Origin of the sequence: Nocardia sp. NPDC050175 (genome assembly GCF_044459885.1) — a bacterium.
Classification (GTDB): Bacteria; Actinomycetota; Actinomycetes; order Mycobacteriales; family Mycobacteriaceae; genus Nocardia.
In genome coordinates this window covers 1162194-1219864 of record NZ_JBITJI010000001.1, presented here as the reverse complement: position 1 = coordinate 1219864, position 57671 = coordinate 1162194, and the positions used below count along the sequence as shown (strand labels likewise).

50 protein-coding genes and 1 pseudogene (2 of these 51 cut by a window edge) are annotated in these 57671 nt (G+C 67.5%); 38 read left to right on the top strand and 13 right to left on the bottom strand.

Annotated elements, in window-relative coordinates; translation table 11 throughout:
- A protein-coding gene (gene recN, locus ACIBK2_RS05530; RefSeq protein WP_396963968.1) for a DNA repair protein RecN crosses the window boundary here: on the top strand, positions 1-105 show its 3' end. The gene continues 1671 nt to the left of window position 1, outside the view; only the last 105 of its 1776 coding nucleotides appear in the window; its start codon lies beyond the left edge, outside the window; the stop codon is at positions 103-105.
- Positions 106-212: 107 nt separating this feature from the next.
- On the opposite strand, the gene ACIBK2_RS05525 is transcribed toward recN, so the two are convergent.
- On the bottom strand, positions 213-632 hold the full coding sequence (locus tag ACIBK2_RS05525; protein WP_357389908.1) for an SRPBCC family protein: 420 nt from the start codon (positions 630-632) through the stop codon (positions 213-215).
- A 139-nt stretch (positions 633-771) separates the two neighbouring features.
- Positions 772-1791, bottom strand: a complete 1020-nt coding sequence (locus tag ACIBK2_RS05520) for a peptidoglycan DD-metalloendopeptidase family protein (RefSeq protein ID WP_396964054.1) — start codon at positions 1789-1791, stop codon at positions 772-774.
- 566 nt (positions 1792-2357) lie between these two features.
- On the opposite strand from ACIBK2_RS05520, the gene steA reads away from it, so the two are divergent.
- The 13 genes and pseudogenes from steA (at position 2358) to ACIBK2_RS05455 (ending at position 17304) form a co-directional block, all read left to right on the top strand.
- On the top strand, positions 2358-3572 hold the full coding sequence (steA, locus tag ACIBK2_RS05515; RefSeq protein ID WP_396963965.1) for a putative cytokinetic ring protein SteA: 1215 nt from the start codon (positions 2358-2360) through the stop codon (positions 3570-3572).
- 13 nt (positions 3573-3585) lie between these two features.
- Entirely contained in the window at positions 3586-4530 is a 945-nt protein-coding gene (locus ACIBK2_RS05510; RefSeq protein WP_396963963.1) for a copper transporter, read from the top strand.
- A gap of 244 nt (positions 4531-4774) precedes the next feature.
- On the top strand, positions 4775-6496 hold the full coding sequence (locus ACIBK2_RS05505) for a CTP synthase (protein ID WP_379292098.1): 1722 nt from the start codon (positions 4775-4777) through the stop codon (positions 6494-6496).
- 4 nt (positions 6497-6500) lie between these two features.
- Positions 6501-7160, top strand: coding sequence for an NUDIX domain-containing protein (locus tag ACIBK2_RS05500; protein WP_396963960.1), 660 nt, complete (start codon positions 6501-6503; stop codon positions 7158-7160).
- Positions 7161-7172: 12 nt separating this feature from the next.
- A complete protein-coding gene (gene xerD / locus ACIBK2_RS05495) occupies positions 7173-8126 on the top strand; it encodes a site-specific tyrosine recombinase XerD (protein ID WP_396963958.1) in 954 nt (317 codons plus the stop codon).
- Between the two features lie 135 nt (positions 8127-8261).
- Positions 8262-8402 (top strand): hypothetical protein, encoded by a 141-nt coding sequence (locus ACIBK2_RS05490; RefSeq protein WP_396963956.1) that lies wholly within the window; start codon positions 8262-8264, stop codon positions 8400-8402.
- 225 nt (positions 8403-8627) lie between these two features.
- Positions 8628-9572: a ParA family protein gene (locus tag ACIBK2_RS05485; protein ID WP_379292109.1), complete on the top strand. Its 945-nt coding sequence runs from the start codon at positions 8628-8630 to the stop codon at positions 9570-9572.
- A 506-nt stretch (positions 9573-10078) separates the two neighbouring features.
- A complete protein-coding gene (locus tag ACIBK2_RS05480) occupies positions 10079-10948 on the top strand; it encodes a segregation and condensation protein A (protein WP_396964051.1) in 870 nt (289 codons plus the stop codon).
- Between the two features lie 482 nt (positions 10949-11430).
- Positions 11431-12075, top strand: coding sequence for an SMC-Scp complex subunit ScpB (scpB, locus tag ACIBK2_RS05475; protein WP_357390528.1), 645 nt, complete (start codon positions 11431-11433; stop codon positions 12073-12075).
- Between the two features lie 1167 nt (positions 12076-13242).
- Positions 13243-14103: pseudogene (locus ACIBK2_RS05470) on the top strand (pseudouridine synthase); the annotation flags it as partial.
- Positions 14103-14846 carry a (d)CMP kinase gene (gene cmk / locus ACIBK2_RS05465; RefSeq protein WP_396963954.1) on the top strand — a complete coding sequence of 248 codons (744 nt, stop codon included), beginning with the start codon at positions 14103-14105 and terminating at the stop codon, positions 14844-14846. The pseudogene ACIBK2_RS05470 and the gene cmk, both read left to right, overlap by 1 nt.
- Positions 14847-14857: 11 nt before the next feature.
- Positions 14858-16267: a ribosome biogenesis GTPase Der gene (gene der, locus ACIBK2_RS05460; protein WP_396964048.1), complete on the top strand. Its 1410-nt coding sequence runs from the start codon at positions 14858-14860 to the stop codon at positions 16265-16267.
- Between the two features lie 278 nt (positions 16268-16545).
- Positions 16546-17304, top strand: coding sequence for an acyl-[acyl-carrier-protein] thioesterase (locus tag ACIBK2_RS05455; RefSeq protein ID WP_396963952.1), 759 nt, complete (start codon positions 16546-16548; stop codon positions 17302-17304).
- A 43-nt stretch (positions 17305-17347) separates the two neighbouring features.
- Here the strand turns inward: ACIBK2_RS05455 and ACIBK2_RS05450 are convergent, their stop codons facing one another.
- Positions 17348-18835, bottom strand: coding sequence for a mannitol dehydrogenase family protein (locus ACIBK2_RS05450; protein ID WP_396963950.1), 1488 nt, complete (start codon positions 18833-18835; stop codon positions 17348-17350).
- 101 nt (positions 18836-18936) lie between these two features.
- Between ACIBK2_RS05450 and ACIBK2_RS05445 the strand changes: the two genes are divergently transcribed.
- From ACIBK2_RS05445 to ACIBK2_RS05420, 6 genes are all read left to right on the top strand, one after another.
- Complete coding sequence (locus ACIBK2_RS05445; protein WP_396963948.1) at positions 18937-19938, top strand: sugar-binding transcriptional regulator; 1002 nt, start codon at positions 18937-18939, stop codon at positions 19936-19938.
- Positions 19925-21286 (top strand): ABC transporter substrate-binding protein, encoded by a 1362-nt coding sequence (locus ACIBK2_RS05440; protein ID WP_396963946.1) that lies wholly within the window; start codon positions 19925-19927, stop codon positions 21284-21286. The genes ACIBK2_RS05445 and ACIBK2_RS05440 overlap by 14 nt, the downstream gene beginning before the upstream one ends.
- Positions 21287-21288: 2 nt before the next feature.
- A complete protein-coding gene (locus ACIBK2_RS05435) occupies positions 21289-22257 on the top strand; it encodes a carbohydrate ABC transporter permease (protein ID WP_396963944.1) in 969 nt (322 codons plus the stop codon).
- An 83-nt stretch (positions 22258-22340) separates the two neighbouring features.
- The gene (locus ACIBK2_RS05430; protein WP_396964046.1) at positions 22341-23135 is read left to right on the top strand and encodes a carbohydrate ABC transporter permease; all 795 of its coding nucleotides are present in this window, start codon (positions 22341-22343) and stop codon (positions 23133-23135) included.
- A gap of 9 nt (positions 23136-23144) precedes the next feature.
- On the top strand, positions 23145-24254 hold the full coding sequence (locus ACIBK2_RS05425; protein WP_396963942.1) for an ABC transporter ATP-binding protein: 1110 nt from the start codon (positions 23145-23147) through the stop codon (positions 24252-24254).
- A gap of 156 nt (positions 24255-24410) precedes the next feature.
- Entirely contained in the window at positions 24411-25490 is a 1080-nt protein-coding gene (locus ACIBK2_RS05420) for an amidohydrolase family protein (RefSeq protein ID WP_396963940.1), read from the top strand.
- Positions 25491-25546: 56 nt separating this feature from the next.
- Here the strand turns inward: ACIBK2_RS05420 and ACIBK2_RS05415 are convergent, their stop codons facing one another.
- Positions 25547-26296 (bottom strand): IclR family transcriptional regulator, encoded by a 750-nt coding sequence (locus ACIBK2_RS05415; protein ID WP_396963937.1) that lies wholly within the window; start codon positions 26294-26296, stop codon positions 25547-25549.
- Positions 26297-26596: 300 nt separating this feature from the next.
- On the opposite strand from ACIBK2_RS05415, the gene ACIBK2_RS05410 reads away from it, so the two are divergent.
- The 5 genes from ACIBK2_RS05410 to ACIBK2_RS05390 all read left to right on the top strand — a co-directional run bounded on the left by ACIBK2_RS05410 (position 26597) and on the right by ACIBK2_RS05390 (position 40284).
- A complete protein-coding gene (locus ACIBK2_RS05410) occupies positions 26597-27418 on the top strand; it encodes a hypothetical protein (protein WP_396963935.1) in 822 nt (273 codons plus the stop codon).
- 99 nt (positions 27419-27517) lie between these two features.
- Positions 27518-36718 (top strand): neuraminidase-like domain-containing protein, encoded by a 9201-nt coding sequence (locus tag ACIBK2_RS05405; protein WP_396963933.1) that lies wholly within the window; start codon positions 27518-27520, stop codon positions 36716-36718.
- A 1-nt stretch (position 36719) separates the two neighbouring features.
- Entirely contained in the window at positions 36720-37970 is a 1251-nt protein-coding gene (locus ACIBK2_RS05400; RefSeq protein ID WP_396963931.1) for a Kelch repeat-containing protein, read from the top strand.
- Positions 37967-39160 carry a kelch repeat-containing protein gene (locus ACIBK2_RS05395; RefSeq protein WP_396963929.1) on the top strand — a complete coding sequence of 398 codons (1194 nt, stop codon included), beginning with the start codon at positions 37967-37969 and terminating at the stop codon, positions 39158-39160. Before ACIBK2_RS05400 ends, ACIBK2_RS05395 begins: the two co-directional genes overlap by 4 nt.
- On the top strand, positions 39157-40284 hold the full coding sequence (locus tag ACIBK2_RS05390) for a Kelch repeat-containing protein (RefSeq protein ID WP_396963927.1): 1128 nt from the start codon (positions 39157-39159) through the stop codon (positions 40282-40284). Before ACIBK2_RS05395 ends, ACIBK2_RS05390 begins: the two co-directional genes overlap by 4 nt.
- Positions 40285-40288: 4 nt before the next feature.
- Here the strand turns inward: ACIBK2_RS05390 and ACIBK2_RS05385 are convergent, their stop codons facing one another.
- Positions 40289-40480, bottom strand: coding sequence for a hypothetical protein (locus tag ACIBK2_RS05385; RefSeq protein ID WP_396963925.1), 192 nt, complete (start codon positions 40478-40480; stop codon positions 40289-40291).
- A gap of 66 nt (positions 40481-40546) precedes the next feature.
- On the bottom strand, positions 40547-40753 hold the full coding sequence (locus ACIBK2_RS05380; protein WP_396963923.1) for a CsbD family protein: 207 nt from the start codon (positions 40751-40753) through the stop codon (positions 40547-40549).
- Positions 40754-40920: 167 nt separating this feature from the next.
- On the opposite strand from ACIBK2_RS05380, the gene ACIBK2_RS05375 reads away from it, so the two are divergent.
- The 10 genes from ACIBK2_RS05375 to ACIBK2_RS05330 all read left to right on the top strand — a co-directional run bounded on the left by ACIBK2_RS05375 (position 40921) and on the right by ACIBK2_RS05330 (position 45607).
- A complete protein-coding gene (locus tag ACIBK2_RS05375) occupies positions 40921-41487 on the top strand; it encodes an RNA polymerase sigma factor (RefSeq protein WP_379290675.1) in 567 nt (188 codons plus the stop codon).
- Positions 41478-42080: an Asp23/Gls24 family envelope stress response protein gene (locus tag ACIBK2_RS05370; protein ID WP_396963920.1), complete on the top strand. Its 603-nt coding sequence runs from the start codon at positions 41478-41480 to the stop codon at positions 42078-42080. The genes ACIBK2_RS05375 and ACIBK2_RS05370 overlap by 10 nt, the downstream gene beginning before the upstream one ends.
- On the top strand, positions 42077-42454 hold the full coding sequence (locus ACIBK2_RS05365) for an Asp23/Gls24 family envelope stress response protein (protein ID WP_396963918.1): 378 nt from the start codon (positions 42077-42079) through the stop codon (positions 42452-42454). The genes ACIBK2_RS05370 and ACIBK2_RS05365 overlap by 4 nt, the downstream gene beginning before the upstream one ends.
- Positions 42455-42530: 76 nt before the next feature.
- Positions 42531-42848 (top strand): hypothetical protein, encoded by a 318-nt coding sequence (locus tag ACIBK2_RS05360; protein WP_396963916.1) that lies wholly within the window; start codon positions 42531-42533, stop codon positions 42846-42848.
- A gap of 96 nt (positions 42849-42944) precedes the next feature.
- Complete coding sequence (locus tag ACIBK2_RS05355) at positions 42945-43448, top strand: Asp23/Gls24 family envelope stress response protein (RefSeq protein WP_396963914.1); 504 nt, start codon at positions 42945-42947, stop codon at positions 43446-43448.
- Positions 43449-43637 (top strand): hypothetical protein, encoded by a 189-nt coding sequence (locus tag ACIBK2_RS05350; RefSeq protein WP_364739899.1) that lies wholly within the window; start codon positions 43449-43451, stop codon positions 43635-43637.
- Positions 43634-43957, top strand: coding sequence for an Asp23/Gls24 family envelope stress response protein (locus tag ACIBK2_RS05345; protein WP_396963911.1), 324 nt, complete (start codon positions 43634-43636; stop codon positions 43955-43957). Before ACIBK2_RS05350 ends, ACIBK2_RS05345 begins: the two co-directional genes overlap by 4 nt.
- A complete protein-coding gene (locus tag ACIBK2_RS05340; RefSeq protein WP_396963909.1) occupies positions 43954-44490 on the top strand; it encodes a DUF6286 domain-containing protein in 537 nt (178 codons plus the stop codon). The genes ACIBK2_RS05345 and ACIBK2_RS05340 overlap by 4 nt, the downstream gene beginning before the upstream one ends.
- Complete coding sequence (locus ACIBK2_RS05335; protein WP_396963907.1) at positions 44490-45068, top strand: alkaline shock response membrane anchor protein AmaP; 579 nt, start codon at positions 44490-44492, stop codon at positions 45066-45068. Before ACIBK2_RS05340 ends, ACIBK2_RS05335 begins: the two co-directional genes overlap by 1 nt.
- A 170-nt stretch (positions 45069-45238) precedes the next feature.
- Complete coding sequence (locus tag ACIBK2_RS05330; protein WP_396963905.1) at positions 45239-45607, top strand: STAS domain-containing protein; 369 nt, start codon at positions 45239-45241, stop codon at positions 45605-45607.
- A gap of 24 nt (positions 45608-45631) precedes the next feature.
- Here the strand turns inward: ACIBK2_RS05330 and ACIBK2_RS05325 are convergent, their stop codons facing one another.
- The 3 genes from ACIBK2_RS05325 to ACIBK2_RS05315 are packed head-to-tail and all read right to left on the bottom strand — an operon-like array spanning position 45632 to position 49055.
- Positions 45632-46075 (bottom strand): response regulator, encoded by a 444-nt coding sequence (locus ACIBK2_RS05325; protein WP_396963903.1) that lies wholly within the window; start codon positions 46073-46075, stop codon positions 45632-45634.
- A 47-nt stretch (positions 46076-46122) separates the two neighbouring features.
- Positions 46123-47766: a CHASE3 domain-containing protein gene (locus tag ACIBK2_RS05320; RefSeq protein WP_396963901.1), complete on the bottom strand. Its 1644-nt coding sequence runs from the start codon at positions 47764-47766 to the stop codon at positions 46123-46125.
- Positions 47763-49055 (bottom strand): PP2C family protein-serine/threonine phosphatase, encoded by a 1293-nt coding sequence (locus tag ACIBK2_RS05315; protein WP_396963898.1) that lies wholly within the window; start codon positions 49053-49055, stop codon positions 47763-47765. The genes ACIBK2_RS05320 and ACIBK2_RS05315 overlap by 4 nt, the downstream gene beginning before the upstream one ends.
- Positions 49056-49817: 762 nt before the next feature.
- Between ACIBK2_RS05315 and ACIBK2_RS05310 the strand changes: the two genes are divergently transcribed.
- Positions 49818-52382: an MFS transporter gene (locus ACIBK2_RS05310; RefSeq protein ID WP_396963896.1), complete on the top strand. Its 2565-nt coding sequence runs from the start codon at positions 49818-49820 to the stop codon at positions 52380-52382.
- A 71-nt stretch (positions 52383-52453) separates the two neighbouring features.
- Here the strand turns inward: ACIBK2_RS05310 and ACIBK2_RS05305 are convergent, their stop codons facing one another.
- Positions 52454-53335, bottom strand: a complete 882-nt coding sequence (locus tag ACIBK2_RS05305; protein ID WP_396963894.1) for an alpha/beta fold hydrolase — start codon at positions 53333-53335, stop codon at positions 52454-52456.
- Positions 53336-54368: 1033 nt separating this feature from the next.
- On the opposite strand from ACIBK2_RS05305, the gene ACIBK2_RS05300 reads away from it, so the two are divergent.
- Complete coding sequence (locus ACIBK2_RS05300; protein WP_396963892.1) at positions 54369-55496, top strand: glycoside hydrolase family 3 N-terminal domain-containing protein; 1128 nt, start codon at positions 54369-54371, stop codon at positions 55494-55496.
- A 14-nt stretch (positions 55497-55510) separates the two neighbouring features.
- Here the strand turns inward: ACIBK2_RS05300 and ACIBK2_RS05295 are convergent, their stop codons facing one another.
- Positions 55511-55852, bottom strand: a complete 342-nt coding sequence (locus ACIBK2_RS05295) for a MazG nucleotide pyrophosphohydrolase domain-containing protein (protein WP_396963890.1) — start codon at positions 55850-55852, stop codon at positions 55511-55513.
- Positions 55853-56014: 162 nt separating this feature from the next.
- Here ACIBK2_RS05295 and ACIBK2_RS05290 point away from each other — a divergent pair, with 162 nt between their 5' ends.
- The gene (locus ACIBK2_RS05290) at positions 56015-56368 is read left to right on the top strand and encodes a hypothetical protein (protein WP_396963888.1); all 354 of its coding nucleotides are present in this window, start codon (positions 56015-56017) and stop codon (positions 56366-56368) included.
- A gap of 11 nt (positions 56369-56379) precedes the next feature.
- On the opposite strand, the gene ACIBK2_RS05285 is transcribed toward ACIBK2_RS05290, so the two are convergent.
- Positions 56380-57024: a histone deacetylase gene (locus ACIBK2_RS05285; protein ID WP_396963886.1), complete on the bottom strand. Its 645-nt coding sequence runs from the start codon at positions 57022-57024 to the stop codon at positions 56380-56382.
- 326 nt (positions 57025-57350) lie between these two features.
- A protein-coding gene (locus ACIBK2_RS05280; RefSeq protein WP_396963884.1) for a class I SAM-dependent methyltransferase crosses the window boundary here: on the bottom strand, positions 57351-57671 show its 3' portion. It continues 345 nt past the right edge of the window; only the last 321 of its 666 coding nucleotides appear in the window; its start codon lies off the right edge, out of view; its stop codon occupies positions 57351-57353.

The following is a 57671-nucleotide window of genomic DNA, read 5'->3' as shown; positions in this document are numbered from 1 at the left end:
TTGGCCCGCATGCTGGCCGGTCTCGACGACACCGAAACCGGCCGAGCCCACGCCGAGGAACTCCTCGACCTCGCCCGCACCGAAAAGTCCGGCGCGACCGTCTAACACGTCCCACAGCCGCACGCCTTCTGACATACGCACGCGTGTCAGGGCGGCGAGTCTGCGTGCGGGGGATCAGAAGTCGTGCGGCTGCGGGTGGTGTGTCGGCCGAACTAGCGCACGGCCTTCTGGGCGGCCTTGATGAACTGGGTGATGAGGTTCTTCAGGCCGAACTCGAGGACCTTGGCGGGCACGGGGAGGCTGGGCTCGGACTCCATTGTGTAGGAGACCAGGGTGCCGTTGTCGGCGTCGGTGAAGGTCACCACGCCGACGTGCCGCTTCACCGGGGCACCCTTGACGATCTTGTATTCCATCCGCTCACCGGGCACCAGCTTGGTGATCTCCTCGGTGACGCCGACCGGGCCGACCCCGAGCAGATGCTGCGCGCCGACCCCTTCACGCTCGGTGAGCCCGGGCTTGGTCAGCTTGACCTGGATCGGAAGGTACGGGCTGATGCTCTCGCGGTCGGCGAAGAGCCGATACACCACATCGCGCGGGGCGGCGATGACGGCGTCGACAGTCGTGCTGGCCATGGGGTCTCCTCTTCGAGTTACCTGTGACGGGCAGCATATAGGTATCACCTTGGAGAGCCCTCAGCCGATGTAACCGGTGTCACAGACAGTTGCCTCGACGTATCGTCGACTACCTCGCGTCGTGGATGACCGTACGAAGTCAGTCGCGCTCTTGGCCGAGGCTGATGCCGCGGGTGGCGAGCCAGGGGAGGGGGTCGATGCGGTTGGTGCCGTTGAGCCAGACCTCGAAGTGGCAGTGCGGGCCGGTGGCCTCGCCGCGGTTGCCGACGGTGGCGATCTGGTCGCCCGCCATTACGCGTTGGCCGACGTTGACCAGTGAGGTGTTGATGTGGCCGTACACGGTGATGGTGCCGTCGTCGCCGAGCAGTCGCACCCACATGCCGAAGCCCTCGGCCGGGCCCGAGCTGATGACGGTGCCGTCCTCCACCGCGACGATCGGGGTGCCGATGGGTGCGGCGACGTCTACGCCGGGGTGCAGTGCGCCCCAGCGCATTCCGTAGCCGGAGGTGAAGGTGCCGGAGGTGAACTTCATGAACAGCGGGCGCAGTTTCGCGGCGGCCTCGGCGGATATTTCGTCGGCGACCTTGCTGCCGTTGCTGAGGATGTCGCTGAATTGGCCGAGGTCGACGGGTCCTTCGTCGAGCAGTCCCGGCTCGGCGGCGGCCGGTTCCATGGTCTGAGCCTGCGGTTGGCCGAGCGCCATGGGGGCCACGGCTTCCACGGGTGGCTTGTCGTTGCTGGTCGATAAGTTCTGTCCGGCGGCGACGAGCGCACCGGCGGCAACCGCGATGATGGCGGCGCGGCCCTTCAGCGCGGCGGGCGGTGCGGGCATCCGATGCTTGCCACCGCGGCGCTTGGGTCGAACCGGAAGGTCGGCGACGGGGGATGGCTGCGGATCTGCCAGGGGGCGCGGGTCGGCCGATCGCGCCCAGTCGTCACTCGACTGTGCCCACGACTCCTCGGCCTGCCACGAATTGTCCGGCTGCGGCGGTTGATCGGCGGCCTGCCACGAATCGCGGGGCCGCGTCCGCTGGTCGGTGGACGGCCAGGAATTGCCCGGCCGCGTCCGTCGATCCGTGGACGGCCACGAATTGCCTTGCCGCGTCCGCTGATCCGCTGACGGCCGCCGATCGCTCGACCGTGCCCGCTGATCATCCATCGACGGCCACTGGTCCGCGGGCCGCGCCCACTGATCATCCGCAGCCCACTGATCCTCGGCCGCCCACTGCTCATCCGACGACCACGAGTCATCCAGCGGCGGCCACGAATCGGCCCGCCCCGGCGAGTAGCCATAACTTTGCTGACCGCTGTCCGAATCGCGCAGATCGGCCACAAATCGCCGATCGGCATCGAGAGTCCGGTGCCTGCTCATCGAATCGACCGCATTTGTCGGCAATGTCCAGAACCTGGCGAAATCGGAGAAATGTCTGGTCTTCGGCGCAAAAGCCCGGTCTCCCTGGCTATTTCGAGGCACATCACGCAGTCGTCCTTTGTCACGTCTCGTCGAACTGTCGTCGGGGCTGGTCGACGGTAACGAAACGGTAGCGGTCCTGCTCGCCGGACGCGCGCGATAGCGGCCATTATGTGACGCCCGCCACGTTTGACGCGCCGCACTGAGTTCTTCCGCGTGTCGTGCATCGTGTCACTGTTGTCACAGTGATGTATGTGGTAGGCCGACGGCGCGCCTCCACCAACGGTTGAGGGTTTGCGGGCAGCATCGGGGCCATGAAGATGCTGGCGTTGTTGTCGAGGAACACCGAAACGCTGCCCGGCCTCTCCGGGATAGCCCGGGTGGATCGCAACACCCGGCGCCTGCTGAAACGGGTCGGACCAGGCGATGTCGTCGTGCTCGACGAGATGGACCTGGATCGGCTCACCGCCGATCGGCTGGTCGAGGCGGGGGTGGTCGCGGTGATCAACACCTCGCCGTCGATCTCCGGCCGCTATCCCAATCTCGGCCCGGAAGTGCTGGTGGCGAACAACATCCTGCTGCTGGACACGGTGAGCTCGGATGCGTTCAGCAAGATCAAGGATGGCGTCAAGGTCCGCATCGACGAGGGTGTCGTCTATGCCGACAAGGTGATCAAGAAGGAGCCCGAGGTCCTGGTCAAGGGCATCGAGCTCACCGATTCCGATATCGCCGAGCGGATGATCGAGGCCCGCAACGGGCTGGCCGACCACCTCGAGGCGTTCGCGGGCAACACCATCGAGTTCATCCGCACCGAGAGCGCGCTGCTGATCGACGGCATCGGCGTGCCGGAGCTGGAACTGTCGATGAAGCACCGGCACGTGGTCGTGGTGGCCGACGGCCCCGATCACGCCGAGGACCTCAAGCGGCTCAAGCCGTTCATCAAGGAGTACGTGCCGATCATGGTCGGCGTCGGCCGCGGCGCGGACACCCTGATGAAGCAGGGCTACCGGCCCGACCTCATCGTCGGCGACCCGGACGAGATCACCAGCGCCACCTTGAAATGCGGCGCCGAGGTGATCCTGCCCGCCGACACCGACGGCCACGCCAAGGGCCTGGAACGCATCCAGGACCTCGGCATCGGCGCGACCACCTTCCCGTCCTCCGGCGCACCCGCCGACCTGGCGCTGCTGCTGGCACACCACCACGGCGCGTCGCTGATCGTCACCGCGGGCGCCGCCGCCACCCTCGACGACTTCTTCGACCGCAGCCGCCGGGAGAGCAACCCGGCGACCTTCCTCACCCGCCTCAAGCTCGGCACCAAGCTGATGGACGCCAAGGCCGTCGCCACGCTGTACCGAAACCGGGTCTCCGGCATCGGCATCGCACTGGTGGTGCTCGCCGCCCTGATCGCGGTGATCGTGGTGCTGCTCGCCTCCAACACCGGCACCGACGCCATGGCCTGGGCCACCGACACCTGGGACCGGTTCGCGCTGTGGGCGCAGGGCCTCGTCGGTGCGGGCGATAAATGACCAAGGGAGAACGATGATCTCGTTACGTCAGCACGCCGTTTCGATCGTGGCGATCTTCCTGGCCCTCGCCATCGGCGTGGTGCTCGGCTCGCAGACGCTGGCGGCGGATCTGCTGTCCGGGCTACGCGCGGACAAATCGGATCTGCGTCAACAGGTCGACACGGTCTCGGACCAGAACCGGCGCCTCACCGATCAGCTCAACGCGGCCGACCGCTTCATCGCGGGCGCCGCGGGCCGCATCCTCGGCGGCACCCTGACCGATCGCACCGTCGCGGTGTTCACCACCCCCGACGCCGATCCCGCCGACATCGAGGGCGTGACCAAGTCCCTCGAAACCTCCGGCGCCACCATCACCGGCCGCATCTCGCTCACCGACGCCTTCGTCGACGCCACCGAGGGCGACCGGATGCGCACCACGGTCACCAACGTCATCCCCGCCGGCGCCCAATTGCGCACCGGCGCAGTCGATCAGGGCAGCATGGCCGGCGACCTCCTCGGCATGGTCATGCTGCTCGATCCGGCCAACGGGCAAACCCGCGGCACCCCACAGGAACTCGGCCTGGTCCTGGAAACGTTGCGCGGCGGCGGCTTCCTCGCCTATGGCGACACCCCGGTCCGCCCGGCCCAATCGGCGGTCGTGATCACCGGCAACGGGGCGAAGTCCGGCGAGAACAGTCAGGGCGCGAACATCGCGCGCTTCGCCGGTGCCTTGCGCGGACGCGGCGCGGGTGTCGTACTCGCCGGACGCTCCGGCGCGGCCGAGAACCCAGGACCACTCGCCATCGTCCGTTCCGACGGCCCGCTGGCCACCTCCGTGAGCACCGTCGACAACCTCGACCGCGAGATCGGCCGCGTCACCACCGTGCTCGCACTGAGCGAGCAACTGAACGGCGGCACCGGCCGATACGGCACCGGCGAGAAGGCGACCTCCCTCACATTGGCGTCCGCGCCGCGATAGACGCATGTGCACAAAGCAGTGCCTCGCAAATCTCACCCGACCACAACGCGCGAGTTCTGCGAGCGCCGGTCGCGGCCCGTCTCGCTGCCCAGTGGCCGAAGCGCATGCGCCGCAGGCGCGAGTCTCGGCCGCTCGGCAGCGAGACACCAGGGGGCCGCGACCCCGCCGCGCCCGCGCGGCATATACACAGCAAACGTGCGTGGCGTTAGAACTGGACGCCTGATCCGTGTTACCGTGAAGACCCGTGGGTCATACACGGAATCAGGCGCGAACGGCCACGAAGCACATCTTCGTCAGCGGTGGAGTCGCCTCCTCATTGGGTAAAGGTCTTACCGCCTCCAGCCTCGGTCAGCTGTTGACGGCGCGTGGACTGCGCGTCACGATGCAGAAACTCGACCCGTATTTGAACGTCGATCCCGGCACCATGAACCCCTTCCAGCATGGAGAGGTTTTCGTGACGGAGGACGGGGCCGAGACCGATCTGGATGTCGGTCACTACGAGCGGTTCCTCGACAGGGACCTGACCCGGGACGCGAATGTCACGACCGGGCAAATCTATTCGACAGTCATCGCCAAGGAACGTCGCGGCGAGTATCTCGGTGACACGGTGCAGGTGATCCCGCACATCACCGACGAGATCAAGAGCCGGGTGCTCGCCATGAGCGCGCCGGATGCCGACGATCAGACTCCCGACGTGGTCATCACCGAGATCGGCGGCACCGTCGGCGATATCGAGTCGCAGCCGTTCCTCGAGGCGGCTCGCCAGATCCGTCACGATGTCGGCCGGGACAACGTTTTCTTCCTGCACGTCTCGCTGGTGCCCTATCTCGCCCCCTCGGGTGAGCTCAAGACCAAGCCGACTCAGCACTCGGTGGCGGCCTTGCGCAATATCGGCATCCAGCCCGACGCGCTGATCCTGCGCTGCGACCGCGAGGTGCCGCAGGCGCTGAAGAGCAAGATCGCGCTGATGTGTGACGTCGACGTGGACGCGTGCATCTCCACTCCGGATGCGCCGTCGATCTACGACATCCCGCGCGTGCTGCATCGCGAGGGCCTGGATGCCTACGTGGTGCGCAAGCTCGGGCTGCCGTTCCGCGACGTGGACTGGACCGTGTGGGGCGATCTGCTCGACCGGGTGCATTCGCCGCGCGAGACGGTCGAGGTCGCGCTGGTCGGCAAGTACGTCGACCTGCCCGACGCCTACCTCTCGGTCACCGAGGCGCTGCGCGCGGGCGGTTTCGCCTCGCGGGCCAAGGTGCTCATCCGCTGGGTGCCCTCGGACGAGTGCGAGACCCCGGCCGGTGCGCAGGCCGCGTTGCGTGACGTGGACGCGGTGCTGATCCCCGGCGGCTTCGGTATCCGCGGTATCGAGGGCAAGGTCGGCGCCATCCGTTACGCCCGCGCTCGCGGTATCCCGCTGCTCGGGCTGTGCCTCGGACTGCAGTGCGTGGTCATCGAGGCGGCGCGTTCGGTCGGTCTGGCCGAGGCCAACTCGGCCGAATTCGAGCCGGACACACCGCATCCCGTCATCTCCACGATGGCCGATCAGGAACAGGCCGTGGCGGGTGAGGCCGATCTCGGTGGCACCATGCGGCTGGGTGCCTATCCGGCCACTCTGGCGAAGGGTTCCGTCGTCGCGCAGGCGTATGGCAGCGAGCAGGTTTCCGAGCGGCACCGGCACCGCTACGAGGTGAACAACGCCTACCGTGACCGGATCGCCAAGAGCGGGCTGCGATTCAGCGGCACCTCGCCGGACGGGCACCTGGTGGAGTTCGTCGAACTGCCCGCCGACGTGCACCCGTTCTTCGTCGCCACCCAGGCGCACCCGGAGCTCAAGAGCCGGCCGACCCGCCCGCATCCGCTGTTCGCGGCTCTGGTCGCGGCGGCCCTGAAATACAAGCTCGCCGAGCGTCTTCCGGTCGACATCCCGGACGAGGAATTCGCGAGCGCGGCGGACCAGGCCTAAGGCGATGACGCAGGACGGTGGCACCGAACCGGGCAGCCACGATTTCGAGACCGTATCCAGCAAGACCGTCTACAGCGGCGCCATCCTGGCGCTGCGGCTCGACCAGGTGCGGATGCCCGGCGGCAAGGTCGCCGAGCGTGAGGTGATCGAGCATCACGGTGCCGTCGCGGTCGCCGCGATCGACGACGACGACAACGTGGTGCTGATCAACCAGTACCGGCATCCGATCGGCAGGCGGCTGCTCGAGCTGCCCGCCGGCCTGCTCGACCTGCCCGGCGAGGACCCGCTCGTCGCCGCGCAGCGCGAGCTCGCCGAGGAGACCGGGCTGGCCGCCCGCGAATGGCATGTGCTGGTGGATGTGGCGCTCTCGCCGGGATTCACCGACGAGGCGTTGCGGGTGTACTACGCCCGCGGGCTGTACGAAACCGACCGTCCGGAGCCGGAATTCGAAGAGGCCGACCTGAAAGTCGTGCGGATGCCGGTCGATGAAGCCGTGCGCGCGGCGTTGGCCGGGGAGATCGTCAACGCGACCGCCGTGGCCGGTGTCTTCGCGCTGGCCGCGGCGCGGGCGGGCAATACCGAGCTACGGCCCGCGGACGCACCGTGGCCCGGGCAGCCCACCGCGTTCCTGCGCCGCAAGGCCGCCGCGAAGACGACGGACTGACGGGGGCCGCGGGTGCTCGCGCGGGAATTGGACGCCTACCTCGACCATCTCGCGGTCGAGCGCGGCGCCGCGCGCAACACCCTCGGCGCCTACCGGCGTGACCTCGGCCGGTATCTCGACTTCCTGACCGGGCGCGGGATCGCCGCGCTCGATCAGGTCGCCGAGGCCGATGTCGCCGAGTTCACCATGGCGTTGCGGGCGGGCGGCACCGAATTCCCGCCGCTGGCCGCGAGTTCGGTGGCCCGCGCGTTGATCGCGGTGCGCGGGCTGCATCGGTTCGCCGCGGCCGAGGGGATGACCACCACTGATGTGGCGCATGCGGTGAAACCGCCGGCACCGGGTCGCAGGCTGCCTAAGGCGCTGCCCTATGACCAGGTGCTGAAGCTGCTGGAGGCTGCGGGTGGCGGTTCGGTGAGCGATCCCGATGCCGCGCCGGGCACCGACGGTGGCCCACGCGGGCTGCGTGATCGTGCGCTGTTGGAACTGCTCTACTCCACTGGCGCACGGATTTCCGAGATGGTCGGACTCGACGTCGACGACATCGATACCGATGAACGCGCCGTCGTGCTGCACGGCAAGGGCGGCAAACAGCGCATGGTGCCGATCGGCAGACCCGCGCTGGCCTCGGTCGACGCATACCTGGTCCGGGGGAGACCCAAGCTCGCCGCGAGCGGAAAAGGCAACGCAGGCGCGCTGTTTCTCAACGCACGCGGTGGGCGGTTATCGCGGCAGAGTGCCTGGCAGGTGCTGCAGACCGCCGCCGAACGCGCGGGCATCGGCGCCACCGTCTCGCCACACACGTTGCGTCACTCCTTCGCCACACACCTACTCGATGGCGGCGCGGATGTGCGTGTGGTCCAAGAACTCCTGGGCCACGCCTCGGTAACAACCACCCAGATCTACACGTTGGTCACCGTCAACACCCTCCGCGAGGTCTGGGCCACCGCCCACCCCCGCGCCCGCTGACCCCTCGGACATCGAGTCGAGTCATATGGTCGCTATCCAAGATCGTTCAGCGACCCTATGACTCGACTCGATGTGGCCTCGTCGTCCCGACGGGCGGGGGGTGTGCGTTCGTGGATGGCTCGGGCGAGTTTTGCTGTGTTGACACCAGGTATCGTCCGTTTCGAGTACTTTCGGCAGCTCGGTCGAATTGCCCGCGGGGAGGCGGAATGGGACAGCATGGATGAGTTGCGCGACCGCTTCGACGTGCGTTTCGACGGTGACCCGGAGTGGCGCTGAGCGATACGCGGTAGCGTCTTGCTGTTCGCGGCACGGCGTGGTGCTGCGAACACGCCGCGCGCGTCGCGGCACTTGCACCCTCGTACGCGGTAGCGTCTATCGGGAGTCGGACCGTACGAAAGCGAGGGTCGGGCCTGATCGGCCTCGCTACGCTCGGCGAGGCAACGGGCAGGAACGTATAAGGAGCAGCGGATCGTGACATCAGCCGAAGCGGCAGAGCCGCCGATGGGTGCTGGGGCGGAGCCGCGCACGGGGCAGCGCACCGGTCCGTACTCGGAGGCCGCGGCCGAAACCCTGTGGGGCACCGGGGCCGAACCGGTCCCGGAGGACGCGGCACTCGGACCCACCGGGCGCCCACTGCGCCTCGTGCCGGACCCGCCACCGCTCGAGCGGCACGGCGACGCCCTCATCGTCGCCATGTGCAACCAGAAGGGCGGCGTCGGCAAGACGACCTCCACCATCAATCTCGGTGCCTCGCTGGCCGAATACGGGCGCAAGGTGCTGCTGGTCGACCTGGACCCGCAGGGCGCGCTGTCCGCGGGATTGGGTGTGGCCCACCATGATCTCGACCTCACCGTGCACGATCTGCTCGTCGGTTCCAAGGGTTCGATCGATGACGTGCTGATGCCGACCCGCGTCGAGAACATGGATCTGCTGCCAAGCAACATCGATCTGTCGGCGGCGGAAATCCAGCTCGTCAACGAGGTCGGTCGCGAGCATTCCCTCGGCAGGGCACTGCATCCCATTCGCGACAAGTACGACTACATCATCATCGACTGCCAGCCCTCGCTCGGCTTACTGACCGTCAACGCGTTGGCTTGTTCGGATGGTGTGATCATTCCGATGGAATGCGAGTACTTCTCGCTGCGCGGGCTCGCGCTGCTCAACGACACCGTGGAAAAGGTGCGCGATCGGCTGAACCCGAGGCTGAGCCTGTACGGGATAGTGGTCACCATGTTCGACGCCCGACTACTGCACTCACGTCAGGTGATGGCACGCGTCGTCGAGGTGTTCGGCGACCTGGTCTACGACGCCGCGATCTCGCGCACCGTCCGCTTCCCGGACGCCAGCGTGGCAGGCGAACCGATCACCACGTGGGCACCGAAATCCGGTGGAGCCGAGGCATATCGGGCGATGGCGCGGGAAGTCATCCACCGGTCGGGCCGGTGATCGGCGGCACCGACGCCGCGCCACCCGCTACCAACCACTCGACCGGCCAAGGGGTCGCGCACGGCGACGACCACCCGTCGGGCGACCTCTTGGAGCGAGCCTCCGCGCGCGCCGACGACCCGGACGATCCGCCCACACCCCCGGACCTGGCCGCATCCCACGACACCCCCGTGCTCGATGATGTCGACATGCCCGACGAGCCATCCACCGCAGACTCCGACTCGGAGCCGACCGCTGCGGACGATGTCGCCGAGCAGGCAGCGGACTCGGACGATCCCGTCGTCCGAGACGACGCTGTCGCACCGACGGACGGAGTTGCCGCAGCTGATTCCAGCGGCGCGGATGATGTTGCGTTAATCGATGATGCGGCCGTGCCCGGCGACGATGCGCCCACGGTCGGAGGCTCTGCGGTCGTGCCCAGCGGCGTTGGGTCCGTGCCCGCCGACAAGAGGGCCGTGCCCGGCGAAGCTGCATCCACGCCCGGCGATGCTGCGCCCGCGGATGTCATCGCTACCTCCGGCGACGACTCCGCGCCCGAGGAGAAGAAGTCCGGATTTCATCTGCGGCTGAGCAACTTTCAAGGGCCGTTCGATCTGCTGCTGACGCTGATCAGTTCGCGCAAGCTCGATGTCACCGAGGTGGCGTTGCACCAGGTCACCGACGAGTTCATCGCCTACACCAAGGCGTTGACCGCGGCGCTGTCCGACGATACCACGCATAAACTGCGGGCCGACAAGATCCTGGATCAGACCACCGAATTCCTGGTTGTCGCAGCCACGTTGCTCGACCTCAAGGCGGCGCGGCTGCTGCCGTCGGGGGAGATGACCGACGCCGAGGATCTCGAACTGCTCGAGGCACGCGACCTGCTGTTCGCGCGGCTGCTGCAATACCGGGCGTTCAAACAGGTGGCCGAACTGTTCGGCGAGCTGGAGGCCGTTGCGCTGCGGCGATACCCGCGTGCGGTCGGCCTGGAGGACTGCTTCGCCGACCTGCTGCCCGAGGTTACGCTGGGAGTAGACGCGCACGAGTTCGCCGCGATCGCCGCAGCCGCCTTCCGTCCCCGCCCGGTGCCGAGGGTCGGCCTCGACCACCTGCACGCGCACTCCATTTCGGTCGCCGAACAGGCCGCACTCGTACTCGAACGCCTCAAACTACGCGGCAAAGGCGGCTGGACCACCTTCAGCGAACTGGTCGACGACTGCACCGTCCCGATCGAAATCGTCGCCCGCTTCCTGGCCCTGCTGGAGCTGTACCGAGGCAAAACGATCGAGTTCGACCAGCCCGACCAACTCGGCCAACTGTCGGTCAGCTGGATCGGCGACGACGTCCCGGACGCCGAGCAGGCGGACCTGAATATCGAGGAGGACTACGGGTGAACGACTCCGTGGACGCCGACGTCTCGGATACCCGGGACGCCGACGCCGACGCGACGGAAACCGTCCGCGAGCACACCGACGCGGTCGGGCACTCAGCCGACGCGACACCCGTGGACGACTCGACGCGCACCGCCTCGAGCGAAACCGCGGTAACCACGAAGGAGTCCGCAACATCTGACGCCGCCACCGAGGTTCGGGCGGTCGCTGACCAGACTTCGGTTGATGCTGATGCCACAGCCTCGGTTGCTGATGGTGTGACTTCGGTTGCCGATGATGCCACCCCGGCCGCTGATGCCGCGACGACGGATGTCGACAACGCCACTTCAGTTGCCGATGACGCGACGTCCGATCCTGACGACGCGCCGTCGAACTCCGTGGATGCGACTACAGACGCCGAGTACGCGAATCCGGACGCCGACGACGCAAACCCAGCCACCCACGACGCGACACCAGTCGCCAATGACGCAGTCGCCAACAACACAGTGGCGGAGTTCACCCCCGAGCATCTCGAGGACGCTGAATTTCGTTCGGCGTTGGAGGCGATGTTGCTTGTTGTCGACGCTCCGGCCCCGGTAGAGCAGCTGGCGGCGGCGTTGGACGACACCACCGAGCGGGTGGATGAGGTGTTGCGGGAGATGCGGGCGGAACTGTCCGCGCGGGGCAGTGGGATCGATCTGCGTTTCGTCGGGGACGGGTGGCGCTTCTATACTCGCAGCGAGTACGCGCCATATGTTGAAAGGGTGCTGCTCGATGGTGCCCGCACCAAATTGACGCGGGCGGCGTTGGAAACTCTGGCGGTGGTGGCATACCGTCAGCCGGTGACCCGGACCAGGGTCAGCGCGGTGCGCGGCGTGAACGTCGATGGGGTGATGCGCACGCTGCTGGCCAGGGGCCTGCTCGCCGAGGCAGGCGTCGACCCGGAAACCAACGGGACGATGTATTGCACGACCGAGTTGTTCCTGGAGCGGATCGGACTCGCGTCGCTGACCGATTTGCCGCCGCTGGCGCCCCTGCTCCCGGGCGTCGACCTGATCGATGAGATCAACGAGAGCCTGGATACGGACCCCCGTTACACCAGGCTGAAAAAACCCGCCGAGGCCGACTTGGACCTTGGCAGCGAGGATTGACAGGACAAAATGAATACTTCCGCTCGCCGAGATGGCACACCGGATCGCAGGAAACGCAATGACGAGCAGCAGCGTCCCGTAAGAGGCGCAGGCGCTGCTCGAAGGGGGACCGAACGCGGCGCAGCGCGCAGCGAGGGCGGCTACCGCAGCGCAGCGCCGTCGAGCCCCTCGCGCGGAAACGCGCAGGGCGGCAACGCATATCGCGGCGGCGCCCCGCAGGGCAGCAGCTACCGCGACCGCTCGGAAGGCGGCAACGCACGCGGCCGTAGCGATCGTGGTTCCGCGCAAGGCTCCTATCGTGACCGCTCCGAAGGCGGCAATTCCTACCGCGGCCGTAGTGAAGGCGGCGCCCCGCAGGGTGGCGGCTACCGCGGCACGCGAGACGGCAACGCCCAGGGCGGATACCGCGGCGGCTCCACACAAGGCGGCGGCTCTCGCTCCGAGGGCGGCAGTTCTTATCGCGGCAGCCGAGATGGCAACGCGCAGGGCGGCGGCGGATATCGCGGCAATTCCGCGCAGGGCGGCAGCTCCTACCGCGGCAGCTCGTCGCAGAGCGGCAGCTCCTACCGTGATCGCTCCGATAGTGGCAGCGGATACCGCGGCCGTTCCGAAGGCGGCTCGTCGCAGGGTGGCGGCTACCGTGACCGCTCCGCAGGCGGCTCGTCGCAGGGCGGCTACCGTGAGCGTTCCGAGGGCGGCAACGCGTATCGCGGCCGTTCTGAGGGCGGTTCCGCGCAGAGCGGCGGCGGATATCGCGGCAGCTCGTCGCAGGGTGGCAGCTCGTACCGCGACCGTTCCGAGGGGGGCAGCGGATATCGCGGCCGCAGCGAAGGCGGCTCGTCGCAAGGTGGCTCGTACCGCGACCGCTCGGACAGCGGCTCGTCGCAAGGCAACTCCTATCGCGACCGCAGCGAGGCCGGCTCCGGTGGCAACGCCTACCGTGGCCGCACCGACAGCGGCTCCGCGCAAGGCAACACTTATCGCGACCGCAGCGAAGCCGGTTCCGGCGGCAATGCCTACCGTGGCCGCACCGAAGGCAACTCGGGCCAGAACGACAACGCACAGTCCGGCAACTCCTATCGTGGTGCCGCCCAAGGCGGCTCCACCAGCCGTGGCACCGCGCCGAACGGCATCCCGCAGCGCCGCGCCGCGCAGCCCGCGCCGACCGGCAAGAAGAAGAACCCCAAGCCGCAGAAGCAGACTCAGTCCGCCCCGCTGCTCAACAACGCCAAGCCCGCCAAGCGTCAGCATGTCGAGCCTGCCGCGTCCGAGGGCCACGAAAAAATGCCGTGGGGCGAGGGCGAACGCTTGCAGAAGGTCCTCGCCAAGGCGGGTGTCGCCTCGCGCCGCGCCGCCGAGGAGATGATCGCCCAGGGCCGCGTCGAGGTCGACGGTGCCATCGTGGTCGAACAGGGCCTGCGCATCGATCCCGAGGTCGCGGTGGTCCGGGTCGACGGCACGCGCGTGATGGTGCGCTCCGAACTGGTGCACATCGTGCTGAACAAGCCCAAGGGCTGGCAGTCCACCATGTCCGACGATCTCGGCCGCCCCTGCGTCGGTGACATCGTCGCCGAGCGCATCGCGGCCGGTCAGCGCCTGTTCCACGTCGGCCGCCTTGACGCCGACACCGAGGGTCTGCTGCTGCTCACCAACGACGGCGACCTCGCGCACCGGCTCATGCACCCGTCCTACGAGGTCTCCAAGACCTACCTGGCCACGGTCAACGGCGAGGTGCACAAGGGCATCGGCAAGAAGCTCAAGGACGGCATCGAGCTGGAGGACGGCCCGGCGAAGGTCGACAGCTTCCAGGTGCTCGAGATCAACGAGGGACGTTCCCTCGTGAAACTGGTGTTGCACGAAGGGCGCAAGCACATCGTGCGCCGCCTGCTCGACGCGGTCGGCCATCCGGTGAGCCGGCTGGTGCGCACCAATATCGGTCCGGTCGCGCTCGGCGACCAACGGCCCGGCACGTTGCGTGTGCTCGGTCGCGGTGAAATCGGCAAACTCTACGAGGCGGTGTCGTTGTGATGGGTGTGGAGACTCCGGTCGAGGCGCCCCGGCAGATGTCGGGGACCAGTCCGCTCGTCGTCGCGATGGACGGCCCGTCCGGCACCGGTAAATCCAGCGTCTCGCGCCGCCTCGCCACCCGGCTCGGCGCCCGCTATCTGGACACTGGCGCGATGTACCGGGTCGCGACGCTGCGCGTGCTGCGTGCGGGCATCGAGCTCACCGACGCCGCCGCCATCGGTGCGGCGGTCAAGGAGCTGCCGCTGTCGATCGGCACCGATCCGAGCCGCGAGGTGATCCAGCTCGACGGCGAGGACGTGTCCTCGGAGATCCGCGGCGACGCCGTCACCAAGGCCGTTTCGGCGGTCTCGGCGGTGTCCGAGGTGCGTGATCTGCTCGTCGCGCTGCAACGCGAAATCGCCACGGCCGCACAGCGAATCGTGGTCGAGGGCCGTGATATCGGCACCGTGGTGCTGACCGACGCGGACGCCAAGATCTACCTGACCGCCTCGGCTGAGGCCCGCGCCCATCGGCGCAACCAGCAGAACATCGCCGAAGGCCGCGGCGACGACTACGAGGCCGTGCTCGCCGATGTGCAGCGGCGCGACAACCTCGATTCCACCCGCAAGGTGTCCCCACTGCGTCCGGCCGACGACGCCGTGCTGGTCGACACCAGCGACCTGAACATGGATGAGGTCATCGACGAGCTGTATCGCGTTGTCGCGCAGCAGATTTCGGCGACCAGGACGGGAGGTCCGCAGTGACTGAAGACGTAATGGCCGGCGACGGCATCTGGAGTGACGAAACCGACTGGGAGCTCACCGATCTCGACGGCGAGTTCGCGGGCGAAGAAGTACTGGCGATGCCGACGGTGGCCGTGGTCGGCCGCCCGAACGTCGGCAAGTCGACCCTGGTGAACCGTATTCTCGGCCGCCGCGAGGCCGTCGTCGAGGACATTCCCGGCGTCACCCGCGACCGAATCTCCTACGAGGCCAACTGGTCCGGGCGCCGCTTCCTGGTGCAGGACACCGGTGGCTGGGAGCCGGACGCCAAGGGCCTGCAGCAGTCGGTGGCCCGCCAGGCCGAGGTGGCCATGGAGACCGCCGACGCGATCCTGCTCGTGGTCGACGCCGTGGTCGGCGCCACCGCCACCGACGAGGCCGCGGTGAAGAAGCTGCGCCGCTCCGAGATCCCGGTCATCCTGGTCGCCAACAAGGTCGACGATCAGAAGGTCGAATCCGAGGCCGCCGCACTGTGGTCGCTCGGTCTCGGCGAGCCGAGGATGGTCAGCGCCGCGCACGGTCGCGGCACCGGCGATCTGCTCGACGATGTGCTCGCCGTGCTGCCGGAAACCCCGCGCGAAGGCACCGGCGGCGCGGGTCCGCGTCGTGTCGCGCTGGTCGGCAAGCCCAACGTCGGCAAGTCCAGCCTGTTGAACAAGCTGGCCGACGACGAGCGCTCGGTCGTGCACGATGTCGCGGGCACCACCGTCGACCCGGTCGACTCGCTGGTCGACCTGGGCGGCAAGATCTGGAAGTTCGTCGACACCGCAGGCCTGCGTCGCAAGGTCTCGCACGCCAACGGCACCGAGTTCTACGCCTCGCTGCGCACCAAGGCGGCCCTGGAGGCCTCCGAGGTCGCGATCATGTTGATCGACGCGTCGGACCCGATCACCGAACAGGACCTGCGGGTGATCAGCATGGTCGCCGACTCCGGTCGCGCGCTCGTGCTGGCCTTCAACAAGTGGGACCTGGTCGACGAGGACCGCCGCCTGCAACTCGACCGCGAGGTCGACCGCGACCTGGTCCGCGTCCCCTGGGCGCAGCGGGTCAACATCTCCGCACACACCGGCCGCTCGGTGCAAAAACTGGTGCCCGCGATGGAAACCGCGCTCGAGTCCTGGGACAAGCGCATCTCCACCGGCCGCCTGAACACCTGGCTCAAGGAAGTCGTCGCGGCCACCCCGCCGCCGATGCGCGGCGGCCGCCTGCCCCGCATCATGTTCGCCACCCAGGCGACCACCCGCCCGCCGACGTTCGTCCTGTTCACCACCGGCTTCCTCGAGGCAGGCTACCGCCGCTTCCTGGAACGCCGCCTGCGCGAAGAGTTCAACTTCGACGGCTCCCCGGTCCGTATCTCGGTCCGCGTCCGCGAAAAGCGCGAACGCACCTCCAAGAAGCGCTGACCCAGTACCCCACCCGAAAGAGCCCCGAGACGCCCGCGTCCCGGGGCTCTTTCATGATCATGGGGAACCAGTGCTGGTATCCGCCGAGAAGGTCTGGCACCAGTTCCCCATGATCTTGAACGTGGTCGCTGCCGACCGGATCAGTCCCGCTTCTCGGCGGCTGTCCCATGTCCGGTTCGTCGCGTTCGGGATTTCCGGTGCCGAACGTGGTGTGAGATGCGCGACGCGCTGACCGTGCCGACGCGCGGTTGGTAACAATGAGCTGGCATTATCCGGATATGGTCATTCCCAGCGTGCTGCCGGAACGTCCGACCGCCGGAACCCCGTTCGAGACGGGGTGGCCGGTACGTCTCGCCGATACCGACGGCGATCAACGCCTTCGGCTCGACGCCATTGCCCGTTATCTGCAGGACATCGGGTTCGAGCATCTCGATGCCGTCGAGGACGGCGACAACCATCGTGGCTGGGTGGTGCGCCGGACGGTGATGGATGTGCTCAAGCCGATTCAGTTCGGTGAGCGGGTCATACTGCGCCGGTGGTGTTCCGGGCTGTCCACGCGCTGGTGCAACATGCGGGTGCAGATCAGCGGCAGCGCAGGCGGTCTGGTCGAGACCGAGGCCTTCCTGATCCACTTCGGCACCGAAACCGGTGTGCCCGCTCGGATGAGCGACCGCTTCATGGAGCCGATGCTGGCCGCCACCACCGAACACCGGCTGCGATGGAAGGCCGCGCTCACCGATCCGGCGCCGGCGGCCGACGCGTCCGACGTGCAGGTGCGTCCCTTCCCGCTGCGCATCACCGATATCGACATGCTCGACCACGTCAACAACTCGGTCTACCTCAGCGGCGTCGAAGAGGTCCTGGCCGATCACGACGACCTCAAGTCGGGCCCGCATCGGGCGATCATCGAGTACGTGAAACCGCTGAGGTCCGGCGATCACGTCGACCTGGCCGCCCAGCGTGCAGGCTCCGCGCTCGACATCTGGTTCACCGTCGCCGGTGAAACGCACGCGGTCACCCGGGTCCTGCCTATCTGACCGGACAGGCCCTCCCGCGGTGCGAGCCGGGGGAGGGCCCGTTCTACTCCGCCAGATCCGCGACGGTGGCGCGAGCTCCCTTGGTGTACAACGAATCCAACGCTGCGACATATGCGCTGACGAACCGTGGCTCGTCGATCAGATCACCGAAAACCGAACGCTCGCTGAGGAATGCGGTCCGATCGTCCCGCTGCCGACGGGCCAGCGGGACCAACCGATCGCGCAGCCGGTCCACGATCTCGATCGGCTCACCCTGCTCATCGACGCCCTCCGCGTACCGCGCCCAGCTCGCGACAATCGCAGCCGCGCAGGTGATCTCGCCGTCCTCCGCGAGCCGCTGCCGAATCACCGGCAGCACCCATTTGGGTATCCGGTCGGAGGATTCCGCGCACAACCGTGCCACCGTGTCGCCGATCGCCGGATTGGAGAACCGTTCGAGCAACGTGTGTTTGTACCTGCCGAGGTCGACCCCGGGGACCGGCCGCAACGTCGGCGTCGCCTCGATGTCCATGTACCGCAACAGGAACCGGCGGAACGCCGGATCCTGCGCCGCGTCGTGCACCAGCCGATAGCCGCTGAGATACCCGAAATACGCCAGCGCCTGATGGCTGGCGTTGAGCAGCCGCAGCTTCATCAGCTCGTAGGGCGCGACGTCCTCGACCAGCTGCACGCCGACCGCACCGTAATCCGGTCGCCCGAGGGGGAACGAATCCTCCAGCACCCATTGCGCGAACGGCTCGGTCACCACCGGCCACTGGTCCGTTACCCCGTACCGCCGCTGGACCTGGGCGGTCGCCTCGGACGGCGTCACCGGCGTGATCCGATCCACCATCGAGTTCGGGAACCGCACCTCCCGCGCCACCCAGTCGCCGAGTTCACGATCGCGCAGCCCGGCGAACGCGCTGAACGTCGCGCGCGCGACATGCCCGTTCCCCTCGATGTTGTCGCACGACATCACCGTGAACGGCGCCACACCGCTCGCCCTTCGACGGGCCAGCCCCTCGGTGATCAGCCCGAAGATGGTGCTGGGCACCGCATTCGGCGCGAGGTCGGCGCGAATCTCCGGATCGTCGGCATCGAACGCGCCGGTCGTCGCGGAGAAGTGATACCCGCCCTCTGTCACGGTGAGCGAGACGATGCGGGTGGCCGGGTCGGCGAGCTTCGCCAGCACCGCCTCGGGATCGTCCGGCGCATAAAGATATTCGACGATCGAGCCGATCACGCGCGTGTTCCAGCTGCCGTCCGGTGCCAATACCGACAGCGTGTACAGCCCGTCTTGCGCCGCGAGCACGTCGCGCATCCGGCGGTCGGCGGGCAGCACGCCCACCCCGCAGATGCCCCACTCGCGCGCGCCGCCGTCGGCCAACAGCCGGTCGATATACATCGCCTGATGGGCGCGATGAAACCCGCCGACACCGAAATGCACTATGCCGGTGGTGATTCCCGTCCGGTCATAGGTCGGTACGGCAATGCCGGAGTCGAGGTCCCGCAGAGTCGCGGAACGCAACGGCACGCTGGTGTCCCTAGTCATAGTTACCCCGCCAGTGTTGTGTACGTCACACTTCGGATGGTACCCTCTGTGAGCAGTAGTTCACACGCTGAGCATATGCTCAGGCTCATTGAGGAGGCCGTGTGGCCACCGTCCCTTCCCGCCCGGGCACGCCCGACGACGTCCGGCTCGCACTCCGAGCCGCGCAGCTGTATCACCTAGAGGGCGCCACCCAAGCCGAAATCGCCGCCAAACTCGGTGTTTCGCGCCCGACAGCGGGCAGGCTCATCGCCAGGGCTCGTGCCCAGGGCCTGGTGCGCATCGAGATCAGCGTCCCCGACGAACTGCGCGATTCGGTGCACACCGACATCGAGAGCGATCTCGAGCGCGCGTTCGGACTCACCGAGGCCGTCGTGCTCCGTGACGTCCCCGACGGCTCCCCCTCCGGCCTGCTGCCGCTGGCCCGCGCCGCGGTCGGCGTGCTGGCCCGCCGGCTGCAACCGCAGGCCACTCTCGGATTCACTTGGGGCCCAGAGACAATCGCCGTCGCTCGCGAGCTGCGCACCAAGTCCGCCCGCTGCGCCACCGTAGTTCAGCTGGACGGCTCGATGACCTCGGTCGACTACCAAACGGGCGTCGACTACACCCTCGGTCGCTGCGCCACCGTCTTACAGGCCACCCCGGTCCGCCTGAACGCCCCGCTCTACGCCGACGCCGCGACCGTGACCGCGCTGGAACAGGATTCGCTGCTCGGCCACCCGATGGCGCTCGGCCGCAACGCCGACGTGATGATGTTCGGCGTCGGCACCGTCTCCACCGCGACCACCCTGTTCGAGGGCAGCTACCTCGACACCGCCATCCTCGGCGAGCTGCGCAGCCTCGGCGCGGTCGGCGAGATCGGCGGCCGGTTCTTCCGCGCCGACGGCCGCGACGTCGCGGGATCGCTTGCCGCCCGCACGGTTTCGGTCGCCCTCGACGCGGTGCGCGCCTGCAAGACATCGCTGCTGATCGCCGGCGGGCACGTCAAACACGAGGCCACTCTCGGCGTGCTGCGCGGCGGGCTGGCCAAGATCCTCGTCACCGACATCGAATCCGCGCGGTGGCTGCTGGAACAGAAGGAGGGCCTCGCCGATGAGAAGGCATAGCCCAATCAGAAGACGCGCACTGGCACTTGCCGTTTCGGCCGTCCTGGCCACGGCGGGCTGCGCAGGTGCCGGATCGTTCACCTCCGGCGGCGGCGACACCGTCACCATCGCCATGGTGTCGAACTCGCAGATGCAGGACGCGATCGCGCTGTCCGGCGAGTTCGAGCGCGAAAACCCCGGCACCAAACTGAAATTCGTGTCGCTGTCGGAGAACGAGGCGCGCGCCAAGATCACCGCGTCGGTCGCCACCCACGGCGGCGAATTCGACGTCGTGATGATCAGCAACTACGAGACCCCGCAGTGGGCCGCCAATGGCTGGCTGACCGACCTGTCCACCTACGCCCGCAACACCCCGGGCTACGACGAGCAGGATTTCATTCCATCCCTGCAGAAGTCGCTGTCGTATCAGGGCGACATGTACTCGGTGCCGTTCTACGGCGAGTCCTCATTCCTGATGTACCGCAAGGACTTACTCGAACAGGCCGGGCTCACCATGCCCGCCGAACCGACCTGGGACCAGGTCGCCGACGCCGCCGCGAAACTCGACGACCCGGCCAACGGCCGCTCCGGCATCTGCCTGCGCGGCAAGCCCGGCTGGGGCGAGACCCTCGCCCCGCTCAACACCGTGATCAACACCTTCGGCGGCCGCTGGTTCGACGAGAACTGGCACGCCCAGCTGAACAGCCCCGAAGTTGTTCGCGCCGTCGAGTTCTACATCGACCTGGTGCGCAAGCACGGCGAGCCCGGCGCGGCCACCAGCGGCTTCGGCGAGTGCGCCACCCAACTCTCGCAGGGCAACACCGCGATGTGGTACGACGCCACCTCGGCCGTCGGCGTGCTGGAAGATCCGGCATCGAGCAAGGTGGTCGGCAAGATCGGCTACGCGCTCGCCCCGATCCAGCAGAAGCCCAACTCCGGCTGGCTCTACACCTGGTCCCTCGGCATCCCGAAGACCAGCGAAAAGCCGGACGCCGCCTGGAAATTCGTCTCCTGGATGACCAGCAAGCCCTACATCAAGATGGTCGGCGAGAAGCTCGGCTGGTCGCACGTCCCACCGGGCAGCCGCCTGTCGACCTACCAGATTCCGGAGTACAAGGAAGCGTCGAAGGCTTACGGCCCGCTCACCCTATCGGCGATGGAGGGCGTCGATCCGGAGCACCCGGGCGTTAAACCGGTGCCCTACACCGGCATTCAATTCATCACCATCCCGGAATTCCAGGATCTCGGCACCCGGGTGAGTCAGCAGATCAGCGCCGCGATCGCCGGCCGGATCAGCGTCCGCGACGCCCTCGACCAAGCTCAGCAGTACGCCGAGGTGGTCGGTCGGTCGTATCGAGAGAGCCAGTAACCATGTCCGAAACCACCACCGCCCCAGCGGCCGCCAGCTCGGCCCCGGCCGCCCCGCCGCCCCCGCTCGTCTCCCGGCGCGACCGCATCTCCCGCGCCGAGGGCTGGCGTCGCCGCGGCCCGCTGCTGCCCGCGCTGATCTTCATGCTCGTCGTCACCCAGGTGCCGTTCGTCTTCACGCTGTACTACTCGACCCAGTCGTGGAACCTCGTGCGCCCCGGCTCCCGGCACTTCAACGGCCTGCAGAACTACGCGGATGTGTTCCGGGACAGTCAGTTCCGTGAGGTCGCGCTCAATACGGTGATCATGATCGTCGGCACCGTCATCATCTCGGTGATCCTCGGCCTGCTGTTCGCGCTACTGCTCGACCGGGCGTTCTTCGGCCGCGGCGTGGTGCGCACCCTGCTGATCACCCCGTTCCTGGTGACTCCCGTTGCGGCGGCGCTCATTTGGAAGACCACCATGCTCGACCCGGTCTTCGGCCTGATCAACTTCGTGCTGAAGCCCTTCGGCGTCGGCCAGGTCGACTGGGTGAGCAAGTACCCGCTGCCCGCGGTGATGGCCGATCTGGTGTGGCAGTGGACGCCGTTCATGATGCTGCTGATCCTGGCCGGACTGCAGTCCATGCCCCGCGACATCGTCGAGGCCGCCCGCGTCGACGGCGCGAACTCCTTCGCCGTCTTCCGCGAGCTCACGCTGCCGCACCTGCGCCGGTTCATCGAACTCGGCGCGGTCCTCGGCGCCATCTACCTGGTCAACACCTTCGACGCGGTGTACATGATGACCTCGGGCGGACCCGGCATCGCCAGCTCCAACCTGCCGTTCTACATCTACCAGCGCGCCTTCCTCGGCTTCGATATCGGTCAGGCGGCCGCGATGGGCGTCGTCACCGTCATCGCCACCACCGTGGTCGCCACCCTGGCGTTGCGCCTGCTGTTCAAGTCCTTCACCGGAAAAGAGGAAGCGGCATGAGCACGCGTGCCCTCGACAAGAAATCCGCCGTCGACGCCGAGAAACCCGCCGTCAAGGTGCGCAGGCGCCGCAGCCGCGCCGGGATGTTCTGGAGCGCGCTGGCCTGGGTGGTCGGCATCGGCTTCTTCTTCCCGGTGCTGTGGATGGTGCTGACCGCCTTCAAACAGGAGGGCGACGCCTACACCGACCCGCCGAAACTGTTCTTCACCCCGACCCTCGACCAGTTCTCGGCGGTGCTGGACAGCGGCATCGGCACCACCCTGCTGAACTCCACCTTCGCCACCGCGATGTCGACCATCCTGGTGCTGATCCTCGGCCTGCCCGCCGCGTTCGCGCTGTCGCTGCGGCCGGTGCGCCGCACCCAGGACGCGCTGTTCTTCTTCATCGGCACCAAGATGCTGCCGGTCGTCGCCGCGATCGTGCCGCTGTATGTGATCGTCGGCGATATCGGCCTGCTGGACAACATCTGGGCGCTGGTCATCCTTTACACCTCGATGAACCTGCCGATCGCGGTCTGGATGATGCGCTCGTTCTTCCTCGAGGTGCCCAGCGAACTCCTGGAAGCCGCGAGCATGGACGGCGCGAGCACCTGGACCGGCGTGCGCGAGGTGATCCTGCCGCTGGTCTCGCCCGGCATCGCCGCCACCGCGCTCATCTGCATCATCTTCTCCTGGAACGAATTCTTCTTCGCGGTGAACCTGACCGCCGTTCAGGCCCAGACGATTCCGGTGTTCCTGGTCGGCTTCATCACGGGGGAGGGCCTGTACTGGGCCCGCCTGTCCGCCGCAGCGGTGCTCACCGCGCTGCCCGTTGTCCTGGCCGGTTGGATCGCGCAGAACAAGCTGGTGCGCGGTCTCTCGTTCGGCGCCATCAAGTGAGGAAAACCCATGGCCACCATCCGTTATGACTCGGCTTCCTGCGTCTATCCCGGCGCGGAAACCCTCGCGGTCGACTCGCTCGACCTGGACATCGCCGACGGCGAGTTCATCGTCCTGGTCGGCCCGTCCGGCTCCGGCAAGTCCACCGCCCTGCGCATGCTGGCGGGCCTGGAGGAGATCGACGCAGGCGCGATCCGCATCGACGGCACCGACATGACCGGCGTCCCGTCCAAGGACCGCGACATCGCCATGGTCTTCCAGAACTACGCGCTCTACCCGAACAAGACCGTCGGGGAGAACATGGGTTTCGCGCTCAAGATGCTCAAAGTGCCGCTGGAAGAACGTAAACGCCGCGTCGCCGAGGCCGCCGCACTGCTCGGCCTCACCCCTTACCTGGACCGCAAACCGGCGAAACTGTCCGGCGGCCAACGGCAACGGGTCGCGATGGGCCGTGCGATCGTGCGCGAGCCGCGGGTGTTCTGCATGGACGAACCATTGAGCAACCTCGACGCCAAACTGCGCGTGCAGACGCGTACCCAAATCGCCGCGCTGCAGCGACGGCTGGGCACCACCACCGTCTACGTCACGCACGACCAGGTCGAGGCGATGACCATGGGCGACCGCGTCGCCGTGCTGCGCGACGGCAGGCTGCAACAGTTCAGCACCCCCGCCGAGCTCTACGACCGGCCAGCCACCGCGTTCGTCGCGGGCTTCATCGGCTCGCCGTCGATGAACCTGTGCACCGTCCCGCTCGTCCCCGGCGGCGTCGAAATCGCGGGCAGCGCACTGGAATTGCCGCGCGACCGGATGACCGGACTGGCCGCGGCGAACTTGGACACGGTCACCGTCGGCATCCGTCCCGAACAGCTCGAACTGCGCAGGGACGGAACCGGTTTCGCGGTCACCGTCGAACTCGTCGAGGAGCTCGGCAGCGAATCCTATGTCTACGCCCGCCCTTCCACGCCGGTCACCGGCCTCGACGGGGAATCGTTCATGTTCGTGTCCCGCTCGGCGACCAGGTCTCCGGCGAAGCTGGCCGAATCCGTCAGCCTGACGGTGACCGACGCCGCCACGGTGCACCTGTTCCATCCGGTGACCGGCGAACGGATCGCCGAATAAGGCGTGCTAACACCGATGAGCGAGACCTGAAGGTGCTCTAACGAGAACAATGCGTTATCACTTCGTGTGCGGACAAAAGCACGGTCGGCTACTAACGTTCCCTAGCGGAGCGGTCGCACCCCGCCGCTGCATGGACTACCCGCACCGGAGGCTTGCGTGACCGTCGACTCCCCAGCGATCGGTAAAACCGCCCTGCACAATGTTCGCGTCTTCGATGGCCACGGCCTGACCGCGCCGACAACAGTGGTGATCGATGGGGCGGTGATCGGCACCGACGCCGACGGCGCCGAGAGAGTGGACGGTCAGGGCGCGATCCTGCTGCCCGGCCTGATCGACGCCCACGTCCATCTGGCCGGGACGGAATCACTCGACCAGCTCGCCGCGCACGGCGTGACCACCGCACTGGACATGACCACCTTCCCGCCCGAGCGGCTCGCGGCACTGCGTAATCGGCTGGGTACCACCGACATTCGCAGCGCCGGCACGCCGATCATCGGCGACGGCGGCGCGCACGTCCGGATTCCCGGCCTGGCCGAGCACGCGGTCATCCACGGTCCGGAGCAGGCCGAGGCGATGGTCGCCGAGCGCGCCGCGGCCGGGTCGGACTACATCAAGCTCGTGCTGGAAGCGCCCGGTGACGGCGGTCCCGACGAGGCCGCCGCCAAAGCCGTTGTCGCGGCGGCCCATGCCAAGGACCTTCGCGTCGTCGCGCATGCGGCGTCGTTGGGCGCCTACACCCTCGCATTGGACGCGGGAGTCGACATCATCACCCACATTCCGTCGGACGGCCAGCTGCCGTCCGAAGACGTGCGCCGGATGGCGGCGGAACGCCGCGTCGCCGCGCCGACCCTCGTCATGATGCAGGGCATCGCAACGGCTTTGGGCCGGCTCGGCTTCGCCGACAGCCTCGCCAGCGTCGCGACGCTGCACACCGCCGGTGTGCCCATCCTCGCGGGCAGCGACGCCAATACCGAGCAGGGCGTGCCGTTTCAGCCACCGTACGGCGACTCGCTACACCGCGAACTGGAGCTACTCGTCACCGCCGGCCTGACTCCGGCGGAAGCCTTGCTCGCCGCGACCAGTTTGCCCGCCCAATACTTCGGCCTATCCGACCGCGGCACGATCGCCCCCGGCATGCGCGCCGATCTCGTTCTCATCCACGGCGACCCGCTGGCCGACATCCACGCCACCCGCGCGATCGAACGCGTCTGGTGCGGCGGCATCGCCCACACCTGATCGAAGGCGAACCGTCGGGATGTCGCCGCACTGCCCGGGCGACACCCCGACGACCGTCAGAGCGACATCACGCCCTGCGACCTGAGCAGCCTGGTGAGATTGGCACTCACCAACCCCGCCGCCCGCAGCACCGCCTCCGCTATCGCAGGCAGCCGACTCAGCTCGGCGACCGTCCCCGCCAACGCGGCGACGACCTCTCCCGCGGGCCCGCGCACCGGCGCCGCGACACAGGCCAGCCCGAAACGGCTCATATCGGTGTCGTAGGCCAGTCCCCGTTCCCGAGCCAGCGTGATCTGCCGACTCCACTCGCGAGGCGAGAACTCCTCGGGCGGTGTGAGATTCGGATGCCCGATGGCCAGCACCTGCTCAGCGGCCGTACCTGACGGCAGCAGCACGCCCGCGCGCAGCGGAAAGACCTCATCGATCTCGCGCCCGATGCCCCCGATCAGCATCGTGTGCCCCCGATCGGTCACCGACAGGCTGAATCCACCCCGATCCGTCGCCGCCGTCAACTGCCCGAGCGGCCGGGCCGAGGCGGCCCGCAGCATCCGCGCCGGTTGCCAGGTCTGCCCGAGCCGAAATACCCGCGGCCCGATCTGATATCGCCCGCCCCGTCGTTGCACCGCTCCTTCCACCACCAACTGACTGAGTAACCGATAGGCCGTGGCCTTCGGCAATCCCGCCGTTGTCGCCAGCTGAGTCAAGCCCAGTTCATCGCCGTGCGCGAGGGCCTCCAACAGGGCAAATGCCCCCTCGAGCACGCCGCGGCCCCCCATGGCCGCCTTTTCCATCGTCGTTTCGTTCACTCTCTGTCCTCCCGTGCAGAACTGCAACGAACCGAGCACGTGGTGCTTATCGCTCCCGGTCCAACAAATGGAACGCCCGGTTCGCTCATCAGACCGACAACTTCCGTGGGCGGGCCGACCGGCTACAGCATTGGTCCGTCGCGCCGAACGGGCGCCGGGCGGTGTTCCTCTACAGGACGAGTCTCCGGTTTGCGCCCTTCACCCACGTTTCATCGACGTCTCACGGCGTCGAGTCGGTGAAATCGGCGGCGGCGACCACTCGGGGGAAATTTCGGGCAGACGAAATCGAGGGAGATCAACATGGTCGACAGTCTTTTCGCGGACGTGTCCTATTTTCAAGCGCCGGTCGACGATTCCTATCCACACGGCATCTTGAGCTTCCGCTCCAACGACGGCACGTTCCGCGATCCGAACTTCGCCGCGAACTACGAATGGGCGTGCCGGGCAGTCGATGCTGGCCGTTTGGCATGTTTCATCGTCTATTTCTACTGGCGGCCGAACTGGCTCGAGACCGTCGAGACCCACCGCGAGATGGTAGCTCAGCTGGGCGGTCCGCACCCGCGCATGATCGCGATGATCGACGTCGAATCGGGTGGCAATCCCGGCGGTGACCAGTCCGCGGGCATCAACGCCGCGTACTGGAAGCTGGCCGACTGGCTCGGCGACCCGCGGCGGGTGATCGGCTACGCCAACCAGGGCGATTTCTTCGGCATGTGGTCCGACCGCCCCGACGGGTTGCGCATGGTCGGCGCGGGCTACGGCCGCAACCCGGACCTGCCCGGCCAGCTCGCCCACCAATACACCGACGGCCAAGGCTTCGGCGGCGGCCTGCCCGAGGGCTGTCCGCCGTTCGGCGATTGCGACATGAACGCCGCCTACGACATGTCGCCCCAGGATTTCGCCGCGGCCTGCGGCGTCGGAATAGAGGAGGAATTCATGTCCGCATTGAACGAAGTCGAGCAGCGCGAGCTGCTGGAGAAGACCCGTGACATCTGGATCCAGCTGCGCGGCCCGGACGGGCTCGGCTGGGCACAGCTCGGCAAGAACGAGCACGGCCAGAACCGCACCCCGATCGACGCGCTCGCGGCCGTCGAGGACGCGCTCGAAAGCCCACGGAAGTAACCGCGCGCTCCGCCGCGGTGCCGGACCGCCACCGGCACCGCGCCTGAGCGCCGACCTCTCACCGCCGAATCACCAGCTCTGACATCGCAAAGGACATCAATGACTGCCAACGAGGTTGTCACCCAACGAAGCTCGGTCGTCGGGAGGGTCACCGACCCCGATGGCAATCCGGTCGCCGGTGCGGTGGTCACGGTCATCGAGCGCCGCCTGCGCTCGGAAACGCCGCTCGGCGAGAGCATTACCGAGGCCGACGGACGCTATCGCGTCGAGGTCGACGCGGCGGTTCGTGGCCTTGTCGTTCGGGCCGCCCACAACGGCGCACCGGAGGTCGAGGCCACCCGCCAGACGGTCGGCAACGGTGCGACCGTAGACCTTCGACTGCCCGCTGGTTCGGAGTACGCGACCGTCGTCGCCAGGGTGACACCGCTGCTGGATGGCGCGGCACTGAGCGCTCTCGGCGCGGCGGACGTCGACTATCTGGCCGACGCGACGGGACAGGATCGCGAATCGATCGCCCAGCTGGCGGTCGCCGAGCAGCAGGCCGCCGAGCTCGAGCAGCCGGGGCAATTGTGCTACGGCATGCTGCGCCAAGGGCTTTCGCAGGATCTCGATGAGCTCGGCCGGTATCCCTCGGGCGAGCTCATCGCCGCGATCGAGGCGGCCGCAGCCGCGGGTGTCATCGAATCAGCGGAGGGCGCTGCGGATTTCGCGGCGGCCATCCGGGCCAGGCATGTGACCGAGGCGGTCAATCCGGTCGACGGCTCGGCCGACACGGAGTCGGTCGGTGCGTTGATCGCGGCGGTCATCCCGGATGTCACGGCGCGGGAACGAAGTTACGCCGCGTATGTGGATCACTTGGCCGATGCCGCGACCTGGTTGACCGAGCTGTCCGCGGACCCTGTCGCGGGGCAGTACGCCGAGCGGCTTCGCCTAGCCTTCCGGCTGCGCGACCTGACCGGCGGCAACGCGGCGCTGATCCGGGAACTGCTCGGCCTGTTCGACAGCGGAGAGTTCAGTGATCTCCGAGAGTTGGTGCGGCTCAATGGTTCCTGGTCCGAGCTCGTCCAGAAGTCCGGCGGTGTGCCCGAGCAACGGCGGGCCGCGCTCAGTACGGCAGCACCGGACGGCGACCATGTCCCGGAATACGCCCGTGACCTACGGCGGCGCCTGATCGAGGCCTACCCGTCGGCTTATCTGTCGCACGAGATGTCCGCCCGTCCCGAGCATTCGGAGACCGCGTCCGCGCGCTTCCTGCTCGCCAATCCCGATTTCGACATCATCGCCACGCCGGTCAACGCCGACACCGTGCCGGACGAACCGGCCCGGCAGGAACTCGGCGCGATCCAGCGCACCTTCAAGATCACCCGCGACTTCGACGCCATGCAGGCGTTGCGCGACAACGGGTTCGACTCCGCCAAGTCGGTGGCCGCGGTCGGCCGAGATCTGTTCGCGCGCAAGGTCTCCGGCACCCTCGACGCGGACGCCGCCAATGCCGTGCACGAGCGGGCGACCCGGGTCAGCGCGGCCGCCGCGAACCTGGTCACGGATTTCCGCACCGCGGGCCATTTCGACGTGCCGTGGCTGCCGAGCATGGCCGACCCCACGGGGCTGGGGCATCCGATTCCGGATTGGGAAGAACTGTTCGGACCGGCCGACTACGGCACCTTCGCCGCCTCGCGGTCGGTCACCGGCGAGCCCGCCTACCTCGCCGACCTGCTGTATTTCCTGCGCAGGCTGGGCGGGGGCACCCCGACGAACGAAGGGCCGGTCGCCAAGGCGCTCTACCACCGCCGCCCCGACCTGTGGGACGTCGAATTGAGCGATGCCAACACCGATCTGAGCCTGCCGTACGTCGATCTGGTCAACGAACTGCTCGAATCGGCGGTGGCGCCGACCACCGCGGTTCCGGCGAAGAACCGGCAGAGCACCGGTGATCAAGCGACACTGCGCATTCAGCCGCAACACGTGAATTCCAGCGCGTACGAGACGTTGCGCACCGCCATCTACCCGTGGGATCTGCCGTTCGACCTGTTCCGTGCGCAGACCGACGCCTATCTCGCGCACGCCGGCGTGTCCCGCGTCGCGCTGCTGGAAACCATTGGTGCCGCGGTGGATTCGCCCACCTTGTCGATGGACGAGCGGCTCGGTCTGAATACCGTTGCGGCGCGGCTCATCGCGGGCGAGCAGCTCCCCCCGCCGCGCACCCTCGCGGAGTACTACGGCCTGCGGGCCGATGTGGATATCGTCGGCGTGTTGCGCAATGTCCGGGCGCTGCTGGATGCCGGTTCGCTGCGCTACGCGGAGCTGACCGAGCTGCTCGACACCCGGTTCATCAACCCGGACGGTGTCATCTTCATCAAGGCCGACGACGCTAAATTCCCTTACGACACAACGCGAATGACCCTCGTGGGACTCGATCCGGCGGCACTGGATCGCCTGCACCGGTTCGTCCGCCTGCGGCGGGCGCTCGGCTGGTCGGCCCAGTTGCTGGATCGGGCGATCATCGGCGCCAACAGCCAGGGCGGGCTCGACCGCGCGACCCTGCGCACCATCGCCGCCGTCCGCACCATCGCCGCACGCCTCGACCTGTCGATCGAACAGGTGCTGACCTTCTACAACACCATCGACGCGCACGTCTATCGCACCGAATCCGAAGCGCCGCTGTATGACCGGCTGTTCCTCGATCCCGCCGTGGTGACGACCCAGCCGGGCACACCGAATCCCTTCGCTCTGCGCGCCGATCGCAGCGAACTCGCGGCGCTCGGCAGCCTGACCGCGCCCGCGGTCACCGCGGCACTGCTCGCGGTACTCCAGGTGACCGACGAGGATCTCGCCGCGCTGACCACCGGGCCGCGGGCGGTCACGCCCAACCGAATCCTCGATCTGGCCAACCTGTCGGCGCTGGTGCGTACTGTCACGCTCGCGCAGGCGCTGTCGCTGTCTATCCCGGAGCTGTTGCGGCTCATCGAACTCTACGGCGGTGGCGGTCCATTCCCCGCGCTCGCCGATGTCTTCGCTGGCGCCGTGCTGGAGAACGAGGTCGCGGCGGGCGCTCCGATGCGGGTGGCGATGCCGTCGGCGCTGCCCGCCTATCCGTTCGGCTTCGAGGGTGAGGTCGCGGGCGGCGCACCGATGCGTCCACCGACCCGATTCGACGCCGCGCCCCGGCCGCTGGCCTACGCGCAAACCGTTGCCACCGAACGGTTCCTGGATGCCGTCGACGCCATCAAGGCCGCAGGCCTGACGGTCGCCGAACTCGATGCGGTACTCACCGCCACCCTGCCCGCCCAGGGCGGGATCATCCCCGACGACCCCGCGCTGGCCGCCACGCTCACCGCGCTGCGGGCCGCCCTCCAGACGGTCTATCAGCAGACCGCGCAGACCCTCGACGAGCGTGGCGAGCTGACGCGCAAGAACCTGACCCTGCTCGGCTGGGATCCGGCGCTCGCCCAGGAGGCCGTCGCCACGTTGCTCGGCACCGTCACCTACGCCGCGAATCTGACGTCGCTGCCGGAGAATACGGTGTTCCCGCCGAAGCTCCCGATCCGTTTCAGCGCCGCCGAGCAGAAGCTGTACTTCACCGGCCCGATGACCGAGGGACAGCAGATACTGCTGCAGCAGGTGTCGACCGCCGCCGAGTATCAGGCCGCGGTGGCGGAGTTGCACCTTGCGCCACGGCGTTTCGTCGCGACCAGGATGAAGGCGCGGCGCATTCCGGTATTCGCGGCCCGCCAGGACATCATGCCCGCCGACTATCAGATGCCGAAAGCGTTGCTCGGCAAGGTGTTCTACGACATCAACGATCACCAACTCAAATGCCGGGGCTACCTGTCCGAGGCCGAGGTGGCGGCGTTGAAGGGCGCGCCGTCCGGTGCCGCGATCGCCGCCGCGGTCGACGTCCTGTTCGCCGTGCAGGAGGCCGATATCGTCGGCCCGAACAAGTTTCTCGACGCCACGGTGGCGGACACCTTCTTCAACGACGAGCACACCGTGCCCGCCGACCGGTTCCGGTTCGTGCTCGACCTTCTCAATCCGTTGCTGCGCACCATGCTGAGCGAGATCACCATCAAGCAGCAACTCGGTCAGGCCGCCGAGCTCGACCCCGCCACCGCCGATCTGCTGCTCGGCACGCTGCTGCGCTCGACCTCGGGTCCCGCTGTGCTGAACGACTTCCTGGTGCCGGACTTCGTCAGCAGCGATCAAGCCGTCGCGGTGACCCGGTCCGCGTTCGGGCGGCAGTTCATCGCGCTCAGCCGGATCTACCGTGTCGCACTGGTGCTTTCGCGTCTTCGGGTGAGTGCGCTCGAGCTGCCGTTCGTCTTCGGCTACGCGGGTCTCGTCGGCTGGGTCGATCTCAACGAGCTGCCTCCCGCGCCGATCCTTGGCCCGGCGCCGTTGTTCGCCAAGTTCATTCGACTGCTCGATCTGCTGCGCTTGCGCACCGTCCTGCCCGGCGGCATGGGCACCCTCGACAAGGTGTTCACCGCCGCGGCGAGCCCGGCGGCGACCACCGCGACCGTCGTCGCGGAGCTGGCCGCCCGAACCGGGTGGAACACAGCGGATCTCGGCACTCTCACCGGACTGCTCGGATTGTCCACCGCGGCCCGTTTCCTCGACGTCGCCACCATGCGCACCGTGGACGCGGCCGTGCAGCTGTTGCTTCGGCTCGGCGTGACCGCCGACCGCCTCGACCTGTGGCTGCACGCCGAGCTGACGCCGGCGGCGGCCGAGGCGGCCTGGCAGACGGCCAAAGCCAAACACACACTGGCGGATTGGCCGGTCGTCGCGCCGCCCATGCAGGACGCGATCCGCGAACGGCAACGCGCCGCGCTTGTTTCGTACCTGGTCGCCAACCCGCTGTATGACACCAACCGGATCACGGTGCCGGAGTGGACCGACGCCAACGGCATGCACGACTACTTCCTGCTCGACGTCGAGATGGGCGCGACCCAGCAGACCACCCGAATGGCGCAGGCCATCTACAGCATTCAGCTGTTCGTCCAGCGCTGCCTGCTGAATCTCGAGCCGCTGGTGGACACCTCGCGGACCGAGCTGTGGCAGCAGTGGGAATGGATGAAGCAGTACCGGCTGTGGGAGGCCAACCAGAAGGTGTTCCTGTACCCGGAGAACTACTTCCAGCCGGACCTGCGCACCGACAAGACCCCGTTCTTCCAGGACCTGGAGAACGAGATCATGCAGAAGGAGATCACCGACGAGAACGCGACCACGGCACTGCACCACTATCTGGAGAATCTGGACGGGGTAGCGAGACTGCATCCGTGTGGCAGCTACCGCGACCCGGCCAACGGGCGGATCTATGTCTTCGCCAGAAACGATTCGGTGCCGCGCGTCTACTACTTCCGCACCTGGGAGAACCGGACGTTCTGGACGCCATGGCGAAAGATCGACCTCGATATCGGCAGCGACACGCTGATACCGGTTGTCTGGCAGGGACAGCTGTACCTGTTCTGGCCCTCGTTCACCCAGCGGGCCGACGCCAAGACGGTCAGCAAGCTGCCGGACGGCAACGCGGAAAACGAGATCAAGCAACCTGTCACCTATGCCGATGTGCACCTCAACTGGAGCCGGTTGACCACCGACGGGTGGCAGGAAAAGAAGATCGCGGAATCCACGATCGCCACGAAGATCTACATCGATCCGACCAACTATCCGATCGTGAGCACGGTGGCCGAGGGCACCGATATCTTCTTCTTCGAGCCGCAGATCCAGGCCAACGGTGACCTCGTCCTCTACGTCACCTACAACGGCGTCATCAGCGTCATCGACAAGATCCAGCTCAACTACAAGGGTGTGATCTTCCGTGGCAGCTTCCGGCTCAGCGGCCGGTACGGCTTCGTCGACGTCACCCAGCTGACGCCGATGCTCTTCGCGGTCGGGCCGGACGGGAAGTTCGACCCGGCCACCAGGAACTACCTGCTGTTCGGTTCCGGCGCCGGTTCGGTCAACAACGAATTCGAAAATCACTATGACGTCCGGATCACCGACACTCGGCCGAACGGAAGCGGCCGACTGGACGCCATATTTCAGCACATTTCCCGTCCGCCGAACCGGTTGCTGTACCCGTTCCGGCCGGAGATCGCGTGGGACAAGTTCTATATGCTCTCCGCGGACGGGCTGCGCAGCTATCTGCTCGAGGTGACGAACCCGGACCCGTTGACCTCCGCGTGGATACGCGTCACGAACTTCTATCACCCGTTCGTGGAACAGCTTCTGGAAACACTGAAATTCAGTGGCGCGGATGCCATGTTCGCCAGGAACATCCAACTCCAGATCGGCGCGTTCGACTTCGGCGCCGCCACGGAATACCAGCCGACGCCGTCGATCGTCCGTAAGCCCTATCCGCAGGAAGACATCGACTTCACCGGCACCGGGGCCTACGCCCAGTACAACTGGGAGCTGTTCTTCGACGTACCACTCATGCTCGCGCAACGGCTGACGACGAACCAGAAATTCGCCGAGGCACAACACTGGTTCCACCGCATCTTCGATCCGACCGACGTCTCCGGATTGCCTTCGCCGCAACGATTCTGGCGAACCAAGCCGTTCTTCCTCACCGCGGGCGATCCCGCCGACCCGACCAGCGACTACTACGCCCAGCGCATCGAGGAGATCCTGAGTCTGCTGGCCTCCGGCGACGAGCGTGAGCTGGCCAAGCTGCAGGTCTGGTTGGACAACCCGTTCGAGCCCGACGTGGTGGCCCGGCTGCGCACGACCGCCTACCAGAAGTCGGTGGTGATGAAGTACCTGGACAACCTGATCGCCTGGGGCGATCAGCTGTTCCGGCAGGACACCGGCGAGTCGGTCAACCAGGCCACCCAGCTCTACCTCCTCGCGGCCGAGTTGCTCGGCCCGCGTCCGCAGGAGGTCTTCGACCCGACGCCCGGACCGGCGCGCAGTTTCCGCGATATCGCCGGCGCGCCTGCCGCACCGAATCCGCTTGTCCTGGCCGAACATCTGGTCTCCGTGGGTGGCGACGCGGCGCCGGTGCCGTCGATCACGGTCGGCGTCGGCGTCGGCTGGTTCGACTACTTCCGGGTGCCGCGCAACGAAAAGCTGCTCGGCTATTGGGATCTTGTCGCGGACCGGCTGACCAAGATTCGCACCGGGCGGACCATCGACGGCCGGGTCAGGCAGCTGGCCGCCTTCGGCAGCGTGATCGATCCGAACCTGCTGGTGCGCGCCGTGGCCTCCGGGCTCGACCTGGCCGCGGTGCTGGACGACATCAGCGCGCCGCTGCCGCACTACCGCTTCGGTGCGATGCTGGCCAAGGCGAAGGAACTCGCCACCGAGGTCACCTCGTTCGGCTCGGCCTTGCGGACCGCGCTCGAGCAGCGTGACGGCGAGGCCATGGCCAGGCTGCGATCCCGCCATGAGCGAGCCACCCTGGGCGCCGCGAAGCTGGTCAAGAAGCAGCAGGTGGCCGAGGCCGCCGAGGGGCTCGAAGCGGCGCGCCAAGCGCAGGCCTTGGCGCAGCACAAGCTCGATTACTACGCGAGCCGCGATTTCATGAACGGTTTCGAGATCACCCACACCGTGCTCGCCAGTGGCGCCATCGTGGCGCAGTCGGTGGCCGCGGGAATTCACATGGCGGGCAGTGTGACCTCGCACCTGCCCGACATCAAGGTCGGCTTCCCGACCACTGTCGGCGCGACCTACGGCGGCAGCAATGTGTCGAATTCGCTGCAGGGGCTGGCGAATTCGCTCGGCGAGATCGCCTCGATCCTGAACGGCGGTGCGGCGCTCGCGGCGACCGTCGGCGGTTACCGTCGGCGCGCGGACGACTGGGACTTCCAGGCCGGTCAGGCCAAGATCGAGATCGAGCAGGCGGACAAGCAGATCCGCGCGGCCAGCGACCGGCTGACCATCGCCGAGCTCGAGCAAGACAACCACGACATGGAGATCGCCAACGCGCGTGAGGCCGACGAGTTCCTCTACGGCAAGTTCACCAACCAGGAGCTCTACGAGTGGATGGTCGGCCGGTTGGCCACCGGCTTCTTCCAGGCCTACCAGCTCGCCTACGACGTCGCCAAGCGGGCCGAGCGCGCCTATCGGCACGAACTCGGTGTCGAGGACTCGAGTTTCATCAACTTCGGGTACTGGGACAGCCTGCACAAGGGGCTGCTGTCGGGTGAGCAGCTGATGGCCGATCTCAACCGGATGGACGCGGCCTACCTCGACGCGAACGCCCGCGAGTTCGAGCTGACCAAGCGAATCTCGTTGGCCCAGTTGGATGCCAACGCCCTGCTGCGGTTGAAGGAGACCGGCGCCTGCTACGTGTCGCTGCCGGAGGCCCTGTTCGACCTCGACGCGCCGGGTCACTACTTCCGGCGCATCAAGGGCCTGAGCATCACGGTGCCGTGCGTGGCCGGTCCGTACACCGGCGTGAATCTCACCGCGACGTTGACCAACAGCAGCATTCGGGTCGACACGCGGCTACCTGACGGCCATTATGTGCGAAAGATGCCACAGGACACCAGGTTCCGCGACTACTCCGGTCCGATCGAGTCGATCGTCACCAGCACCGCCCAGGACGACTCGGGCCTGTTCGAGTCCGGCCAGCGCGACGACCGATTCCTGCCGTTCGAGGGCATGGGCGCGATCAGCCAGTGGCGCCTGTCGCTGCCCGACGAGTTCCGCCAGTTCGACTACCAGACCATCGCCGATGTCGTGCTGCACCTGCGCTATACCGCGCGCGACGGCGGCAACACCCTCGGTGACGCGGCCGTGCTCGATATGAAGGCGGCACTGGACAAGTGGGCGCGCGGGAGCGGCGGCACCGGCCCGGTCCGGGTGTTCAGTGCGCGCCGCGAACTGGCCGATCAGTGGCAGCGTTTCCTCGCCACACCGGCCGACGGCGTCGCCACCGCGAGCTTCCGGATGTCCAAATCGCAGTTCCCGCAGATCTTCCGGGACCGCCGCTACGTCGTGTCGAAACCGGAACTCGTGCTTGTGCTTTCGCGGGAGCTCATTCCCGATGGCAGCAAGCGTTTCGTCGACTGCTACCCCGTCGGCAAGCCACTGTCCGCGAAGTTGGCCGCCGGCACCGGCACGCCGCCCGTCGTCGCGCTGAGCGCCGATCCGACGCTCGGCGGGCTGCCACGCGCCGCCTTCCCGACCATCAAGGACATCGAAGTGAAAGACGCGGGCCAGGACTGGGTCGTCACCGCCCCGATCACCGGCCTCGACCCCAACCTGCTCACCGCGGACGGACGACTCGACCCCGCCGTCGTGCTCGACCTGCTGCTGGTGTGCCCATTCACCCTGAAGGGACAGAACTGATATGCGACCTTCCGTAGATCCGTTGCGGCTGCGGCCATTCCAGCCGACCCGGCAGGCCGAGCTCGCCGCCGCGGCGGGCAGCTGGTCGACCCTGCCGTACCCGATGCCCGCCGCCGAATCCTGGGCCGAGCCGAACGACACCGCGATCGTGCTGCCCAGCGGCCAGGTACTGATCGCCTTCGGTGAGGACGGCGCTCGAAACCCGCTGTGGAACTCGGCGGTGCTCGATCCCGGGTCGGGCCAGTACAGCGAGACCTTCATCAGGGCAACGCCGCGCAGGCTGCACGCCCTTACCGACCTCGGGGGCGGCAAGGTACTGGTGACCGGCGGGGTGACCGGGCCGGTCGCGACGCCGGCGCGCGGCACGAACGAGGTGTTTCTCTACGACGACGCCGACGGCGGCGGGGCCTGGCGCGAGGTCGCGCCGATGCACGAGCCGCGCTTCTCGCATTCGGCTACCCGGCTCGGCGACGGCTCGGTGCTGGTGGCGGGCGGTTGCGCGGAGCGATCCGCGGACACCGATCGGGCGGTGCGCTCGGCCGAGATCTACAACCCGGCCACGAACACCTGGACCGTGGTCAAGGAGATGACCGACATCCGGTTCGGCCACACCGCAATCGCGTTGTCCGCCACCAAGGTGCTGGTCGTCGGCGGCCTGATCACCATCGGCCGCGGCCAGTACGCCGCGCTCGGCTACTGCGAAATCTTCACCGCGGGAGCAACTCCGGACAAGGGCACCTGGGCGCCGACGGCGAGCCTGAGTTCGCCGCGCAAGGGTCATCAGGCCACCCTGCTGAAAGACGGCTCCGTGCTCGTGACGGGCGGTGACATGCCGACCCTGTCGTTCACCTCGACCATCGAGCCGTACAGCCAAAAGTCCTGTGAGCGTTTCCGTCTCGACGCCAACGGCGTCGGCGCCTGGCAGGCCGACACCGACATGCCGTGGGGGCTGAGCCAGCATCGCGCGGTGCTGCTGAAGGACTCGGGCAAGGTGCTGGTGATCGGCGGCACCGACAGCTCCGTGTTCGACATGGGATACAGCGACACCATCATCTACACCCCGGGCCCGGGCGGTGCCGCGGGCGTCTGGGCGGTCACCGGGAGCCTGGAGGTCGGCCGCTGGGCGATGGCCGCGGCGGCGCTGCCCGGTGACAAGGTGGTTGTCGTCGGCGGCATCGTCCGCTCGGGCGCGGCGGCACCGGTCATCGGCGAGAACGTGCTGACCACGAGCGTGGAGGTGTACACGCCGTGACCTCCCTCAGCACAACGGAATTCGATGCGACGGCGGCGGTCGACGGCGCTGGTGGAACCTGGACATCGGTGAAAGACGCTCCGGTAGCGGTGAATTGGCAGGGCGCGGATGACAACGCCGTGCTGCTCGCCGATGGCCGCGTGCTGGTGGCGGGTGGCCAGGAGGTCGGTTTCCGGTCCTCGCCCGCGAGCGCCGTGTTCGATCCGGGGCCGGGCAGTTGGACCGCGACCGGTCCGCTGCGGACGGGGCGGTCCGGGCACACGCTGACCCTGCTGCCGGATGGCACGGTATTGGCGACAGGCGGACTTCCCACGCCGGAGGTCTCGCCCGCGGGGCTGGCGACCGCCGAGCGCTTCGATCCGAAGACGCGGACGTGGGGGCCCGCCTCGCCGAACCCGATGAGCGCCGAACGTGCCGCGCACACGGCCACGTTGCTCGCCGACGGGCGCGTTCTGCTCGCGGGCGGCTACGCGACCAGGGCGAACGTGGAATCCACCACCGATTCCGCCGAGATCTACGATCCGATCGCCAAGACCTGGACGCCGACCGCGCCGATGAACGAGGCCAGGTCCGTGCATACCGCCGTGCTGCTGCACGACGGCCGGGTACTGGTCATCGGCGGTACCGTGAGCGTCGGCCGCGGCCACTACACCGCACTCGCCTTCTGCGAGGTCTTCGATCCGGTGACCGGCACGTGGACCCCCACCGGGAGCATGGCCCGCCCGCGCTTCGACAACACCGCGACGGTGCTCACCGACGGCACCGTGCTCGTCACCGGCGGCGGCTGGCGCGGGTGGATCGCGGACTGGGTGTTCAACGCGCACAACGACTGGACGACCGAACGCTACAACCCGACCAGCGGCACCTGGTCCAGAGACGCCGACCTGTCCTGTGCCCGCCTCTACCACCGCGCGGTGCTGCTGCGCGACGGCCGCGTGCTGGTGCTCGGCGGCGTCGACGCGAGCAATATGTCGACCGGTTTCCGCAGCACCGCGCTCTACGATCCGCTCACTCGACAGTGGTCGCCCGCCGCCGGACTCGCCACTGGCCGTTGGGCTTTCGGCGCCCTCGCCCTTGCCGACGGCCGGGTGCTCGTCACCGGCGGTGTCGAACACCTCGACTGGTCGGCCACCGACTGGCGGCTCACCGTGAGCACCGAGATCTACACGCCTCCGAAGGGGGAACAGTGACTTCACTCGCCATCGGCACCAACCTCTGGATCCCGACCGGCAACCTGCCCGCCGCCAGTCTGGCCTTCGAAAACGATTGCGCCATGGCCGGTTTGGCGGAGGGCTCGGCGCTGCTCGCCGGCGGCGCCGACGCGACCTTCGCGGGCAGCGCCGCCGCCGCGCTGTTCGACCCGGCGATCTCGACCTGGAAGGTGACCACGCCGATGGCGATCGGCCGCAGGTTGCACACCGTGACCCGGCTGCCGGACGGCACCGCACTCGCGGCGGGTGGCATCACCGGGCCCTACCGGCTGCCGTTCGATGTCGTTGCGGCAGCGGAACGTTTCGACCCGAAGACCAAGACGTGGACGCCGACCCGCACCGGCATGGGCACGCCGCGGTGCCTGCACAGCGCCACGCTGCTTGCCGATGGACGGGTCCTGGTCGCGGGCGGCGCGACGCTGCGATCCGCCAACGGGCTCGGTCCGACCAACACGGCCGAGGTGTACGACCCGGTCGCGGACAAGTGGGAGCCGACCGGCTCGATGATCGACGCGCGGACCGCGCCACAGTCGGTGCTGCTCGCCGACGGCCGGGTGCTGGTGGTCGGCGGCACGGCCCTCGTCGGCGACGAATACGCGGTGCCTACCGCGTTTTGCGAAGTGTACGATCCGAAAACCGGAAAGTGGAGTCCGACAGGGTCTTTGGCGCTACCACGAGCCCTGCACCGAGCCGTACTGCTGCCGGACGGCAGCGTGCTCGCCCTCGGCGGCTGCCGTCAAGGGTGGTCGTCCGGCCCGATCTTCGACAAGCATTCGCTGGCCACCACCGAGCGGTGGTATCCGGTGACGGACAGGTGGGCCCCCGCGGCCAGCATGCCGGCCGGCCGGGATCGCTTCCACGCGTTCACCTTGCGTTCGGGGAAGGTGCTCGCCTTCGGTGGCGGTGACGAACAGAATCTCAGCGCCAGGTTCGCGTCCAGCGTGCTGTACGACCCGTACGCCGACACCTGGAGCTCGACGGGGCCGATGTACTACGGCCGCATGGACTTCGCGGCGGCGCTACTGTCCGACGGCCGGGTGGTTGCCGCGGGCGGCAGCAGCGGTGACGACCTGCCGACGGTGGCGGAGATGTTTCTCCCGTAGTCCGTCACGCCTTGTGCGGCAGTATCGCCAGCGCGAGCGCCAGTCCGGCGATGATGCTGACGCACGCCGCCACGGTCGCGGCGACGGACGCCGTCATGGCCGCGACAGCGATGGTCAATGCCAGGCAGGTGGCGATGGCCAGCACCGCGGTCACCGGTTCGACACCGGCGATTCTGGTCGGTCGATGATTGATCACTGCAATACCTTTGTTCGAACCGGGCGGTGTGCGGCCGTACTCACGGCCGCACACCGCACGCGCGGGCTACTTGCCCAGCGCGCTCTTCGCCTTGTCCACCGCGTCGCCGATGGCGTCCTTCACGTTCTCCACCGCACCCTTGACGGCGGATTCGACCTGATCCGCCTTGCCTTCGGCGCGCAGATCGTCGTCGCCGGTCGCGTTGCCCGCGGCTTCCTTCGCCTTGCCGCCGAACTCGTCGACCTTGTTGCCGATCTTGTCGCTCAGAGACATCGAAACCTCCGCTGTGTCGCGGCACATCCGGGTTGGATGCACACGTCGTATTGACACGGCCGTTCCGCAAAGCGCACGCAGCAACCGATGAGACAACGATCACGTCATACTGGCCGTGACGGTTTCCATTCCCCGGTGTCTACGTGATGAGCGGTGGAGGAGGTGCTGTGACCACGACAGAAACGGTTGCCGAGACCGCGCCCGATGATGCGACCCTGGTGAGCAGGGCGCGCGACGGCGATATGCGGGCCTATGAGCAGTTAGTACTGCGCTATCAGGCCCAGATGTTCCGTCTCGCGGTCAAGATGCTCGCCGACCGCGCCGACGCCGAAGATGTCGTCCAGGAGGTGTTCCTCGGGGCCTGGCGCCGACTACCGCAGCTCAACGAGGACGCGGCCTTCGTCGGCTGGCTCTATCGCATGACGACCAATCGGTGCCTGAACGTGATCCGGGCCCGCAAACCCACCGTGGAGGTAGACCCGGAGACCACCGAATCGCCACGCTCGGACACTCAGCCCGAGCACGCGGTGCAGGTGAGCACGCAATTGGCAGCGCTGAACGAGGCGCTGCAGCTGCTCACGCCCGAACAGCGCGCCTGTTGGCTATTGCGCGAGGTGCACGGGCTGACCTACGAGGAGATCGGCGACATCGTCGACGTGAATACGACGGCGGTGCGTGGCCGGATTGCCCGCGCGCGAGCCCACTTGTCCGAGGTGATGAAACCATGGCGGTGAACGGAACGACAGAACAGGATTACCGGCTGCCCTGCGGCCGCGAGATCGAACAGGTCTGGGATCGGCTCGACGCGGTCGAGGCCGGTCTGGGCGACGAACACGAGACGACCTGCCCGCACTGCCGAGCGGCGCGCGACAGCCTGCTCGCCTTGCGTGCGGCGACCAAGGAGCTGATCGACGAACCGGATCCGGCGCCGCCCGACCTGACCGGACGCATCATGTCCGCGGTGCGCGCCGAGGCGCGGCGCGGCCGGACCCTGGTCTTGCCGACGCCCGCGCCGGGCACGGTCGAGGTGAGCGAACAAGCCGTCGCCACCGTGCTGCGCTATGCCGCCGACTCGGTGCCCGGTGTGCGCGCCAGGCAGTGCCGGGTGCGCAGGGTTGGCATAGGGATGGACGGGGAAACACTGGTGGCGGTGGAGCTGTCGGTGGCTATCCGGTTCGGGCACACCACGGTCGGCGAGGCGCTGCCGCTCGTGCGCGAACGGGTCAGCGCCGCACTCGCCGCCCAGGTCGGTCTCGTGCTGGAGACCCTGGATCTGGTGGTCGCGGACATCTATGAGGACGACGAAACGGGGGGCGCGCGGCGATGACGACCGATGCTTTTTCCGAGGTACGGATCGAGGCACCGGTCGTCGCCGCGGTCGCTGCCCAGGCGGCGTGCGCGACGCCCGGCGTGATCCGGCTGGAACCCGGTGTGCGCGGGCTGGTCTCGTCGCTGGTCCGGGTGGGCAAGCAGCGCCTGACCAGTGCCGACCCCGCGCCCTCGGAGGGCGTGCGGGTGCGCCGGACCGCCTCGGGCGCGCTGAGTGTGCAAGTGGACGTGGTGATTTCGGCCGAACGTGCGGCGGCGGTGATCGGTCACGCGGTGCAGCAGGAGGTTTCGCGGGTGGTGTTCGAACAGACCGGGCAGACGGTCGACGAAGTGTCGGTGACGATTCTCGATATCGAGCCGGAGCGCCAGTGAGGGAGCGTCAGCGAGCGAACCAAAATCGCAGCCGCCTAGAAGGCACGGTGGAGCCGAGCGCCAGCGAGGCGCAGCCGTGACTTCACCCAGCGACATCATCGCCGTGATCCTGGGCGCGCTGGACACGATCGACGGTATCCGACCCGCGACACCTCTCGGCGCGGAAAGCCCGGCCTGGTGGCCATGGGACGCACGAGGTTTCGCGGTCGATGTCAGACCGGACCGGATCGAGGTACGGGTCGCCGCGGCCGAACTGCCGTTGGCACCGCTGCTGGAGAAGGCGACGGCCGCCCTGCGCGCCGCATTGGCCGGGACCGACTGGTCCGATGCGCGCCTGCGACTCGTAGTGACCGAGCTCGATGCCGGAGCCTTCGGCAGTGAGGGGGTTACCTAGGTCACACCGTCGAGCCCGTGACGTTCGGGTCGGATCGCGTGTCGATCCCTATGAAGCCGATGTCCGCTGTATCGCAAGGGAAATCAGGAGGAGCTAATGAGCACCACGACAACCACTGACAAGAACACGGACAACAAGGCACCGGCAGACACCAAGACCCCGGCGAGCCGGGTTTCCTCCGCCGTGGCAACCCAGAAGGACAGCAAGCTCGCCAGCGACCAGGGCACCACCTCCATCGCCGACATCGTCGTGCAGAAGGTGGCCGGGCTCGCGGCCCGCGAGGTACGCGGCGTGCACGATCTCGGCGGCGGCGCGGCCCGCGCGTTCGGCGCCATTCGCGATCGCATCCCCGGCGCGTCCGCCAGTATCGGCCAAGGGGTTTCGGTCGAGGTGGGGGAGACCCAGGCCGCCGTCGATCTGGAACTCGTCGTCGAATACGGCGTCGCCATCGCGGAATTGGCGCGCGCGGTGCGCCGCAACGTGATCAACGCGATCGAGCAGATGACCGGCTTGGATGTGGTCGAGGTCAATATCAACGTCAACGACGTGTACATCCCCGGCGACGACGACGAGCCGGTGCAGAGCAGTCGGGTGCAGTAGATGAGTGCCACAGCGATCTGCCTCGCGGTCGGTCTCGCGCTCGGCTTCGCCGGCGCGTTCGGCGGATTCGGCGCCTTCACCATCGTGCTGCTGTTCGCCGTGCTCGGCCTGGTGGTCGGGCGCTGGCTCGACGGCGAGCTCGACCTGGCCGGGTTGCTCCAATCCGCTCAGCGCAAGGGCAGGCGATGACCGCCGTCATCGCGGACGAGTATCCGGGCGTCACCACGGTGGCGCCGCGCGCGGTGCAGCGGATCGTCGCGCAGGCCGCGCGCGAGGTGGCCGGCGTCGGCGCCGACGTGCGGGTCGACGCGCGAGTCTTCGCGAACCGGACGGCTCTCGATGTGCGGTTGCCGATCCAGTACCCGTCGCCGATCGGCCGGGTGACCGAGGCGTGTCGCGCGCATCTGGCCCGTCGCACCAGCGAGCTGACCGGGCTCGCGGTGTCCGGCATCGACATCGTGGTGACCGAGTTGACCACCGAAACCGTTGCCGGAAGGAGAGTTCGGTGAAGCGCAGGCCGCGCCGGGTGATTCCGGCGATCGTGGTCGCCGTGCTGCTGCTCGCCGCCTGCGTGGCGGTGGCGGTGTCGCTGATCCAGCGGCTGATCGGCGCGCACGAGTACCTGTCCTACGACACCGTCGCGGACGACCTGCACGGCATGACCTGGCACGACATGCCGGTGCTCGCCGTGGGTGTCGCTGCGGTGGTGTTCGGCTTCGTGTTGCTCGCGCTGGCGTTGTGGCCGGGGCGGGCAGCCGTGCTGCCGCTCGACACCGAAGACGGGATGTCCGCGGGAGTGACGCGTGGCGGGTTGCGCACGGCGCTGCGCAGTACCGCGGATTCGGTGGACGGCGTCAGCTCCGCGCGAATCCGGTTACGGCGCAAGGGAGTCAAGGTGTCCGCGCGCACCGATCGCACGGGCACGGAAGGTTTGCCCGAGGAGATCTGCGAGACGCTCACCCGCCGGGTCCAGGAGATCGGCCCGCAGCCGGTGCGCCGCGTCCGGGCCAAGCTGCGCGGCCCGAAGACAGGAGAGGCGTGATGGCTAGTCGAACCAACCGTCCAGCCGCGTTGAACCGGACCGTGCTCGGGCTCACCGGCGTGCTGCTGCTCGCCGCGGGCGTGCTCGCCGTCACCGCGCACTACGGGCGGCTGCGCTGGGTCGAATCCGACGACACCCTCGTGCCTGGCACCGCGGCCCCGCCGACCTGGGTGCTGTGGGCCGCCGTAGCCGTTGCCGTGCTGATCGGCCTGCTGTGCCTGCGCTGGTTGCTGGCACAGGTGTTCCGGATGCCCAAGTCGGTCACCTGGCGCACCGGCGGCACCGAATGGGCCGGGACCACCGTGCTGGAGTCCGCCACCGCCGCGGCCCCGGTGGCCACCGACATCGAAAGCTACGAGGGCGTGCGCACCGCCTCGGCCTGGTTGTCCGGCGGCCGCGACGCCCCCGAACTGCACCTGGTGGTCACCGCCGAACCGACCGCCGACATCGTCCAGCTACGCCGCCGGATTCTGGGCCACGCGGTCACCCGGCTGCGCGAAGCGTTGGAGGTCGAGGTCATTCCGGTGACGCTGGAGCTCGACTTCGCCGAAGACCGGCGACCGGCTCGGGTGCGCTGAGGATTATCGGAACGCGGCAGGTGCGAGGCGGGCGCGGCGAGCCGAGGCGGCCTACGGTAGTTTGGCGAGTTGGATCAGCTCCGCGCCGTGCTCGAGCGGGCGGGGGGTCGACGCGTCGGAGGTAGCGAAGTGGCGATGCCAGGCAACCGGTTTGGTGTAGCGGGTACTCGATGAGCACGGACGGAAAGGCGAAGAGCTTGGAAGCGGACGTGCGCTCGGTCGATTCCGCGCGAATCCTGTCGCTCACCGGAGAAATCGACATGGCCTCCGCGCCACAGTTCCAGGCCGCGGTCGATGATGCGTTGCGGGACAAGCCGACCAGGCTGGTCGTCGACCTGTCCCAGGTGGAATTCTTCGGCTCCGCCGGACTGAGTGTGCTGCTCGTGGCGGCGGAGTCGCTGGCGTCCGGCCAGCTGCGCGTGGTGGCCTCGCCGCCGGTGCGCAGGCCGATCGAGGTGACCGGGTTGGACAAGCTGCTCAGCGTGCACAACACCGTCGACGAAGCGCTCGCCGTAGCGGAGCCGCGCCGCCCGGCCTAGCGCCGGGCCCGCGCTCGTCGGCTGTCAGCGCTGCCGAGGCAGCCGGACGACCTGGACGAAGAAGTCGTCGATGTGCTTGATGGCCGCGACGAATTGGTCCAGGTCGACCGGCTTCGTCACATAAGCGTTGGCGTGCAGTTTGTAGCTGCGCAGAATGTCTTCCTCGGCCGCCGACGTGGTGAGCACGACCACCGGGATATGCGCCAGGTCAGGGTCGGCCTTGATCCGTTCGAGCACCTGGCGTCCGTCGTATCTCGGCAGATTCAGGTCGAGCAGGATGAGATCCGGTCGCGGCGCGCCCGCGTGGTCGCCCTGCTGATACAGGAAATCGAGGGCCTCCTGGCCGTCGTGCGCGACGTGCAGGGTGTTGCCTATCTTGTTGTCCTCGAACGCCTCCCGAGTCATCAACTCGTCGCCGGGATCATCCTCCACCAGGAGGATGTCGATGGGCTGGCCGGGAATGGTCAAGAGGAACTCCTGTATTCATCTGGGGGACAGTCTTACCGGGGGACGGGTCAGCTGGTTTCGCTGGGCTCGAGAGTTTGCCGCGGCCTGCTGATCTCGCCGAGTGCGCTGGTATCCACCGGCAGCACAGGCGAGTTCAGCGTGAACCAGAAACGCGTGCCATCGGTGTATTCGGTATCGAGCCAGATTCGCCCGCCGTGGTGTTCGACAATCTTCTTGCACAGTGCCAGCCCGATGCCGGTGCCGGTGTATTCCTCGCGGCTGTGCAACCGCTGGAAAATCACGAATACCTTCTCCGCGAACTCCGGCGCGATGCCGATCCCGTTGTCCGAGACCGAGAACAGCCAACCGTCGGTGTCGCCATCTGCGACACAAGCGATCTGGACAACCGGCGACCGATCGGGTGCGCGGAATTTGATCGCGTTGCCGATCAGGTTCTGCCACAGCATGGTCAGCAGCGTCGGGTCGCCGGTGATCTCCGGTAGCTCGTCCGGGCGTGCCAGCCGCAAATCGGTGTCCTCGGCGGCCACCGAGAGGTTGGCCATCGCCTTGTCCAGGGTCTGGTCGAGCTCGATCGGCACATTGCCGTCGATGACGCGCCCCACCCGGGAGAAGGTGAGCAGATCGTTGATCAGCACCTGCATCCGCTTGGCGCCGTCCACCGCGTAATCGATGTATTGGACTGCGCGCTCGTCGAGTTGGGGCGCGTAGCGCTTTTCCAGCAGCTGACAGAACGCGGCGACCTTGCGCAGCGGTTCCTGCAGATCGTGCGAGGCGACGTAGGCGAACTGCTCGAGTTCGGCATTGGAGCGGCGCAGTTCCGCGGTCTGCGTGTCCAGCTCGACCGTCTGTGCCGCCAGCACCGTCTCCTGGACCCTGGACGACTCCAGTTCGGCGACGACCCTGCGGCGCATGCCCTCCACCGCCTCCGCGACGGTGGCGAGATCGGCGGGTCCGTGCGCGGTGATGTGGTGGTCGAAATCGCCGTCGGCGACCCGCCGGGAGGCCGCCTCCAGATAGTCCAGCGGGCGCGCGACCAGCCTGCGCACCAGGACGGTCAGCGCGACCGCGGCCACGAGGAAGGCGACGACCAGGCCGGCCAGCACGGCATCGCGCACGGCGCGAGTATCTTTCAGCTCGGCTTGATCTCGGTCGACCTCGGTGGCGAGGTCGGCGGTCTGGTTGGCGAACAGGGTGCGCAGGTTGTCGAAGGTCGCCTTGCCACGTGCTGCCGCGAGCTCGTCGACCGCGGCGGGGCCGCGTGCCTTCACCGCGGCGATGAGTGGCTCGGCGTATCCGGTGCGCCAATCGGCGGCCGCCCGCTCCACCGCGTCGAGGTCGGCGAGCAGCTGCGGACGGTCGGCGAGCAGCTCGCGGATCTCGGCCGCGGCCCGCGCCTCGTCCTGCACCCCTTCGGAATACGGTGCGAGGAACTGGGAGTCGGCGCCGATGGCATAGCCGCGAATGCCGGTCTCCTGATTGAGCAGCGCGCCCTGCAGCCGGTAGGTCTCGGCGGTGGCGGGTTGCAGCCCGTCGACCATCCGGTCGGCGAGCCGGTTGGTCTTGCTGAGTTGCTGGGCACCGACCGCCGTGCCGACGATCACCAAGATCGCCATCAGGGCCAGCACGAGCATGAACCAGCCCTGGACGGTCAGTCGACCGGCCACGGACCGCTTCCTGGGAGATGTCGTCATCGATTGTCCTGGTTCAGGTCTCGGTGATTCCACTGCAGGTACATGACCGCCACGTCGTCCTCGAGCCCGCCGTGCGCCTCGGCGAGTTCCTCGGCGCGCCGGATCAATTCGTCGACGAACACCGCGGGGTCCGCGGCGGTCACCGTGCGCGCCAGCTCCAGCAGGCCTTCCTCGCCGAGGCGATCCTGGCTCTCGTCGGTGTGTCCCTCGAAGAGTCCGTCGGTGAACAGCATCAGGCCGGAGCCGACCGGCAACGTGATCTCGTGCGCGGCCCATTCGGCCCGGCCCGGTAGGAAACCGAGTGCGGGACCGCCGGGCACCTCGACCCAGTCGACCTCAGCACCGGTGCGCAGCAGCATGCCGGGATGCCCGGCCCTGGTGACCACCACGCGATGATCGCAGGGACGCAGGATCAGGCTGGTCAGCGTGGCGAAGGTCTGCTTGCCGGTGCGCTCGGCCAGCAGCACCTCCTCCAGCAGTTGCAACTGCCGGATGCCGAAGATGTCGCTGAGCACCAGGGTGCGCCAGGCCAGCCGCAGCGCCACTCCGGTCGCGGCCTCGTCGGGGCCGTGGCCCGCGACATCGCCGATCAGCGCGTGCACGGTGCCGTCGGCCTGCTGCACCACGTCGTAGAAGTCGCCGCCGAGCAGGGCGTTTGCCCGGCCGGGACGGTAGCGCGCCACGATGTCGACCGAGCGCTCGCCGCGCAGCAGCGGGGTCGGCAACAGTCCGCGTTCGAGTCGCGCGTTCTCCTGCGCGCGCATCTGGCTGGTCCGCAGCGCCGCCGACGCGCGCTCGGCCTGCTTACGCTGGATGGCGTAACGCAGTGCGCGGCCGAACAATTCGGGCTCGACCCGGCCTTTGACGAGGTAGTCCTGGGCGCCCGCCGCCACCGCGGCCAGCCCGATCTGCTCCTGGTCCAGCCCGGTGAGCACGACGACCGCGACCTGGTCGGTGTACTCGCGCACCGTGGCCAGCGCCTCGAGTCCATGCGCGTCGGGTAGATGCAGGTCCAACAGCACACAGTCGGGTAGCTGCTGCGCGAGTAGCGCACGCGCCTCGGCCGCGGACCGCACCCACCGCATCGGCAGGCCCGGCGCGCCGTCGGCGATCAGCTCCTCGACCAGCAGGGCGTCGGCTTGATCGTCCTCGACCAGCAACACCGACAACTCCGGCCAACTCCAGACGGTGGCGCGGTCTGGTCGGCGCTCGGGAATCGGTGCTGCTGCGCGGGCCTTGCCGTCGCCGTCGCCGAGAAGGCCGATCTGCCCACTCTGCCCGGAAAGCATCGACTCCGGTCTCCTTCCATCCGCGTTGACCTACTCGGTCGTCGTCAAATGCGACTAACGCGGAGTACCCACATTCGTTCGGCACACCCTCCGGGCCTTGTACCTTGCGACGCGCCAAACATTACCGTCCCGCCGGGCTCGGCCGAGCCTGACTGCCTGTGCAGGGTGTCGCGCGGCTCGATTCCCTCCTGGACTCGCTGTGGCCGACTCGTCGCGGATTATCTGGGCCGCCCCAAGTGGTGAAATCGAATTCCGGTGAGCAGGTGGTTAGGTGTTGGCCACGGTTTGGGTCCAGGCGGCAGGCCGGATCGCGCTGCAGCGGTCCAGGCCGGAGCCTGCGTCGTCGCGCGGGATGGCGAAGCGGGGTCCCGCACGCGGCGAGACACGAAAGACCTTACATAGCAAGTGGCTATCCGGGCGCGGGTTTCTCTGGAACCTCCTACCCGCGGTGATAATGGATTGACGGGCTTATGTATTGTTCGCGTTAGCAACTAGTTGCGCGGTTTTGGTAGGTCTGCTGGTGAATATGGGGAGGGGCCACGCCCGTTGGCGGCCCACAGCACACCGGTAAGCTCGCCGAACTGTCGCACCGCTGAGAGTTCTACCAGCAGTAGTTAGTGCAGATCGCTTGTGTCACATGGCTTGGCGAGCGCCGAGCCGATCCGATCGACGGCCGCGCAGCGCATTGGGGGCGACCGGGGATCGGATGCGCGTGTTCGAAGAAAACCGCTGACAACGCAGCCGACCAGAATCAGGGCCTACATGACGAATTCCACCACCCAGGCAATGCCGCCGGGCCTGGAAGCGGGCGAGGACACCGCACTGTCGCACCGGCAGATCTTGACCATCCTGTCGGGCCTGCTGCTCGGCATGTTCCTGGCCGCCCTCGACCAGAACATCGTCAGCGTGGCGATCGTGAAGATCTCCAACAGCCTGCACGGCTTCGACGAACAGGCGTGGGCGACAACGGCTTACCTGATCACCGCGACGATCACCACGCCGCTGTACGGCAAGCTGGCCGACATCTACGGGCGTAAACCGTTCTACCTCACCGCGATCGGGCTGTTCATCGTCGGCTCGGTGGCCTGCACCTTCGCCACCTCGATGTACGAGCTCGCTGGGTTCCGTGCGTTCCAGGGCCTCGGGGCCGGCGGTCTGATGTCGTTGGCGTTCACCATCGTCGGCGATATCGTGCCCGCCCGCGAACGGGTGCGCTACCAGGGCTATTTCATGATGGTCTTCGGTTTCGCCACCGTGCTCGGCCCGGTGCTCGGCGGCTTCTTCTCCGATCTGGACACGCTCGGCGGCATCGCGGGCTGGCGCTGGGTGTTCCTGGTGAACGTGCCGGTCGGGGTGCTGGCGTGGCTGGTGGTCGCCAGGGTGCTCAATGTGCCGCACCAGCGGCAGAATCACCGGATCGACTGGCTCGGCGCGGTGACGCTGACGATCTGCACCGTGCCGCTGCTCGTCGTCGCCGAGCAGGGCAGGCATTGGGGCTGGGAATCGCATCGGTCGCTGCTCTGCTACGGGGTCGGCGCGATCGGGCTGCTGCTGTTCCTGCTCGTCGAGTTCCTGATGAAGGACGCGGCGCTGATTCCGTTGCGGCTGTTCAAGAGTTCGACGTTCAGCGTCACCATTCTGGGCGGCTTCATCGTGGGCATCGCCATGTTCGGCGCCATCACCATGGTTCCGCAGTATTTCCAAGTGGTGCGCGGCTTTACGCCGACCCATGCCGGTCTGCTGATGCTGCCGCTGGTGCTCGGCATCACGGTCGGCTCGCAGCTCGGCGGGCGGATCACCAAGTGGACCGGTCGCTACAAGATCCTGCCGGTGGCAGGCACTTTCATCACCGCGTTCGGCTCGGCGCTGTTCGCGCAGGTGCATTACGACAGCGTGCTGTGGCAGCCGCTGACGTACTGCGCGGTGATCGGGCTCGGGCTCGGTTTCTGCATGCAGACATTGGTGATCGCGGCGCAGAACGCCGGGCCGCGTTCGGATATGGGCGTGTCCACCGCGGCGGCGACCTTCTTCCGGCAGATGGGCGGCACGCTCGGTGTCGCGGTGTTCCTGACGATTCTGTTCAACCTGTTGCCCAACAAGATCATCGACGCGTTCGGCGGGGCCTTGCCGCCCGGGTTCGATGCCGAACAGCTCAGCAGCATGCAGAGCAACACCAGCGGTATCGAGGCGCTGCCCGACGAGCTGAAGGCGCCGATCCTGATCGGCTTCACCGAGTCCATGCACGGCGTGTTCTACGTCGCCGCGGCGGTCGCGCTGCTGGCCTGCTTCGTGCTGATGTTCATGAAAGAGATTCCGCTGCAGGATGATCCGAAGCCCATTGTGGTTTCGCCCGCCTTGCAGCCGAGTTGGGACGAGGATCAGATCTGGGAGGGTGCGGCGCAGGCGCTCACCGAGCCCGAACCCGTGCTGGCCGGGGCCGTCGCCAGGCACGCGGCCGCCGAGCACAACGGTGCACGCCAATTCGCCATGGCCACAGCCAGTTCCACGGTGACCGTGCTCGACTCGGTGGAGGGCTTCGAAGGGTACGGCGACGGCGCGATCGGCGGACGCATCCGTCGGGAAAACGGTCACCCGGTGCCCGACGCCGCGCTCACCCTGATCGACCAACGCGGGCACCAGGTTTCGCGAGCAACCGGCGATGCCGACGGCAGTTATGTCATCGGGGTACCCGAGAGCGGCAACTACGTCCTCATCATCTCGGCGACCGATCACCAACCCGCCGCGGTAACGGTCTCGGTCGGGCAGCGCGCACAACGCCTCGACCTCACCCTCCTCGGATCCGGTGAACTGTCCGGCGTCGTCCGTTCGGCCGCCCGCGGCACCCCACTCTTCGGCGCCACCGTCACCCTGACCGACCTGCGCGGCGAAGTGGTCGGCGCCGCAACCACCACCGCCGACGGCCGATACACCTGCCACGGAATCGTCTCCGGCACCTACACTTTGGTCGCCGTAGCCGAACACATGCGCCCAAGCGCAACCACCCTCACCGTCCCCGAATCCGGCCTGCTCCGCCACGACATCGAACTCGGCCCCATGGCCGTACTCGTCGGCTCGGCCGTCGCCGACGACGGCCGCCCCGTCCCCGACGCCCAGATCAGCGTCCTCAACACCACCGGCGACCTCACCGCCACCGCCCGCACCGACGACACCGGCCGCTACCTCGTCACCGACCTCCCGCAAGGTCAATACACCGTCGTGGCCCGCGGCTACCCCCCATCAACCAGCCAAATAACCGTCGCGGGCGGCGAGGTAAACCACGACGTGAAACTCGGCTACCAACTGGACGATTCACCGAGCCACCCCTGACCCGCGACTGGCTGTCGCGGGTTCGGGTCCCGTCGACCGCGCCTCCGACAACGCGACGCTCGCGTTGTCGGCTAGGAGTTTGTGTCGACGAACGCCCGTATGCGCTCGATGAGCACGGCGTTGTCACGAATCCAGTCGTAGTGCGGGTTTCGGTTCGTAGTGTCCAGCAGCAGGTTCCAGTGGGTCACCGATGCGTTGGCGAGCTTGCCGCCGAGGGTCTGGACTCCTCGGGCAGTGGCCATGCTGTCGCCTTCGACAGCAACGGCCAGGACCGGCATCCGCACCTTGGCCAACCCTGATTCTAAATCCAGTGCAGAGGAAGGGACCCGGTAGCTGCCGGTCCGGACCTGGGTGGCGAAGTCGCGCATGAGCTGGGTCGAGTCGTCGCCGAGCACCCCGATACGCCGCCCCGGAAAATAGCCGACCAGTCGGCCGATCCCCAGAGCCAGGTGGGCGCCACCGAGGATGCCGAGATTCCGCGGAAACGGCCAGCTTCGGTAGTGGCACGAGGGAGCTCCCACCAGAATGGCCCCCGCCGCCACAGTCGGCTGCTGCCCCAGATAGAGCGCTCCGAGCTGACCGCCGAGGCTGTGCCCGAACAGATACCGCGGCGCCGAAGGAAAATTGGCCTCGACGGCATGAAACAGGGCGGGATAGTCGCGGGTCACGATCTCGTGGTACCCGTAGCACGTCCCGCGCCCCACGCGCACCGAACTCGTGCCCTGCCCCCGCAATTCGCCGACCACCACCTGAAACCCCGCCCGCGCCAGCGCCTCCGCGAACGGTACGTAGGTAGCTCCCCGCGTCCCCATGGCGGGCATACAGACAAGCACCGGCGCCGTCGGATCGGCGGCTTGGCGATAGATCCGAACCTCGATCGTCGCCCCGTCCTCGGCACGCACGATCTGCGTAGTCATCTCGGCAGCTGGAATCAACAGTCCCCCCTCATTCATGATCATCCTCGGCAACCGACGGAACCGTTGTCAATGCCGACCCACCTGGACCAGGCTGGACTCCACCCCCGCAAACCCCACCGCCGACGGCCTACTCCCGGTCCTCGACGAACACCGCAACGAGTCCCACAGCCTCGTCCACCGCGAACGCCCCGAAGTCAGCAACCCCAGGCCGAACCACGCCCCCGCACCACCAAATCCGCACCACCTCTCGGGACCTGCACCGACTCTAGGGCCCTATTCCGAGTGCAGATCCCGAGAGAGAGTGCAGATCCGAGGCGACACGTTCCGCAACCTGCAACGGATGGTGCTGATCGACGCCTCCAGTCCCCGTAGACACCGGACCCACAGAGCGCCCATACCCTTCACAGAGTGTTCAGCCATTGTGAGGTGTATGCAGGCTCTGTGAAACCCCCTCCCCACCAACGTGTTTCACCACGGTGGGGTCCTTGGGGCGCAACCACGGCCAGTTCGCTCGGCGAAAATCCATCCGTACACCCGCTGTGTCAGCCCCTCACCCGCTGCACAGGGTGTGCAGCCCACACAGCGGGTGTAAGGCTTGTATCTTCATCACCCCGGGAGCGGAGATTCGCTGGTTATCGGGCTCTCGCAACGTCACTACGGCCGGGTCATCACGCGAGGACCCATCCGTACCCCGCTCTGTCAGCCTCACACCGCCTGTGCTGGGTGTGGGGCTGACACAGTGGGTGTGCGGCGGTAGCTTGACCACTTCGGGAGCCGAGATTCGCTGGTTATCGAGCTCTCGCAACGCGACCACAGCCAGATGACCACCTCGGGAACGCGACACCGCGCACCTGACCGATAACTAAAGCCGGGTACGGCACACGACGCGCCCAGCACTGCTCGGTCATTCCCTTGGATAAGTACACCTATCGGATAGGTACACCTAAGGACTTCCCAGGGTGACCTGCCCATGAAAACTGAAGACCTACCCAGCCGTTCCATCTGGGGAACAGGGCCTCGCGTCGAGCCGATTGATGCGCGACCATTGTTTGGGGTGGAAGGAGTCGGGATGTTGATGCCCGCCATCGGTTTCCGTCGCTGGCATGCCCGGTTGGCTGCCATTGTGGTGTGCGTGCTGGTCGCTGCGGTGCAGGTGGGGGTGGTTGCTGGGCCAGGGGCGCGGGCGGCGGGGTTGACGCCGCAGCAGTTGGCGGGGCAGCGGGTGATCTATTCGTATTCGGGGTTGGTTCCGCCGCCGGTGCTGTTGGATGCCATTCGCACTGGTCAGGCTGCCGGGGTGATCTTCTTCGGGGAGAACATTTCCAGTACGGCGCAGATCGCCGGGGTGATCGGGCAGTTGCGGCAGGCGCAGGCGGAAAGTCCGATTCAGGTGCCGTTGTTGTTGATGACGGATCAGGAGGGCGGGCTGGTGCGGCGGCTGCCCGGGGATCCGGTGTTGTCGGCGAAACAGGTTGGGCAGTCTGCTAATCCGGTGGCCGCCGCGATCGATGCGGGCATCGGTGCGGGGCGCACTTTGCGCGGTGTGGGGATGAACGTCAACCTCGCCCCGGTGTTGGACGTCTACGACACCCCCGGCAATTTCATCGATCGCTACCAACGCTCGTTCAGTAACAACCCCGCCGTGGTGGCAGCACTGGGGCTGGCGTTCACCGCCGCCCAACAGACCACCGGCGTCGCCGCCACCGCCAAACATTTCCCCGGCCTCGGCTCGGCCCCCAGCGGTCAGAACACCGACACCGACCCGGTCATGCTCCCGTCGAGCGAGTCCACCCTGCACTCGGTCGACGAGTTCCCGTACCCGCCAGCAATATTCGGCAGGGTAAAACTGGTCATGCTGTCCTGGGCCATCTACCCGGCTCTCGACCCCGACCACCCCGCCGGCTTGTCACCCAAGATCGTCAACCAGGAACTACGCGCCCGCAACGGCTTCACCGGCGTCACCATCACCGACGCCATCGAGGCAGGGGCACTGAACTCGTTCGGCACGACCGGCCAGCGCGCCACCTCCGCCGCAGCCGCAGGCATGGACCTCATCTTGTGCTCAGCCCGCGACATCGGCCAGGGCGAGGCCGCCACAACCGCCTTGGCCAACGCCTACACCAACGGCCAACTCGACCACGCCGCCTTCACCGCTGCCGTAGACCGCGTCACCGCCCTACGCGCCGGCCTCTTCTGAACAGTCAAATCCGTTCACGCCGAACCCGGTTGGCGCCCCAATCGCTCCGCGATGCTCTCCTCGAGCTCGCCCATCGTCCTGGTGAAGACGCTCTCGAGGTCGACGTCGTACCGATGCGTCAGAATCAACACCGACCAAAGGCAGTCCGCCAGTTCATGTTCCAACGCCGCCCGCCCACCAGGCATCGATCGAGTCCCCTCGGCCGCCATGACCAATTTCGCGAGATCGCCCACATCCCCGACGAACCCGAGCATGAAGTCCGCCCGAGTCCACGTCCGCCCGCGTTCAGCGAGATTCAGCGCGTCGTAGAGATCGTGAATCGCGATGGCTCTGGCTTGAAGTTCGTATATATCCACGCCCCATGTCTACCGAGTACCGATCAAGGCCGTTACCGGTGCGAGATTGCCCCTGGGCCGTGGTTCGGTTCGACCCCAGACCGAGCCGAGCGAGTAGTTTTACCCATCTGAACAGGTGTTTCTTCGGTGCTGGCGGCACCGCAGGAGGCATAGGCTCCAGGCATGTCTGATGCTTCGTCACCTGCTGAGAACGCGACTCTCTGCGGTGCCTTTGCTGCCGTCGTGATGGCGCCGCCGGCCGCCGCGATCGTCGCGACTGTGTACCAGTTCCCCGTCTTCATGTACGGCGAAGCCCGTGGGCTCGCCGAAGCCGACAACGCCGCGATGGGAACTGTGTTCTATCTGCTCTTCGGTGGCGCCCCGGTGCTGGCACTCCTCGGAGCCGCCGCCGGTCGCTTCGTCTCGCGGCGTACCAGCCCGGGCATCCGCCGCGCCCGGGTCGGGGCACTGATCGCGGGCGCGGCCGTAGCGCTTCTCGTCGCCGTGACTATGGGCGTGGCTTCGGGTTTGGGTTAGCCCCGTGAGGTTCATCCAGTGAGGAGGATGGTGAGGGATTCGGGGGTCCAGGTGAGGTTGGCGCCGGGGCGGGTGGCCAGGTAGGTGGCGGTGGTTTCGATTGTCCAGCCGTGGGATTCGATGAGGCCGGTGGCCAGGTGGCGCAGGTAGGTGGGGGAGGGGGAGTTGCCGGGGAGGTCGGTGTGGTGCCAGGGGGCGGTGCAGGTGAGGATCGGGTGCGATTCGAGTGTTCCCGCGTAGGAGAGGGTTTCGTAGCGGCCGGGGCCTAGTGCGGTGCGGCCGTTGGTGATTGCCTCGGTGAGGTCGAGATCGGTGCCGGGTAGGCGGTACATCTCTTGGGCAGCGATGTCGGAGAACTGAGCGACGGTGAGTAGGTAGGCACGGGCCGCGGTCTGACCGGGGCCATCCGGGTCGTAGAACGCCCGCCCACCGGTCCACACCAACGATTCAGTGGCGAAATACAGCAGTCCCGGCAGCATGACGGGGACCGAACGAGCAGGCTCGGCCGGATCGCGGCAGCCCGGCACCGCCCGCGCCCCACCCTCCGGCGTACCTCCGGTGAGGTAGCACCGCAGCCGACTCAGATGCATGTTCGACCCGTACGCCGCATACCAGACCAGATCTGTCGCAGCACCGCGATCACCGTTTCCAGCCACCCCACCATCCTGCCGCTCACCACGAGCCAGCACCGCGTGCTGCGCACGGTTTCGCCAGCCGCGCACGATTCAGTCAGCGATTTCGCCGGTTGGCTGGACGAGATGGCTGACTGGCTTACACCGACGTCACTTCGGCAGGCACAGAACTGAATCCGTCAACCGGGTGGCCCCGCGCAGGTAAATGCCAACCGCGCACGCAATTGCCAGCAATTTCGAGCGCACCGCAACGAAACGCGCGCCGGAGCAACCGTTGCCCGGGCTGCGGCTGCCTATCCGCCGTCGACGGGAAAGTTCGTATCAGAGTGGAGGGCGCATTAGCCGAATTTTCAGCCTCGCTGGAACACCGCACGCCACCGCGTGAACCCCGGCCGCCCCGCAGGCGACACCTGCTCGACGCGGATCGGCCGGAGATCGTCGGTCGCGAACGCGTCGATCTCGGATCGGGTGAGGGGCCAGGGCGGCCCGTCGACCTCGACACCTTCCTCGCGGATCCCCGCGATGACCACCAGTTCCCCACCGGGCGCCACCATCCGCGCGACGTTCGCAGTCGCCACCGCACGCAACGAGACGGGCAGTGACTGCACGGTGATCGACTCGACGACCACATCGAATGCACCCGTCCACTCGGCGGGCGGATCGAGCAGGTC

Excerpts from the sequence above, each read along its gene's own strand:
- ACIBK2_RS05525 (WP_357389908.1), bottom strand. The coding sequence starts at position 632 with ATGGCCAGCACGACTGTCGACGCCGTCATCGCCGCCCCGCGCGATGTG.
- ACIBK2_RS05520 (WP_396964054.1), bottom strand. The coding sequence starts at position 1,791 with ATGGATGATCAGCGGGCACGGTCGAGCGATCGGCGGCCGTCAGCGGAT.
- steA (WP_396963965.1), top strand. The coding sequence starts at position 2,358 with ATGAAGATGCTGGCGTTGTTGTCGAGGAACACCGAAACGCTGCCCGGC.
- ACIBK2_RS05510 (WP_396963963.1), top strand. The coding sequence starts at position 3,586 with ATGATCTCGTTACGTCAGCACGCCGTTTCGATCGTGGCGATCTTCCTG.
- ACIBK2_RS05500 (WP_396963960.1), top strand. The coding sequence starts at position 6,501 with ATGACGCAGGACGGTGGCACCGAACCGGGCAGCCACGATTTCGAGACC.
- ACIBK2_RS05485 (WP_379292109.1), top strand. The coding sequence starts at position 8,628 with ATGGGTGCTGGGGCGGAGCCGCGCACGGGGCAGCGCACCGGTCCGTAC.
- cmk (WP_396963954.1), top strand. The coding sequence starts at position 14,103 with ATGGGTGTGGAGACTCCGGTCGAGGCGCCCCGGCAGATGTCGGGGACC.
- der (WP_396964048.1), top strand. The coding sequence starts at position 14,858 with ATGGCCGGCGACGGCATCTGGAGTGACGAAACCGACTGGGAGCTCACC.
- ACIBK2_RS05455 (WP_396963952.1), top strand. The coding sequence starts at position 16,546 with ATGGTCATTCCCAGCGTGCTGCCGGAACGTCCGACCGCCGGAACCCCG.
- ACIBK2_RS05450 (WP_396963950.1), bottom strand. The coding sequence starts at position 18,835 with ATGACTAGGGACACCAGCGTGCCGTTGCGTTCCGCGACTCTGCGGGAC.
- ACIBK2_RS05440 (WP_396963946.1), top strand. The coding sequence starts at position 19,925 with ATGAGAAGGCATAGCCCAATCAGAAGACGCGCACTGGCACTTGCCGTT.
- ACIBK2_RS05435 (WP_396963944.1), top strand. The coding sequence starts at position 21,289 with ATGTCCGAAACCACCACCGCCCCAGCGGCCGCCAGCTCGGCCCCGGCC.
- ACIBK2_RS05430 (WP_396964046.1), top strand. The coding sequence starts at position 22,341 with ATGTTCTGGAGCGCGCTGGCCTGGGTGGTCGGCATCGGCTTCTTCTTC.
- ACIBK2_RS05425 (WP_396963942.1), top strand. The coding sequence starts at position 23,145 with ATGGCCACCATCCGTTATGACTCGGCTTCCTGCGTCTATCCCGGCGCG.
- ACIBK2_RS05410 (WP_396963935.1), top strand. The coding sequence starts at position 26,597 with ATGGTCGACAGTCTTTTCGCGGACGTGTCCTATTTTCAAGCGCCGGTC.
- ACIBK2_RS05405 (WP_396963933.1), top strand. The coding sequence starts at position 27,518 with ATGACTGCCAACGAGGTTGTCACCCAACGAAGCTCGGTCGTCGGGAGG.
- ACIBK2_RS05400 (WP_396963931.1), top strand. The coding sequence starts at position 36,720 with ATGCGACCTTCCGTAGATCCGTTGCGGCTGCGGCCATTCCAGCCGACC.
- ACIBK2_RS05380 (WP_396963923.1), bottom strand. The coding sequence starts at position 40,753 with ATGTCTCTGAGCGACAAGATCGGCAACAAGGTCGACGAGTTCGGCGGC.
- ACIBK2_RS05370 (WP_396963920.1), top strand. The coding sequence starts at position 41,478 with ATGGCGGTGAACGGAACGACAGAACAGGATTACCGGCTGCCCTGCGGC.
- ACIBK2_RS05365 (WP_396963918.1), top strand. The coding sequence starts at position 42,077 with ATGACGACCGATGCTTTTTCCGAGGTACGGATCGAGGCACCGGTCGTC.
- ACIBK2_RS05355 (WP_396963914.1), top strand. The coding sequence starts at position 42,945 with ATGAGCACCACGACAACCACTGACAAGAACACGGACAACAAGGCACCG.
- ACIBK2_RS05350 (WP_364739899.1), top strand. The coding sequence starts at position 43,449 with ATGAGTGCCACAGCGATCTGCCTCGCGGTCGGTCTCGCGCTCGGCTTC.
- ACIBK2_RS05345 (WP_396963911.1), top strand. The coding sequence starts at position 43,634 with ATGACCGCCGTCATCGCGGACGAGTATCCGGGCGTCACCACGGTGGCG.
- ACIBK2_RS05335 (WP_396963907.1), top strand. The coding sequence starts at position 44,490 with ATGGCTAGTCGAACCAACCGTCCAGCCGCGTTGAACCGGACCGTGCTC.
- ACIBK2_RS05330 (WP_396963905.1), top strand. The coding sequence starts at position 45,239 with ATGAGCACGGACGGAAAGGCGAAGAGCTTGGAAGCGGACGTGCGCTCG.
- ACIBK2_RS05320 (WP_396963901.1), bottom strand. The coding sequence starts at position 47,766 with ATGACGACATCTCCCAGGAAGCGGTCCGTGGCCGGTCGACTGACCGTC.
- ACIBK2_RS05315 (WP_396963898.1), bottom strand. The coding sequence starts at position 49,055 with ATGCTTTCCGGGCAGAGTGGGCAGATCGGCCTTCTCGGCGACGGCGAC.
- ACIBK2_RS05310 (WP_396963896.1), top strand. The coding sequence starts at position 49,818 with ATGACGAATTCCACCACCCAGGCAATGCCGCCGGGCCTGGAAGCGGGC.
- ACIBK2_RS05305 (WP_396963894.1), bottom strand. The coding sequence starts at position 53,335 with ATGAATGAGGGGGGACTGTTGATTCCAGCTGCCGAGATGACTACGCAG.
- ACIBK2_RS05300 (WP_396963892.1), top strand. The coding sequence starts at position 54,369 with ATGTTGATGCCCGCCATCGGTTTCCGTCGCTGGCATGCCCGGTTGGCT.
- ACIBK2_RS05290 (WP_396963888.1), top strand. The coding sequence starts at position 56,015 with ATGTCTGATGCTTCGTCACCTGCTGAGAACGCGACTCTCTGCGGTGCC.